Origin of the sequence: Providencia sp. PROV116, assembly GCF_028482485.1 — a bacterium.
Lineage (GTDB): Bacteria > Pseudomonadota > Gammaproteobacteria > Enterobacterales > Enterobacteriaceae > Providencia > Providencia rettgeri.
In genome coordinates this window covers 1-57,671 of record NZ_JAMPQO010000007.1, presented here as the reverse complement: position 1 = coordinate 57,671, position 57,671 = coordinate 1, and the positions used below count along the sequence as shown (strand labels likewise).

At 40.1% G+C, this 57,671-nt stretch carries 50 protein-coding genes, 4 tRNA genes and 1 pseudogene (1 of these 55 running past the window's edge); 26 read left to right on the top strand and 29 right to left on the bottom strand.

Annotated elements, in window-relative coordinates; genetic code table 11:
* Together flgM and PSE72_RS06245 are read left to right on the top strand one after the other, a co-directional pair.
* Positions 1-115: the 3' end of a flagellar biosynthesis anti-sigma factor FlgM gene (gene flgM / locus PSE72_RS06250; protein WP_004909864.1), read on the top strand. It extends 188 nt beyond the left edge of the window; 115 of the gene's 303 nt are visible here — the last part of the coding sequence; the start codon falls outside the window, past its left edge; the stop codon is at positions 113-115.
* A gap of 11 nt (positions 116-126) precedes the next feature.
* Positions 127-567: a flagella synthesis protein FlgN gene (locus PSE72_RS06245; RefSeq protein ID WP_198641337.1), complete on the top strand. Its 441-nt coding sequence runs from the start codon at positions 127-129 to the stop codon at positions 565-567.
* A gap of 174 nt (positions 568-741) precedes the next feature.
* Here the strand turns inward: PSE72_RS06245 and PSE72_RS06240 are convergent, their stop codons facing one another.
* From PSE72_RS06240 to flhB, 3 genes are all read right to left on the bottom strand, one after another.
* Positions 742-933, bottom strand: coding sequence for a hypothetical protein (locus tag PSE72_RS06240; RefSeq protein WP_232800773.1), 192 nt, complete (start codon positions 931-933; stop codon positions 742-744).
* A 191-nt stretch (positions 934-1,124) separates the two neighbouring features.
* Entirely contained in the window at positions 1,125-3,224 is a 2,100-nt protein-coding gene (flhA, locus tag PSE72_RS06235) for a flagellar biosynthesis protein FlhA (RefSeq protein ID WP_004909858.1), read from the bottom strand.
* Positions 3,217-4,368 carry a flagellar biosynthesis protein FlhB gene (gene flhB / locus PSE72_RS06230; RefSeq protein ID WP_109911158.1) on the bottom strand — a complete coding sequence of 384 codons (1,152 nt, stop codon included), beginning with the start codon at positions 4,366-4,368 and terminating at the stop codon, positions 3,217-3,219. Before flhB ends, flhA begins: the two co-directional genes overlap by 8 nt.
* 263 nt (positions 4,369-4,631) lie before the next feature.
* Here flhB and PSE72_RS06225 point away from each other — a divergent pair, with 263 nt between their 5' ends.
* Genes PSE72_RS06225 through PSE72_RS06215 form a run of 3 tightly spaced genes read left to right on the top strand, consistent with a single transcriptional unit; the run spans position 4,632 to position 5,752 of the window.
* Positions 4,632-4,871 (top strand): type II toxin-antitoxin system CcdA family antitoxin, encoded by a 240-nt coding sequence (locus PSE72_RS06225; RefSeq protein ID WP_198641275.1) that lies wholly within the window; start codon positions 4,632-4,634, stop codon positions 4,869-4,871.
* Positions 4,871-5,179: a CcdB family protein gene (locus PSE72_RS06220; RefSeq protein ID WP_198641276.1), complete on the top strand. Its 309-nt coding sequence runs from the start codon at positions 4,871-4,873 to the stop codon at positions 5,177-5,179. Before PSE72_RS06225 ends, PSE72_RS06220 begins: the two co-directional genes overlap by 1 nt.
* Positions 5,180-5,194: 15 nt before the next feature.
* A complete protein-coding gene (locus PSE72_RS06215) occupies positions 5,195-5,752 on the top strand; it encodes a hypothetical protein (protein WP_267690095.1) in 558 nt (185 codons plus the stop codon).
* Positions 5,753-5,803: 51 nt separating this feature from the next.
* On the opposite strand, the gene PSE72_RS06210 is transcribed toward PSE72_RS06215, so the two are convergent.
* The 13 genes from PSE72_RS06210 to flhD form a co-directional block, all read right to left on the bottom strand.
* The gene (locus PSE72_RS06210; RefSeq protein WP_232800775.1) at positions 5,804-6,121 is read right to left on the bottom strand and encodes a helix-turn-helix transcriptional regulator; all 318 of its coding nucleotides are present in this window, start codon (positions 6,119-6,121) and stop codon (positions 5,804-5,806) included.
* A gap of 86 nt (positions 6,122-6,207) precedes the next feature.
* The gene (locus PSE72_RS06205; RefSeq protein WP_110731846.1) at positions 6,208-6,846 is read right to left on the bottom strand and encodes a protein phosphatase CheZ; all 639 of its coding nucleotides are present in this window, start codon (positions 6,844-6,846) and stop codon (positions 6,208-6,210) included.
* Positions 6,847-6,870: 24 nt separating this feature from the next.
* Positions 6,871-7,263 carry a chemotaxis response regulator CheY gene (gene cheY / locus PSE72_RS06200; RefSeq protein WP_004909843.1) on the bottom strand — a complete coding sequence of 131 codons (393 nt, stop codon included), beginning with the start codon at positions 7,261-7,263 and terminating at the stop codon, positions 6,871-6,873.
* Positions 7,264-7,304: 41 nt separating this feature from the next.
* Positions 7,305-8,372, bottom strand: coding sequence for a protein-glutamate methylesterase/protein-glutamine glutaminase (locus PSE72_RS06195; protein WP_004909841.1), 1,068 nt, complete (start codon positions 8,370-8,372; stop codon positions 7,305-7,307).
* On the bottom strand, positions 8,372-9,208 hold the full coding sequence (locus PSE72_RS06190) for a CheR family methyltransferase (protein WP_004909839.1): 837 nt from the start codon (positions 9,206-9,208) through the stop codon (positions 8,372-8,374). The genes PSE72_RS06195 and PSE72_RS06190 overlap by 1 nt, the downstream gene beginning before the upstream one ends.
* A gap of 133 nt (positions 9,209-9,341) precedes the next feature.
* Positions 9,342-10,910 carry a methyl-accepting chemotaxis protein gene (locus PSE72_RS06185; protein WP_004909837.1) on the bottom strand — a complete coding sequence of 523 codons (1,569 nt, stop codon included), beginning with the start codon at positions 10,908-10,910 and terminating at the stop codon, positions 9,342-9,344.
* Positions 10,911-11,026: 116 nt separating this feature from the next.
* A complete protein-coding gene (locus tag PSE72_RS06180) occupies positions 11,027-12,712 on the bottom strand; it encodes a methyl-accepting chemotaxis protein (RefSeq protein WP_198641277.1) in 1,686 nt (561 codons plus the stop codon).
* Between the two features lie 104 nt (positions 12,713-12,816).
* Complete coding sequence (gene cheW / locus PSE72_RS06175) at positions 12,817-13,314, bottom strand: chemotaxis protein CheW (RefSeq protein WP_004909833.1); 498 nt, start codon at positions 13,312-13,314, stop codon at positions 12,817-12,819.
* A gap of 16 nt (positions 13,315-13,330) precedes the next feature.
* Positions 13,331-15,400, bottom strand: coding sequence for a chemotaxis protein CheA (gene cheA / locus PSE72_RS06170; RefSeq protein WP_196723434.1), 2,070 nt, complete (start codon positions 15,398-15,400; stop codon positions 13,331-13,333).
* Between the two features lie 103 nt (positions 15,401-15,503).
* Complete coding sequence (gene motB, locus PSE72_RS06165) at positions 15,504-16,421, bottom strand: flagellar motor protein MotB (protein WP_272690926.1); 918 nt, start codon at positions 16,419-16,421, stop codon at positions 15,504-15,506.
* Between the two features lie 7 nt (positions 16,422-16,428).
* Positions 16,429-17,316, bottom strand: coding sequence for a flagellar motor stator protein MotA (gene motA, locus PSE72_RS06160; protein ID WP_004909829.1), 888 nt, complete (start codon positions 17,314-17,316; stop codon positions 16,429-16,431).
* A 97-nt stretch (positions 17,317-17,413) separates the two neighbouring features.
* Positions 17,414-18,004 (bottom strand): flagellar transcriptional regulator FlhC, encoded by a 591-nt coding sequence (gene flhC, locus PSE72_RS06155; protein WP_004909826.1) that lies wholly within the window; start codon positions 18,002-18,004, stop codon positions 17,414-17,416.
* Complete coding sequence (gene flhD / locus PSE72_RS06150) at positions 18,001-18,351, bottom strand: flagellar transcriptional regulator FlhD (RefSeq protein ID WP_004909823.1); 351 nt, start codon at positions 18,349-18,351, stop codon at positions 18,001-18,003. The genes flhC and flhD overlap by 4 nt, the downstream gene beginning before the upstream one ends.
* Before the next feature lie 1,647 nt (positions 18,352-19,998).
* On the opposite strand from flhD, the gene PSE72_RS06145 reads away from it, so the two are divergent.
* The 3 genes and pseudogenes from PSE72_RS06145 to PSE72_RS06135 form a co-directional block, all read left to right on the top strand.
* The gene (locus PSE72_RS06145; protein WP_115167452.1) at positions 19,999-20,451 is read left to right on the top strand and encodes a hypothetical protein; all 453 of its coding nucleotides are present in this window, start codon (positions 19,999-20,001) and stop codon (positions 20,449-20,451) included.
* 482 nt (positions 20,452-20,933) lie between these two features.
* Entirely contained in the window at positions 20,934-21,929 is a 996-nt protein-coding gene (locus PSE72_RS06140) for an acetyltransferase (RefSeq protein WP_232800777.1), read from the top strand.
* Positions 21,930-22,045: 116 nt separating this feature from the next.
* A pseudogene (locus tag PSE72_RS06135) lies at positions 22,046-22,219 on the top strand (integrase); the annotation flags it as partial.
* A gap of 34 nt (positions 22,220-22,253) precedes the next feature.
* Here PSE72_RS06135 and PSE72_RS06130 read toward each other — a convergent pair.
* Positions 22,254-22,329 (bottom strand) — tRNA-Lys (locus PSE72_RS06130).
* Positions 22,330-22,584: 255 nt separating this feature from the next.
* Here PSE72_RS06130 and cycA point away from each other — a divergent pair.
* A complete protein-coding gene (cycA, locus tag PSE72_RS06125) occupies positions 22,585-23,985 on the top strand; it encodes a D-serine/D-alanine/glycine transporter (RefSeq protein WP_115167453.1) in 1,401 nt (466 codons plus the stop codon).
* A 75-nt stretch (positions 23,986-24,060) separates the two neighbouring features.
* Here the strand turns inward: cycA and putP are convergent, their stop codons facing one another.
* A complete protein-coding gene (gene putP, locus PSE72_RS06120; RefSeq protein ID WP_004909814.1) occupies positions 24,061-25,545 on the bottom strand; it encodes a sodium/proline symporter PutP in 1,485 nt (494 codons plus the stop codon).
* 498 nt (positions 25,546-26,043) lie between these two features.
* Here putP and putA point away from each other — a divergent pair, with 498 nt between their 5' ends.
* A complete protein-coding gene (gene putA / locus PSE72_RS06115; protein WP_272690925.1) occupies positions 26,044-30,027 on the top strand; it encodes a trifunctional transcriptional regulator/proline dehydrogenase/L-glutamate gamma-semialdehyde dehydrogenase in 3,984 nt (1,327 codons plus the stop codon).
* A gap of 219 nt (positions 30,028-30,246) precedes the next feature.
* Here putA and fliZ read toward each other — a convergent pair whose 3' ends face one another.
* Entirely contained in the window at positions 30,247-30,765 is a 519-nt protein-coding gene (fliZ, locus tag PSE72_RS06110; RefSeq protein WP_115167455.1) for a flagella biosynthesis regulatory protein FliZ, read from the bottom strand.
* A 1,040-nt stretch (positions 30,766-31,805) separates the two neighbouring features.
* On the opposite strand from fliZ, the gene PSE72_RS06105 reads away from it, so the two are divergent.
* On the top strand, positions 31,806-32,117 hold the full coding sequence (locus PSE72_RS06105) for a DUF5339 domain-containing protein (protein ID WP_004909809.1): 312 nt from the start codon (positions 31,806-31,808) through the stop codon (positions 32,115-32,117).
* Between the two features lie 114 nt (positions 32,118-32,231).
* On the opposite strand, the gene mgtA is transcribed toward PSE72_RS06105, so the two are convergent.
* The 4 genes from mgtA to cspE form a co-directional block, all read right to left on the bottom strand.
* Positions 32,232-34,934: a magnesium-translocating P-type ATPase gene (gene mgtA, locus PSE72_RS06100; protein ID WP_115167456.1), complete on the bottom strand. Its 2,703-nt coding sequence runs from the start codon at positions 34,932-34,934 to the stop codon at positions 32,232-32,234.
* A gap of 149 nt (positions 34,935-35,083) precedes the next feature.
* Entirely contained in the window at positions 35,084-35,782 is a 699-nt protein-coding gene (locus PSE72_RS06095) for an MgtC family protein (RefSeq protein WP_004255789.1), read from the bottom strand.
* A gap of 397 nt (positions 35,783-36,179) precedes the next feature.
* Positions 36,180-36,371 (bottom strand): protein DsrB, encoded by a 192-nt coding sequence (gene dsrB, locus PSE72_RS06090; protein WP_004255792.1) that lies wholly within the window; start codon positions 36,369-36,371, stop codon positions 36,180-36,182.
* Positions 36,372-36,473: 102 nt separating this feature from the next.
* A complete protein-coding gene (gene cspE / locus PSE72_RS06085) occupies positions 36,474-36,686 on the bottom strand; it encodes a transcription antiterminator/RNA stability regulator CspE (protein ID WP_004909801.1) in 213 nt (70 codons plus the stop codon).
* 479 nt (positions 36,687-37,165) lie between these two features.
* On the opposite strand from cspE, the gene PSE72_RS06080 reads away from it, so the two are divergent.
* From PSE72_RS06080 to PSE72_RS06070, 3 genes are all read left to right on the top strand, one after another.
* Positions 37,166-37,669, top strand: coding sequence for a YlaC family protein (locus tag PSE72_RS06080; RefSeq protein ID WP_115167457.1), 504 nt, complete (start codon positions 37,166-37,168; stop codon positions 37,667-37,669).
* A gap of 135 nt (positions 37,670-37,804) precedes the next feature.
* Positions 37,805-37,880, top strand: a tRNA-Asn gene (locus tag PSE72_RS06075).
* Between the two features lie 265 nt (positions 37,881-38,145).
* Positions 38,146-38,221, top strand: a tRNA-Asn gene (locus PSE72_RS06070).
* 113 nt (positions 38,222-38,334) lie between these two features.
* Here the strand turns inward: PSE72_RS06070 and PSE72_RS06065 are convergent.
* Positions 38,335-39,237: a LysR family transcriptional regulator gene (locus PSE72_RS06065; protein ID WP_115167458.1), complete on the bottom strand. Its 903-nt coding sequence runs from the start codon at positions 39,235-39,237 to the stop codon at positions 38,335-38,337.
* Positions 39,238-39,389: 152 nt separating this feature from the next.
* Here PSE72_RS06065 and PSE72_RS06060 point away from each other — a divergent pair, with 152 nt between their 5' ends.
* Positions 39,390-40,931 carry an MFS transporter gene (locus PSE72_RS06060; RefSeq protein ID WP_272690924.1) on the top strand — a complete coding sequence of 514 codons (1,542 nt, stop codon included), beginning with the start codon at positions 39,390-39,392 and terminating at the stop codon, positions 40,929-40,931.
* A gap of 23 nt (positions 40,932-40,954) precedes the next feature.
* Entirely contained in the window at positions 40,955-42,013 is a 1,059-nt protein-coding gene (locus tag PSE72_RS06055; RefSeq protein WP_115167460.1) for an HlyD family secretion protein, read from the top strand.
* A gap of 29 nt (positions 42,014-42,042) precedes the next feature.
* On the opposite strand, the gene PSE72_RS06050 is transcribed toward PSE72_RS06055, so the two are convergent.
* A complete protein-coding gene (locus PSE72_RS06050; protein WP_272673634.1) occupies positions 42,043-42,168 on the bottom strand; it encodes a hypothetical protein in 126 nt (41 codons plus the stop codon).
* Positions 42,169-42,278: 110 nt separating this feature from the next.
* Between PSE72_RS06050 and PSE72_RS06045 the strand changes: the two genes are divergently transcribed.
* The 5 genes from PSE72_RS06045 (at position 42,279) to PSE72_RS06025 (ending at position 45,592) form a co-directional block, all read left to right on the top strand.
* On the top strand, positions 42,279-42,722 hold the full coding sequence (locus PSE72_RS06045) for a universal stress protein (protein WP_115167461.1): 444 nt from the start codon (positions 42,279-42,281) through the stop codon (positions 42,720-42,722).
* A gap of 256 nt (positions 42,723-42,978) precedes the next feature.
* Positions 42,979-43,054, top strand: a tRNA-Asn gene (locus PSE72_RS06040).
* 211 nt (positions 43,055-43,265) lie between these two features.
* Positions 43,266-44,315: a dihydroorotase gene (gene pyrC, locus PSE72_RS06035; protein WP_115167462.1), complete on the top strand. Its 1,050-nt coding sequence runs from the start codon at positions 43,266-43,268 to the stop codon at positions 44,313-44,315.
* 219 nt (positions 44,316-44,534) lie between these two features.
* A complete protein-coding gene (gene bssS / locus PSE72_RS06030; protein WP_115167463.1) occupies positions 44,535-44,789 on the top strand; it encodes a biofilm formation regulator BssS in 255 nt (84 codons plus the stop codon).
* Positions 44,790-44,998: 209 nt separating this feature from the next.
* Positions 44,999-45,592, top strand: coding sequence for a LuxR C-terminal-related transcriptional regulator (locus PSE72_RS06025; RefSeq protein WP_198641284.1), 594 nt, complete (start codon positions 44,999-45,001; stop codon positions 45,590-45,592).
* 48 nt (positions 45,593-45,640) lie between these two features.
* Here the strand turns inward: PSE72_RS06025 and trhO are convergent, their stop codons facing one another.
* Complete coding sequence (gene trhO / locus PSE72_RS06020; RefSeq protein WP_115167464.1) at positions 45,641-46,687, bottom strand: oxygen-dependent tRNA uridine(34) hydroxylase TrhO; 1,047 nt, start codon at positions 46,685-46,687, stop codon at positions 45,641-45,643.
* A gap of 346 nt (positions 46,688-47,033) precedes the next feature.
* Between trhO and PSE72_RS06015 the strand changes: the two genes are divergently transcribed.
* Together PSE72_RS06015 and PSE72_RS06010 are read left to right on the top strand one after the other, a co-directional pair.
* Positions 47,034-47,585 carry a DUF1007 family protein gene (locus PSE72_RS06015; RefSeq protein ID WP_231136563.1) on the top strand — a complete coding sequence of 184 codons (552 nt, stop codon included), beginning with the start codon at positions 47,034-47,036 and terminating at the stop codon, positions 47,583-47,585.
* Positions 47,576-48,583, top strand: a complete 1,008-nt coding sequence (locus tag PSE72_RS06010) for a nickel/cobalt transporter (protein WP_004909777.1) — start codon at positions 47,576-47,578, stop codon at positions 48,581-48,583. Before PSE72_RS06015 ends, PSE72_RS06010 begins: the two co-directional genes overlap by 10 nt.
* Before the next feature lie 168 nt (positions 48,584-48,751).
* Here the strand turns inward: PSE72_RS06010 and ttrA are convergent, their stop codons facing one another.
* Genes ttrA through ttrB form a run of 3 tightly spaced genes read right to left on the bottom strand, consistent with a single transcriptional unit; the run spans position 48,752 to position 53,584 of the window.
* Positions 48,752-51,826 (bottom strand): tetrathionate reductase subunit TtrA, encoded by a 3,075-nt coding sequence (gene ttrA, locus PSE72_RS06005; protein WP_115167465.1) that lies wholly within the window; start codon positions 51,824-51,826, stop codon positions 48,752-48,754.
* The gene (gene ttrC, locus PSE72_RS06000; RefSeq protein WP_115167466.1) at positions 51,819-52,865 is read right to left on the bottom strand and encodes a tetrathionate reductase subunit TtrC; all 1,047 of its coding nucleotides are present in this window, start codon (positions 52,863-52,865) and stop codon (positions 51,819-51,821) included. Before ttrC ends, ttrA begins: the two co-directional genes overlap by 8 nt.
* On the bottom strand, positions 52,847-53,584 hold the full coding sequence (gene ttrB / locus PSE72_RS05995; RefSeq protein WP_109911088.1) for a tetrathionate reductase subunit TtrB: 738 nt from the start codon (positions 53,582-53,584) through the stop codon (positions 52,847-52,849). Before ttrB ends, ttrC begins: the two co-directional genes overlap by 19 nt.
* 254 nt (positions 53,585-53,838) lie before the next feature.
* Here ttrB and ttrS point away from each other — a divergent pair, with 254 nt between their 5' ends.
* The 3 genes from ttrS (at position 53,839) to PSE72_RS05980 (ending at position 57,322) form a co-directional block, all read left to right on the top strand.
* A complete protein-coding gene (gene ttrS / locus PSE72_RS05990; protein WP_115167467.1) occupies positions 53,839-55,596 on the top strand; it encodes a tetrathionate respiration histidine kinase TtrS in 1,758 nt (585 codons plus the stop codon).
* Between the two features lie 126 nt (positions 55,597-55,722).
* On the top strand, positions 55,723-56,319 hold the full coding sequence (gene ttrR, locus PSE72_RS05985) for a tetrathionate respiration response regulator TtrR (protein ID WP_109911086.1): 597 nt from the start codon (positions 55,723-55,725) through the stop codon (positions 56,317-56,319).
* A gap of 58 nt (positions 56,320-56,377) precedes the next feature.
* The gene (locus PSE72_RS05980; protein ID WP_115167468.1) at positions 56,378-57,322 is read left to right on the top strand and encodes a Kdo(2)-lipid IV(A) acyltransferase; all 945 of its coding nucleotides are present in this window, start codon (positions 56,378-56,380) and stop codon (positions 57,320-57,322) included.
* Positions 57,323-57,671: the final 349 nt, after the last annotated feature.

Genomic DNA, 57,671 nt, shown 5'->3' with positions numbered 1-57,671 from the left:
TAAAGTTGAGCAAATCAAACAAGCTATCAAAGATGGCACCTTAAAAATGGACGCTGAAAAAATTGCCGATGGCATTTTACGTGATGCCCATGAATGCATGTTATCAATGAAATAAAAATTGCCATCATGACTGACGAATTACTGATATTACTCGAGCAACAACTCTCCCACTTGCAATCATTACAGATAGTGATGAAAAATGAAGAGTTATTATTAGGTTATCACCGTGTGCCACCTTCGCCTTTTCAGGAAACCACTGAACAAAAACGGTTTCTGGTTGCCGCGATTGGTCATGGTGAAACAAACCGCTTGGCGTTAGAAGCACAAGCGGAGGTTAGTGCACCTTATGACAGCAATGACGCACTAGCTGGGGTATGGGAAGCCATTAAAACGTTAACCACCGACCTAAAAGAGCTGAATTATCGTAATCACCAGATGCTACAATTACATATTGAGCTGAATGCTCAGCGCCTAAACTTTGTGAAAAAGCATAATAACCAGTCCACTTATGGTGCTGATGGTTTAGAGTCAAAAAGCCCTGTATTAGGTAAGAAAATTTCGATTTAAGGTTGTTTTGTATTTTTAAACTAAAAAGGATTACCCTTTCATGTACTAGATAATAAACACCTTTTCATCAATTAGTTTGAGTAGCCTTAATGCTGCACCATTTGGTTTAATCTCCCCTCTTTCCCATTTAGAAACACTTTCCTTGGTCATATTTAATATCGAAGCGAGAGAAGATTAAGAAATATTATTTTGCTCACAAATACGTTTAATGTCTTCTCCTGTCATAGACTTAGGGTTGGTGAATTTTTTCTTAAGCTCTTGTGCTTTTATCCGCGCCTCAATACGGCGAGCCGCAGTGCCACTAGCAGTACCAATTGCGTCCATTTCTTGAGCAAATTTCAGTAACTCATTTATTTTATTATTCATAATGAATCCCCACCAACAGGTTAGCTTCAACTCACTATAATTTTTACTATAGTAAAAATTATCATGGTTAAGGAAGAAAATATGCTAATTAAGCAAAGTCTTGGAATAAAAAAAGAGGAAAATTACCGTATCCTATTGGCAATTTTCCTCTTTTTAATACTGTAGCTAAATGGCAAATAATACCGATAGAATTAACTGCCGCTGATCATTGACGTCATTCTGATCTTACGGTGGTCAGTCATTTCTAAATTCGACATGACCACTAGCTGTGGCAGGCTGCGCCGCAAGAAACGCGATAAAATTAGGCGCAAACCGTGATTGACTAATAATACGGTTGGGGCTCCCATTGCTTCTTGATGGGCAACGGCTTGCTCTGCTTGGGTTTGAATAAACTGCGCCAAGTTTGGCTCTAATCCCCCGCCATTTTTGGCTGCCTGCAATAAAATTTGTTCAAGGCTCGCCTCTAGGCCAATCACTTGAATTTCTTCTGCATTACCAAACCATTGCTGGGTGATAGCCCGACCTAACGCAATTCTCACTTGTGACGTCAGGTAATCCGTATCTTTATTCTCACCATTTTCCCCCGCCATTTCGGCTAAGGTTTCAATGATGGTACGCATGTCGCGGATCACTACATCTTCCATTAATAAATTTTGCAGTACGCGGTGCAAAATCGTTAACGAAATGGTATCTGGGATCAAATCGTCCGCCAACTTCGGCATCTCTTTTTTCACCCGGTCGTACAACATTTGCGCTTCTTGTCGTCCAAATAAGGTGCTGGAATTTTGTAACAGAATTTGGTTAAAGTGGGTCGCCACTGCGGTACTCGCAGATACCACGGTATACCCTTGTATTTGCGCTTGCTCACGTAAATCATCATCAATCCAAATTGCAGGTAAACCAAATGCAGGCTCTTTGGTGACGTCGCCTTGTAACGACCCGGCGGCATTACCTGGGTCAATAGCCAGGCTACGACCAGGCTGTGCTTCTCCCCGCCCAACTTCTGCACCTTTGATCAGAATTCGGTATTCACAGGGGGAAAGCGCCAAGTTATCGCAAATATGTACGACAGGTGGTAAATACCCCACTTCTTGAGCAAATTTCTTACGTAAACCACGCAGTCGCCCTAATAATTCACCTTGCTGGTCATTATCAACTAAGGGAATCAACCGATACCCCACTTCCATCGCCAACAAATCTTCTAGTTGCACGTCATCCCACGTGGCTTCAACCACTTTATTTGCTTCTTGGAAATGCTGCGATTGGCTATTATCTCCCGTGGCACTTTCGGGTTGTTGCGATTTACGCACTAAATACCAACCAAGGGCAGCCAGTGCTGCAGTAAATAGCAAGAAAACAAAGTTAGGCATACCCGGAATCAAACCGATTAGGCCTAAAACGCCTGCGCTCAACCACATCACTCGCGGGTTATTAAATAGCTGGGTGACCATCTGCTCACCCACATCTTCATCGGTTGCCACTCGAGTGACAATAACCCCAGCAGCCGTTGAAATAATCAAAGCAGGAATTTGCGCCACAAGGCCATCACCGATGGTCAGCAAGGTATACGCACTTGTCGCCTCACCCAATGACATATTGTGTTGACCAACACCGATAATTAACCCGCCAACCACGTTGATCACCATAATCATGATCCCCGCAATCGCATCCCCACGCACGAACTTACTCGCACCATCCATTGAACCGTAAAAATCCGCTTCTTGAGTCACTTCCGCACGGCGTTTTTTCGCTTCATCATCCGTAATGATACCTGCGTTCAAGTCGGCATCGATGGCCATCTGTTTACCCGGCATACCATCTAACACAAAGCGAGCGCCCACTTCCGCAATACGCCCTGCTCCCTTAGTGATAACCATAAAGTTAATCAGTACAAGAATAATGAACACCACAATACCGATGGCAAAGTTACCGCCCACCAAAAAGTGACCAAAAGCTTCGACAACTCGTCCAGCTGCATCTGGCCCTGTATGGCCATCTAACAAAATAATTCGCGTTGAGGCGATATTCAAAGAAAGGCGCAATAAGGTTGCAAATAGCAAAATGGTTGGAAATGCAGCAAAGTCTAATGTGCGCTTAGTGAACATCGCCACTAATAGCACCATAATAGAAAGTGCAATATTGAAGGTAAACAGTAAATCCAATAAAAATGCCGGCAATGGCAGTACCATCATCGACAAAATCAATAAGATAAGAACCGGTCCAGCGAGTATTTGCCACTGCGTTCCCTGTAAATTTTTCGGCAATTTTAATAATGAAGCCAAATTAGCCATCGCGATTGTTATCTCCAGCAAAGTCCAGCGTCGGTGGCACTGGCAAATTTTTCGGTTTTTTTGGTCTGAGCCCACCTTCACGGCGCCAGCGGCGCAATTGGTAAACCCATGCTAAAACTTCTGCAACCGCCGCATATAAGGCAACAGGAATGCTTTGGCCTATCTCCGCATGGCGATATAGCGCACGAGCAAGCGGCGGTGCTTCTAACTGTAATATTCGGTGCTCTTCACCAATTTCCTTGATGCGCTGAGCCAATACGCCCGCACCTTTCGCTAATACTTTTGGCGCCCCCATTTTTTTGTCGTCATATTTAAGGGCAACCGCATAGTGTGTCGGGTTAGTGACGATGACATCCGCACTTGGGACATCCGCCATCATTCGGTTACGCGCAATCGCACGCTGTTGTTGGCGAATTTTGGCTTTAATCTGCGGGTCACCCTCTTGCTGCTTGAATTCATCTTTAATTTCCTGACGACTCATGCGCAATTTTTTTAAATGGGAGCGAAACTGATAGAAAACATCAAACGCCACCATTGGGATCAGCAAAAACACAATTAAATAGCCAGCAAAAATGACTTTCTGTAGTGCATTACTTAGCGCCGTAACCGGTGATTCCATCACTAAATGCAGTAATGATGGCCAACTTTGCCAAAGAAAAATAAACGCCCCCAACCCCACAAATAACGATTTTAAAATTGCTTTAAATAACTCAGATAACGCATTCATCGAAAAAATACGCTTTAGCCCTTTGATTGGATTTAACTTTTTCAAATCAAATTTAATCAACTTGCTATTAAAAACGAGCCCACCCACTAACGATGACGCAGAAATCCCCACCAAAGCTAACCCACCAATCACGGGTAATAAGGCAAATAAAGCCTCACTGACAACACGTCCTAAATAGCTGATCATCAAGCCTGTGTTTTGTAAATAATGACCATCAAAAATAAAACCCTGACGAGCTATTTGCCGCAGTTGTGCCGCCAAATGTCCGCCACTTAACCATAGCAAGCTCACGCCAGCTAACATCATCATTAGCGAGCTCAATTCTTTTGAACGAACGATTTGCCCATCATCTTTGGCTTTTTGCTTTTTATGGGGGGTGGGCTCTTCTGTTTTTTCTACATCACTCTCGTCGGACACCGTGATTCCAAAATTTAATGAAAATACGAGTTATCGCTATAGCATGACAGAGTGTAAAAAAATCAATGGTGGAAAATAGACGTAGTTCAAGGGGGTTATTTGGCTATTGAGCAATAAGGCGGCAATTCTGCGAAAGGTTTCGCAGATATGAGCTCCCACTGAAGATAATCCTATATTTAACATTAATAAAGAATAAAATCCCTATGTGAGCAATAAGCATGCTAAATTACACATGCCTGAACACGTGTAATTAAGGGGGTACCATGAGTACAACGGCTCAAAGAATGAAAAAAACCGTCAGTGTCACTATCGCGCCTGAACTTTATGAGCAAGCAAGGCAAGCCAAACTCAACTTGTCTGCAATACTCGCTTGTGCCTTACAAGCTGAATTAAAACGTCTCGAAGCGCAAAAATGGAAAAATGAAAATATTGACGGGTTTAATGAGTTAAATAGGATCAATGAAGAATATGGATTACTCTCAGATAAATACAAGGATTTTTAATGCAATATTGCCTCTATCAAAATCGAGAAGATACGGTCAAATACCCATATTTACTTGATATACAAAGCAACATAATTGATATACTGAATACTCGTTTGGTCATTCCGTTATTTGATAGCAGGCTAGTTAAAAAGCCATTACCCACTCGCCTTAACCCCCAATTATTTATCAACGGGCAGGTGTTTGTTTTAATGACTCACCAGATGGCTTGCGTCCCTCGTTCATTATTAGGGAAAGAAATCGTTGACTTGAGTTGCCAACGAGACACCATTAAACACGCAATCGACTTACTTATTAATGGCTTTTAACAATAAAGGGTTATTATGGATACTTGCCACCTTGTTGCCCCAGATATTTCCTTAGAAGATGCCCCCAAACATGCCCAGCGCATGCTTGACTGGCTAAAAGAACAAGGCATTATTGACCCACATTTCCAAGGCGTTGAATATGGCGAAGTCATTTATCGCCCTACACCTGCTCACAAAGAACCCATTTTGTACGTCATTAATGATGAAATCGTCCCAACCCAACTCCCGGAAGATATGCTAAAAAATTACCTGTCTATCGTAACTGAACATACGGTTTTTCACGCAGGTGGCAATGGCCTCGGTATTTACTGCCCACAATGTGCCAGTGAACAAAGCAAACAGAGCCATGCATGGAGCGATACGGTATCTGATTGGTATGAGGGAAAACCAGAAAACCTCGCTTGTTTTTGTTGCGATTTTCATGGTCCACTTAATGCGTGGCAATTTGATCCGCAATGGGCATTCGGTAATTTAGGTTTTAGTTTCCATAATTGGGATGTTCACGATAGTTTTATCGAACAATTTGCGCAAATACTTGGCAGTAAGATCATCGCAGTCTATCAACATGATTAGCGATTAAATACTCACCTGAGTACGTATAAATTTACTTATACACTATATAATTCAGGGCTTAGAAGGAAAATCCAAGGTAAGGCGCAAGCCAACCGCTTCCGCATATTTTAATAATGTGCCTAATTTCGGGTCGAATTGCGCTTTTTCCAAACGCGACACGTTTTGCTTTTGAGTTTGCATTTTTTCTGCAATTTGCATCTGGGTTAAGTTATTGGCTAAACGCGCTTTTTTAAGTTGGTTGATTAACGCTTGCCTCATTTGTAATTCTGAAGAACACTCATCAACATCCCCGTTATTTTCTTGAACGATGTCAGCTTGTTCGTTTTGTTCTTTAATCACGAAAGTAGAAATTAAATCGTTATTTATCATTGCAATCCCTTCCTTGTAACGCAAGTACAATAAAACTACCCTAACCCTATGTAATTAGAGTAGTTTAATTAAAAAGTTGTCGGTAATTAGAAACCTAGCTCATCAAGTAAATCATCAACCTGAGACTGTGATGCCATTACATTAACGCCTTCTTTATTGATTTGCGGGCCATTGAGCAAACTTTCGTTTTGCGTTTTCGCACGCATTTCAGGTGGCGTATTTTCCATTAATAATGCAAGCAGTTGTTTTTCAGCTTCTTCAACCACTTCCATCATTTTTTTGATGACTTGTCCTGTTAAATCTTGGAAATCTTGTGCCATCATGATTTCCAACAACTCTGCTTTAGTCGTTTCGCTGTCTTGGATCACCTGTCCTAAAAAGGCTTCTGTTGACTCACGCAATTGTGCAGGAACCGCATCTCCAGCGGTTTCTTGCCACTGCTGTTGCAGCACCTGCGCATTTTTATTCATTTCCACTTGCAGTGGTTTGATGACATCAATGCCATTTAAGGTTTTTTCTGCCGCTTGCGCCGTCATTTGTGCGATATAACGCAGCCTGTCTTTTCCGTCTGGAATACTCGCCACGGCTTGTTGAACGCTTTTTTCTAGGCCCAATTCGCGCATACTTTCACGCAGGGTTCTCATTAGCGTACCAATGCGTGTAATGACTTGTTTTAAATCATCATTACCATTGCGAATACCTTCCATACCCACTTGTTCAGTCATGAAAATCTCCTTTGGCACGCACTGTTATTGCAGACCCATTTTTTCGAATACTTTATTCAATTTTTCTTCTAAAATAGCGGCAGTGAACGGCTTAACTACGTAACCACTCGCACCCGCTTGTGCAGCCGCAATAATATTTTCTTTTTTCGCTTCAGCCGTCACCATCAAAACTGGGATGTGCTTTAATGCATCATCACCGCGAATAGTTTTGAGCAGTTCTAAACCATCCATATTTGGCATATTCCAATCGGCAACCACAAAATCGATGCTGCCTGCACGAATTTTCTCTAAGGCATCAACACCGTCTTCCGCTTCTTCTATTTTATTAAATCCGAGCTCTTTTAATAAGTTACGGACGATGCGGCGCATAGTAGAAAAATCATCAACAACCAAAAAACTGAGATCTTTAGCGGCCATAACCACTCCTTCAAAATACAATTGTGAATTCCTGCCCCGGGTTAAACCGTGACAGAAGAAAGTCTTGCTAAAACACTTGGGGCAATCTTGAGAATATCTTGCACTTCATCCGCAGCTCCCATTTCAATCGCAGCACGCGGCATACCAAATACCACACAACTACTTTCGTTTTGTGCGTAAGTGATTGCCCCCTGCTTACGTAAATTCAATAGTCCTTTCGCTCCATCCATCCCCATTCCCGTCAATAAAATACCAATGCATTTTCGCCCAACGCATTGAGCTACTGAATCGAACAACACATCAACAGAAGGACGGTGCCGGTTAACAGGTTCGCTTTGCTGTAAAATGACTTGAAATCCCTTGCCTTTATCGGCAATCAACATATGCGAATCGCCTGGTGCGATATATGCATGGCCTTTTTGTAATAGCTCGTTGTGTTCAGCTTCTTTTACGGTCAATACACACAGCTTATTTAAGCGATCAGCAAAAGAACGCGTAAAACCCGCAGGCATATGCTGAGTGATCACGACAGGTGGGCATTCATGAGGTAACATTTCCAGAAATTGACGTATCGCCTCTGTTCCACCTGTCGATGCGCCAACCGCAATCACACGGCTGTTACAAACATAGGGAGAGAGCGCTTTGGCTTGAGAAACTGGCTCACTGACCTTTTTGTCCGGACGAGCAAAACGGCTGCGCTGAGTAATTTTTGACATAGCTGCTGCGCGAATTTTTTCACCAATAATATCGCGATAACTCATCATGGTTTCACGAATACCAATTTGCGGTTTCGTGACAAAATCCACAGCACCTAACTCCAGCGCTTTTAACGTCACTTCAGAACCTTTCGACGTTAATGTTGAAACCATGACCACAGGCATTGGGTGTAAGCGCATTAATTTCTCTAAGAAATCAATACCATCCATTCGTGGCATTTCCACATCTAACGTAATCACATCCGGCTCATATTGCTTGATTAAATCACGAGCAACATAAGGGTCTGGTGCGGTATCAACCACTATCATGTCATCATGGCTATTAATAATTTCGCGCATTAATTGGCGCATCAGTGCTGAGTCATCCACACATAGCACTTTAATTTTTTTCATTACCCCCTCCTCGCCGCTTGCAAGCTGTAGACGGTTTGCCCTTTAATAACGAAACTTTGTGATAACTGCGATAAATTTTCGGAATGCCCGATAAACAGTAATCCGTCTGGCTTAAGCAATGGAGCAAAACGCTCTAGCATTTTTATCTGCATCTCTTTATCAAAATAAATCATGACGTTACGACAAAAAATCGCATCAAATCGATGTTGCATTTGCCAATCATGATCACTCAAATTTAAATAACGAAATTCAATCATTTGGCGTAATGCTGGCTTGACTCGCGCATAGCCATCAAACTCGCCAACGCCTTTCATAAAATAGCGTTGTCTCTGTAATGCCGTTAAAGACTTCAGCTCTTCTATGCGATACACGCCTTGTTTCGCTTTTTCGAGCACTTCCGTGTCAATGTCACTGGCAATGACTTTGGCATTAATTGCGTTTGGCCCAAGCACATCACTCAATGTCATGGCTATCGAATATGGCTCTTCTCCTGTTGAAGATGCAGCGCACCAAATATTAATCGCGCTATTTTTACGTGTGCGAACAAAGTCCGCTAGCGTCACAAAGTGGTGCGGTTCACGAAAAAATGCGGTTAAATTTGTCGTCAGAGCATTCACGAAAGCTTGCCATTCTGCATGGTGAGGCTCACGCTCTAACATCCGTAAATAATCAGAAAAATTGTCGATATTACAATCACGCAACCGCTTTAACAGCCGGTTATAGACCATATTTTTTTTATTCATGGTGAGGACAATGCCTGATTTTTTATGAATAAATCGACAAACCCGACCAAACTCATCATCAGTCAGTGGTTCTACCTGTGGTACAAAAAGCATCGTACTTGTCGTCCTATTCAATAAAAACCCAGAGGCAGCCAGTTATTTGGCTGCCTTTTAGGATGGATAACCTAAGAAAAAATAACCAGTTACGATTATCCACCGAAAACTCAAAAACGAGTTTTCACAACACTTAACGCCGATTACGATTTAATTGGCTTTCAGGTAATTCAAAGAATGCAACCGTATCAACTAAGTTGTTCGCTTGATCTTCTAGCGCTGCCGTCGCACTGGTCGATTGCTCAACTAACGCCGCATTTTGTTGTGTGACTAAGTCCATTTGGCTTACTGCTGTTGCGACTTGCTCAATACCACGACTTTGCTCATTGGAAGCAGAGGCAATATTACCCATTAATTCAGTAACTTGGTTAACTGCTGCAACCAATTCACTCATAGTTGCACCTGCTTCATTAACTAATTGAGAACCTTGGCTGACTCTGCCAACAGATTCATCAATCAAGGTTTTAATTTCTTTTGCCGCTTCCGCACTACGCTGAGCTAATGCTCTAACCTCACCAGCAACCACAGAGAAACCGCGCCCCTGTTCACCCGCTCGAGCAGCTTCAACAGCAGCATTCAATGCTAAAATATTGGTTTGGAAGGCGATGCCATCAATCACACTAATAATGGCACTGATTTTTTGTGAGCTATTGGAAATGGAAGTCATGGTGTCAATCACGTCTTCGGTGATCTCTCCACCTTTTGTTGCGGTTTTCGATGCGCTAACAGCAAGTTCACTGGCTTGGCGCGCGTTATCCGCATTCTGCTTAACCGTAGCGGTTAACTCTTCCATACTGGCTGCGGTTTCTTCAAGTGATGCCGCTTGCTGTTCAGTACGTGAAGATAAATTATTATTTCCTAACGCGATTTCACGGATACCAGTGTACATTTGGTCCGTATTTGAACGTAGCGCTGTTACTGAAGTCGCTAGAGACTCCTGCATATCTTTTAACTTACCAAACACTTCACCAATTTCATCACGGGTAGTGACTTCAATTTTCTGATTGAGTTTACCATCAGCCACTAATGCAAAGTGCTCTCCCATACTTTTCAATGGGTTAATCACTTTACGTTTCATCCAGTAGTTAACAAAAACAATAACGGCAAGGATAATAACAATCACGGAAGCGAATGAACTCCACGCAAACGTGTTATACATTCTTGCTGCTGCAAGAGATTCATCATTTTCAGCATTCAGTAATTTAAGGTATTCCTCGACAACTTGCTCCAACTGATCCTGGTTTTCTTGGGCAGGAAGTTCAATATAGGCTGCAATATCTTTATTATCTAAATGTGTTTTTAATGCTTTGAGTGTCAATACAAAGGCTTGATACCGAGCCTCAAGAGCGGCGAGATTTTCTTTCTCACTCAAAAGAGGCTGGTTTTTAAACGTGGTGTAATCTTTCTCAGCTTCTTCGAGTAATTTATCAAAAGTTACTCTCGTTTCTTCAATCAACGGTTCGTTACCACCCACTTTATGCAGCAAAGCAATTTGCGTTAAGCTGTTGCGTGCTTGCATTAGGTGTTTACTGGTTTCTTCAAGCATCGCTCGCTTATCAGACCCCAAATCAATACGCTCTAAAGATTTTAATTCACTTACAACAATCCCGACAGAAACCCCGCTAGACACAATCTGCATCCCACAAAATAAAATGAGAAGTAGATACAAACTCACCGAAATTCGGATATTTTTACCAAACATAGAAATCCCCACTTGTGCCAGCTAAGAGAACTGAACCTCTGAAACATTGCCTTGTTTTCTAATGCACAGAAACGCTGCAAAACCAAAGCCTTGCAGCGATAGACTGAGCTTAACCCTTAGAAAGTTTCCCAATTGTCATCATCTTTATGTTCTTTCGATGACAGTTTTGTCAGATCCGGCGTTTTAACGATATTTGAAACCGTTCTTGCTGCCGGCTGAATATTGCGTATTTCGCTTTGTTTTAATGGCGGTAAACGGAAGATGGAAATCAATTGCGACAGTTTTGCCACTTGTTCTTCCAATACATTGGCTGCAACCGCAGACTGCTCAACCAGCGACGCATTTTGCTGTGTCACTTTATCCATTTCTGCAACAGCGATGCTGACCTGTGCAATTCCTTTACTTTGCTCATCTGATGCGGTTGCAATGTGCGTCATAATGTCAGTGACACGTGTGACAGACTCAACAATCTTGGTCATTGTTTCGCCTGCATCTTCTGCTTGGCGAGCGCCTGTCCCAGTTCTTGACACGGAATCTTCAATTAACGTTTTAATCTCTTTAGCCGCATCAGCACTGCGTTGTGCCAAATTACGCACTTCATCAGCCACCACAGCAAAACCACGACCATGCTCGCCTGCTCGCGCCGCTTCAACCGCTGCGTTCAGCGCTAAGATGTTGGTTTGGAAGGCGATGCTATCGATAACCGCAGTAATATCAGAGATTTTCTGTGAGCTATCAGCAATGTTCAGCATGGTACTGACCACATTCGATACCACCTTGCCACCTTCTTTTGCTATCACTGAAGCTTGGTTTGCAAATTCACTCGCTTGGTGGGCGTATTCCGTATTTTGTTTTACGGTTGCAGTCAGCTCACTCATACTGGCTGAGGTTTCTTCTAAGCAAGCAACTTGCTGCTCAGTTCGTGCAGATAAGTCATTGTTACCTGCTGCAATTTCGGTTGTACCTTGGTAAATAGTTTCGCTACCATCAAGTACACCACGAACTGTATTAATCAGTTCCTGCTGCATATGTTGAACACCATTGGCCAACTCACCAATTTCATTCTTGGCAATCATTGTTACATTCGGTGTTAAATCACCTGATGCAAAGACTTTAATACGCTCGATTAAGATACCGAGTGGTTCAGTAATACCTTTACGAACATAGCGATAACTAAAGAAGCCAATTAAGGCGAGTAAGATAGATAGCGTCACCAACATATATAACGATTGGCGATAGTTATTATCTGCATTTACGACTTCGGCCTGAAAATCTGCAGAGATATCCGCAAAATAAGCGTTAAATTGCTCTTCAAATTTTACTTGATGCCCTGAGGTTCTGTGTGCATAAAAACCTTCAAGGTCACCTTTTTCAGCGAATTCACCTAGCTTGATTAACGCATCACGATAGGTTTCATAGGTGCTAAATAGTTTTTCAAATTTGGCCTTATCATAATCCGAACTTTGCATCAGCTTGTTATAGCGCGCATAGGCATCATCCGCTGATTTAAAGTTACGTTTAGCGGCTTTAATCAAATCTTCTGTCGTTGCATCGTCTTGAATTTTACGACCTTCAAGCAAATAGGCATTGATAGAGCGGTTTAAGTTAGCTCGAGCTTGTAACAAATTGACCCAGCTTTCCGTTAATACTTGTCTTTGGCGTTGTAATGAATTCAAATAACTGATGCTGTCGCTGTTATCGCCCAGTTTGGTAAACATCAACCCACTGGATACCAGTTGCAGCAAAATAAAGATAAAAATGACGGACAAAAGTCCCGATACGATTTTAATTCGACTGTACATGACGTTTTACTAACATAATTTTGTTGTATTTTGGATATCGGTCATCCAACCAAAAACTTTAGTTAATGACTTATTATTATTTGAACAATTATTGGGGCTGAGAATTACTCAGCCATGCTGTCAATCAGCGCCATTTCATCGCTTGTTAATAATTTTTCGATATCGACTAAAATCAACATACGGTCGTTTAATGTTCCGAGCCCTGTCAGATATTGAGTTGATAATGTCACGGCAAAATCAGGTGGTGGTGCAATTTGTTCTTCATTCAAGACCAGTACATCCGAAACTCCATCGACGACAATACCAACGACGCGATCTTTTAAATTCACTACGATAACGACCGTGTTATCGTTATACACCACGTTTTCATGGGAGAATTTCACCCGTAAATCAATAATCGGAATGATGACCCCACGTAAGTTAGTCACTCCTTTGATAAAATCAGGGGTATTCGCGATACGAGTCACTTGTTCGTAGCCACGAATTTCCTGCACTTTTAAGATCTCAATGCCATATTCTTCTTCACCCAAGGTGAAAATGAGGTAGCCTTCGCCGTTTTTTTCTTCTTCGTGTTTATTTAAATCATCATCTAACATAGACATGGTGTATGGCCTCTATTTAGTGCACGACAGGTTGAGAAACCTGCTGTTTCTTTTTAATCAAAATGCTGTTATTCATTTTTTGTAGTTCAGCCACATCTAAAATCAATGCAACAGAACCATCACCCATAATCGTTGCTGCGGAAATACCGGGGATCTTGCGATAATTACTTTCAATGTTTTTCACCACCACTTGCTGCTGCCCAACTAATTTGTCGACCAACAATGCAAAACGATGACCTGCATTCTGAATAATCAGCACAATACTGTTATCTAAATTTCGTTCGGCTTCTTCGATGGAAAATACGTGGTGTAATTCAACAAGCGGTAGATATTCACCTCGCACAAGCAACATTTTTTCCTCTCCAGCCAAGCGATAAATATCCTCTTGTCGAGGCTGCAACGTGCTGATAATTGCACTCAATGGCACGATAAAGACATCTTCCGCTACTTTCACCGACATACCATCCAAAATGGCTAAAGTGAGCGGTAATAAGATGCGGATAATGGTGCCTTTGCCTTCGGTAAAACCGATTTGAATACGACCGCCCATGTCTTGGATATTTCTTTTCACCACATCCATTCCAACACCGCGTCCCGAAACGTCTGTCACTACCTCTGCGGTTGAGAATCCTGGAGCCATAATCAACATCGCAACTTCATCATTGCTCATACCATCATGCACGTTCATGCCTTGTGACTTCGCTTTTGCCAAAATACGTTCACGGTTTAGCCCTGCGCCGTCATCACGAACTTCAATGCAAATATTGCCACTTTGATGTGCTGCCGCTAAGGTCAATGTGCCAGCTTCTGGCTTACCATTTGCCACGCGAACTTCCGGCTTTTCAATCCCATGGTCGAGGCTATTACGAACAAGGTGATTCAGGGGATCGACGATGCGCTCAATCAAACTTTTATCGAGTTCAGTTGAACTTCCTTCCACTTTCAGCTCGATTTTTTTACCTAATTTCGATGCAATATCGCGTACCATGCGTGGGAAACGACTAAATACGTAATCCATTGGCATCATGCGAATTGACATAACGGATTCTTGCAAGGCGCGAGAATTACGCTCCAACTGTACGATTGAGCTTAATAAATCACTGTATTCATTTTGATCGACATGCTGACTATGTTGGGTCAGCATTGATTGAATAATGACCAACTCCCCGACTAAGTTGATCAACTGGTCAACTTTCTCTACAGCCACACGAATACTGCTCGAATCCCCTTTCGGTTTAGCGATTGCAGGTTTTTTCGAGGTATTTGCAGGCGCAGCTACCGCTGGTGAAACAGTTACAGGTTTTGCTTCTTTCTCCGGCTCAGGAATCTTAATTTCGATTGTGCCATCGGAGCCATCCGTGATGACTTCTTCAGGAGATAAGGCGAGGCAATCCGCAAATGATACGACTTGGTGAGCAATCTGTGATTCATCCACCACAAAACATAATACGCCACTAATATCATCAATATCAGTGTTTGTACCAAGCCATGCTTGCAAACTATTTGCTGTTTTTTCAGTATGATACAAGTGCCCAAATAAACTGAGCTCATCTGCCAGTAAATCAACTTCATTTTCTTTGAGCTGATTTAACGAGATCATAAAGTAGTGTGAATATTCACCTTGCTCTGCGGGAGCTTCTTCAACAACCGCAACTTCAACTTTAGTCTCAGGTAACGCAGCCGTTGTTTCAGTGACCTCTTCTGCTCTATTTTCAACCCGGCTAAGCACCTCACAAATGCGCTTAAAGGTCTCTTCATCCGGCAAAGAATCATTTTTATAGGCATCTAACTGTGATGCCATGACATCCTTAGCATCAAGAAAAACATCAATAATGTCAGGTGTGAGTGTTAATTCATCATGACGCGCCTTATCTAAAAGGTTTTCCAATGTGTGAGTCGTATTCTGCAACTGAGTGAAACCAAAGGTTGCAGCCCCTCCTTTTATTGAATGGGCACTGCGGAAGATGGCATTTAGCTGCTCGCTATCCGGGTCAAAAGGATCAAGCTCAAGTAAATGTTGTTCCATATCCCTGAGCAACTCATCAGCTTCATCGAAAAATGTTTGATAAAACTCGGTAATATCCATGGTTTTTATCCAATTTCGCTTAAGTTTCACTTAACGCTGACTGCCGGACATTCCGGCAGACAACTGAACATGTTATGTAATAAATTCAAATAACAGCAATTCATCACGGTATTTTCACCGCAGCGACAACACCCACGGACGTTTCTGATGTGGGCTTTTGCGGTTTATTCAGCACATCATTGATCGGCTTCGCGCCATCATATTCACGGAGGATCTGCTTTGTTTCTTCATCATTTAATACAATGATACTTATCCGGCGGTTGATCGGAGCAAAGCCATCATCTTTGTCTAAGTGAATAGCTGATGCCATTCCAACCACGCGTAAGACTTTATTTTCATCCATTCCACCGCGAATCAATTCACGGCGTGAAGCATTCGCGCGATCAGATGAAAGCTCCCAGTTGCTGTAATTGGCTCCGTTGGCATAAGCGAGGTCATCAGTATGACCGGAGATACTAATTCGATTGGGAACATCATTAAGAAGTGGTGCTATTGCTCGCAAAATATCACGCATATACGGTTCAACCATTGCCGAACCAACTTTAAACATTGGGCGATTTTCACTATCTACAATTTGAATTCGCAGCCCATCGTTGATCATATCAATCAGTAAATGTGGCTTTAATTCATTCAAACGTGGGTCTTTTAAAATGGCCTGCTCAAGTGACTCTTTTAATTTTTCAAAACGATAGTTTGCATTTCCATCAATAATATTATTAGGTTCTGGCATCACATCCCCATCACGGAAAATAGGGTCTTTACCACCACCTGGAATAGGGTTTGTGGCATCTCCGCTTTTACTTCCTAGGTTGATAGCTGTACTTAAGGGAGTACGAAAATATTCAGCAATTTGTGTTAATTCTTGAGGACTTGAAATTGAGATTAGCCACATCACTAAAAAAAATGCCATCATCGCCGTCATAAAATCGGCATAAGCAATTTTCCATGAACCGCCATGCCCGTTTTGCTGATGCGAACTGCGTTTTTTAACCCGAATAACATGCGGTGTATTGGCTGCCATCCGTTAGTTACTCCTCAGTTGTTTCTTGTGAGCGAGCACCAACTTTCACTTCTCGAACTTTATCTTCAAGTTCAACAAATGAAGGCCTATCTGCGCTGAATAACACCTTGCGGCCAAATTCAACCGCAATTTGAGGGGCATAGCCTTGCAATGCTGAAAGGAAAGTCACTTTAATACATTCCATCATTTTCAATTGCTCACTACTGCGTAGTCTTATCAGTGCAGCCAAAGGTAAAATGAAGCCATAAGCCACTAAAATACCTAGAAATGTTCCCACCATGGCATGAGCAATTAAAGCCCCCAGTTCACCAGCAGGACGGTCAGCTGAACCCAAAGCATTTACGACCCCAAGAACGGCCGCAACGATCCCAAATGCAGGCATAGAGTCACCGACCATATTTAACCCCGAAGCCGGTACTTCATTTTCTTGGCGAAAAGTTTCTAACTCTTCGTCCATTAATGCTTCAATTTCATGGCTTTGTAAGTTACTGCTTACCATCAAACGTAAGTAGTCCACGATGAACATCATGGTGGATTCGTCTTTTAAAATACGGGGATACTGGGAAAAAATTTCACTTTCACTTGGGTTATCAATATCTTTTTCAAGTGCAAGTAACCCTTGCTGGCGTGATTTATTAAGTAATTGAAATAACAACGCCATTAAGTCCATTGACATTGTTTTATTGTAAGAGGAACGACGAAAGAGTTTTGGTAATACTTTACACAAGGCGACGATGGATTTGCCACTGTTACCAACAACAAAGGCACCTAAACCTGCACCTAAAATAATAACAAATTCAGCAGGTTGATAAAGCGCACCCAAATGGCCACCGACCATTAAGTATCCGCCTATAACCGCAACTGTAACAATGATATACCCGATGAGTATTAACACAATATTCCCTTTCACTCCGTTGGTTAACAGATGGCAGTCAAAGGGAATATTAGGAGTGACAGGCAAAAACCTTTGCCTGTTAACCAAATCAATCCAATTACATTACCGCTTTAGTAATGCCATCCTGTCGATATACCGTAATATCGGCTAGATGCTCGGAAAGTTTACGTTTTTTTATTGCACGTGATGGCGGTTGGCATAAACTGCAAGTGAAGCTATTTTCAGGAATATGTGCGTAAGTAATAAAAGAACCATGGCAACAGCTACATTGTGAACTTTGTAACATGCCACTTTCCACAAAACGGACTAATGTCCAAGCACGTGTTAAAGCTAACAAAGGCTCCTCACCAGGTTCTGGAATGCACTGTTCAAGGTATAACCTGTAGGCTTTTAATATGGCATCCACACCACGACATTGACCACTTTTAAGTAAAAATTGATAAGCATTATAGAACATGGATGAATGAATATTCTGTTCCCACGTCATAAACCAATCTGTAGAAAAAGGTAGCATGCCTTTTGGTGGTGGGCAGCCTCTTAGCTCTTTATATAAACGAACTAAACGACCACGACTAATTTGAGTTTCACTTTCTAACATTTGAAGGCGAGCGCCTAAAGAGATTAGTTCCATGGCTAATCGAATATCATTCGCTTCTTGGACTATACTTTTTTCAGCTGCGGTACTCATCTTTTTCTCGCTATTTCTGTGTCGCCCTCATTATGCGTTTGCAATAATCGGGTCGAAAGTAAGATACCTGTATGAATTTGTTGCAATTCATCAACTCTTGAATCACGGGTTAGCTTTTCAATTGTGTCACTATTATCAAATCTAAACTGGCAGATTAGCTGGTTTGTCTCTGCTAATTTGACTAATTGAGGGAGTGTAAGGTCTGCTAAAGTAGTTGCCATTGCATCAGAGATACCTAAACGAAACATCGCAGAGGCTTTCTCTTGGGAGATGAGTTTTTGGGCTAATAGCAAATATGAGAGGTTAATATCGTATATATGCTTCAGAAAATCTGTCGTCGAGCTCATTTTTTTTCCTTTCCGAAAATTATCAACATCTGTGCGATCTGTGTGCAAAAAGAACAAATATAAATTTGAAAGTATTGTGTAATCAAATTATTAAATTTAAAAAGTAATTAAATTGGGTAAATACAATTCCATTAACTTTCCCATGTCATCCATTCAAAAGTACCCAATTTGGAGTATAAACACACAAATTTCCAAACTTAAATTAAAGATATTTCCTGAATACCTACAACAATAAAGAATGACTAAAAAATTAGCGGTTCCCGTAAAAATCAGAAATGGCTGATGTCATTATTAGTCGCTAATTATTATGCACCACTAAATTAACTATTCAAGGTACTTATGTTTCTTTTTATACCAATGGGATGATTACCCCTTAATTCATTAAATAATCTTCATTATCTCTTTATCTTCTATTACTTTATCCTAAATATCCACAACATTTTTAGTCACCTTAAGCAAAATGGCAGGATTTTAATCAAAGCATTCACTCTTTACATGTGATTACCAAGCGAAAAAAACCAAGCACAACATCAAAAACAATATATTGATCCAAATCAATTTTTAGTATTAAGAAACTGAATTGCATATGGCTGTATTATGTCTTTATCGGCATTACTGGAATAAAACTTAATCATTAATTTTCAATAAGTTTAATCTATATTCCAACCATCATTCAAAATTATTCAATTGTAGTTATCATGCAAATGCTCACTATATTGTCATACATATTAAGTATCAGGTCTCAATTTTCATTAGATTCATTAAACAATGATTATAATGTCACCACCCGGTAATATTAATAAAATTAATAAAATTTAAAGAAGCTACAGATAATAAAAATTTATTTAGCTTAAATATTTCTATTGGCTATTCTTGTTTATTTGGCATTTTAAGTAATCATATGGTTATTAATTCATTAAAGTAACTTTTTTGATTAATTAATATTTATTTTTTTATATAAAATAGCTGAAATTTCATTTTTTTTAATAAAAAGATCAACCTACGCTAACCAATCAATTTTGTGTTAAGGGTGAAAAATGAAAGTTTCAATTAAGAACATTCCATTTTCTATATATTTTTCATATCACTTTTAAAACATTCGATTGGCACTTAAAATAAAAACGATTAAGCGTATTATTACATGTATTCATACTTATCCGTTCTAGCTGTTTTCACGCAACGATAACAACTTTAATTAACTAATGTTATAATAACTATTGATTACTATATACTTTTATTTTAACAAAATACCCTAATCATCATTCTAACTTAAGTAAAATTGCTTAATCCAATAATGAAGGATTAGAAAAAAAATGACTTTTAGTTAAAATAATTCAGTGAGAAGCTTGCTTATAAAACAAACAAATTTATTGTGCTTTTTATGAGCAAAAATATTCTCCAATTTGCGACAGTCTTCACACTTGTTTTCTTTTTTTCTCAATAATTTCCGAATAAAACGATACTCTCATTGATATATTTATGTTAAGAAGATCACATTAATATTGCTTACAATGCTCTCTAAGTCGTATGTAGGATCAATATAGACAAAATGATGAAAAAATGACAAGGCCAGTGAAGTGATAAACTTGTTTTCCTCATGCACCAATGCAACACTGAGCACACTAAAATATAATTTTAAGGAAAAGCATGTTCAATTATCAAGCAACTGTAGACTTCATTGAGGAAGAAAACGTATATGAAATCAACTTCAGTGATTTTTCTGAGCTACAGGGCGTTAGCTATTGTAAAGAAGATGTTGAGTTAGAAGCCCAAGAAATTTTGCTCGCTTCTTTTGCCGAACTTGTTGAACTCAGAAAACCTATTCCATTTGCAACACAAACAAAAAGTGAAGCAACCTTTACTGTTTATTTCCCCATAATCTGCTGCTTAAAAATTGCCTTGCATAACGCGATTCTCAATTCTGTAACACAACGCATCGACCTCGCTCGCAGGCTGAACATCAATGCGCAACAGATAGAACGCTTACTGGATATTCATTATGCATCTAAAATTGAACTTTTAGAGCAGGCTTTATATATATTAGGCGTTGAAGCTTCAATTACAGTCACCCCAAAATTGGTTGATAACAGCATGAACTGATCATCATTGATAAGAATAGCGCCGAAATAGCCTAAAACACCTTTATTTACCTATACTGATTGTTAGGCGTTGATGAAATGGCAGAGACTTGAGTTAATTTTATTTTCCTCATGTCTCAAACTCTGTAATTGGAATCATTTTTTAGGTACATTCCATACTAAAAAATAGTCTCTTTAAATTGTTCGCAATTCAACCAAATCATACTTTTCCAACCCAATACAGATTCCTTGGGGTGTCTATCACGTTTCATGTCTTAAGCATCTGTGATTTTTATCGTACTCTTAAATGATGAATAAAGGATATTGTAGCCTTATATCCAGTTACTAAATCATGAATTAACTCGAATTAAGAGTAACATTTAACTTAATAAGACTCATCAATATTTGACGTATTACCTTCCCTTTTATAATCCCTAAAATAATTTATTTTAAATAAAAATCTCAATGAGGTACAATAAGTGAGTTTTTATATAGGGTATATGTATGAAAAATGAAAATCACTTAATCTCGAATATAAAAGATAATAACCAACCATACTGGCCTACACTAAAGCTTATATTGAGTTCATTAATTGTTTTTACTTTTTATTTAAATTTAGTTGATAAAAACAAATATGCGTTGCTTATTAATACTTTTGAATTAACATTAATCCCTATGTTTGTATTTATAGTTGCATTTATAACAAAAAATACAACATGGAAAGGGTTACAATCTCATCTTCTTCCTGCTGTTATCATTTATTTTACGTTCCAAACAATCGATATGCTCCCACTTTATTTCACCGGTGAGTTAACTTTAAGAACCTATTTACTTTCTCCTCAGTACGGAGTTTGGTTTTTCTTAGCAACGCCTATCTGGCAAGCTATTTTTTTATTATTACCGAAAAGCTTTAAATTAAATAAATTCTACCTCTCTATAATTTTAATATTATCATTAATAATTTCTTATATAACAAAAACTTACCTTATGCCATTTTCTAGTTTCTTCTCAATTATTCTATATTTTCCATTTTTTGTCATCGCTTATTTTATTAATAATGAAAGTATATCTTCGTTAAGAAAAAAACCTACCATGGTAATTTTTTGTATTACAATTTCAGCTATTTTATTCCTTCATTATCGAGATGCTTTCTTAAGTGAAATGCTCAGCGGTATCAACTCCTATTTATTCTTCAACGAATTTATTACTCATATTTTAAATTTTTCTATAAGTCTAGTGTTAGGGTCAAGCATTATTTACTTTGCCTTATCAACTGATAAATATGCGAAAACATCAAACAATGCTTTAGGTGTTTATTTAATCCACCCAATTATTTGTTTTATTATATTACAAACATTAGTTTTTTTAGGTATAGAGCTTAATTTATTATTAATAATAACATTTACTCTACTAACCATTTGTATAGCACTTTTATTAGCATCAATTCCAATTATTCATTGGTTTATAGATCCTATTTTTTACTCTAATAAATTGAAATAATGAGGTAAAAGCCTAACTCATAAACAATCAATGCTATTTGAATACTAATTAAAACAGATAAAAAATCACCTTAGCAGGTTAGTTTGAAACGCTGTTTAAATTCCTTGCAATCCTAGTTAGTTCAATCCGGCGTCCCTGTGTCAGTTCTTCAAGAAATGGGCGGCAGGGAAAGTATCGAAATGGTTAAACGATATGCTCACTTATCACCCACTCACTTGCAAGAACACGCCAAAAACATCGATGATATTTTAAATCTGAGTGGCACGAATATGGCACGCAAGATAATTTGATAACTCACAATCACACGTAACACTTCGTTTTAACTGGTGGGTTGTGGGGGGCTCGAACCCCCGACCTAATGATTAAGAGTCACCTACTCTGCCAACTGAGCTAACAACCCGATATAAATTATTTAACGCCTAACAATTGCTACAGTCAATATGATTCTGCTATTTTTATTATCTAAGTTAATTTAAAGTTACGAATGTAAAATTTAAGAAAACTATCGTTTGAATAAACATCACTTCGTTTCTAACAAGATAACTTTTCCTTACTCTAATTGAGATTTATGTCACAATATTTCACGCAAACATAACCACAAAATTATAAAAAAGACTGTGGCTAATTATCACAAACCACTACGGACATCTTTAGTATGGAAGAAAATGCGAATTCACTATCAACACAACCCAATGCTGATCGTAATCAGCTAAAACGTAGTCTTAGTAACCGCCATATACAACTTATTGCTATTGGTGGCGCAATTGGTACAGGCTTATTTATGGGTTCAGGTAAAACCATTTCACTTGCGGGCCCATCAATTATCTTTGTGTATATGATAATCGGCTTTGTGCTATTTTTTGTGATGCGCGCAATGGGTGAACTGCTACTTTCTAATCTAGACTACAAATCATTCAGTGATTTTTCTGCTGACCTTATCGGCCCATGGGCAGGTTTTTTTGTCGGTTGGACATACTGGTTTTGCTGGGTTATCACAGGTATTGCCGATATCATTGCCATTACAGCCTATGTGAGCTTTTGGGTTCCTGATTTTCCTGAATGGGTAACCTCATTTATCTGCGTAGTCACCTTATTAACACTCAACCTGGTTTCTGTCAGGCTTTTCGGTGAGCTCGAATTTTGGTTCGCTATGATAAAGATTGTTGCCATAGTGGCTCTCATTGCAGTAGGTGGCACATTAATCGCCATGAATTTCCAATCCCCTACGGGTCATACGGCATCTTTAAGCAACATCTGGAATGATGGTGGAATGTTCCCGATGGGGATCAGCGGCTTCTTTGCTGGCTTCCAAATTGCTATTTTTGCGTTTGTTGGGATTGAATTAGTCGGAACGGCAGCCGCTGAAACACGCGATCCAGAAAAATCTTTACCGAAAGCTATCAACGCGATACCTATCCGGATCATTGCATTCTATGTGTTATCTTTAATTGTGATTATGGCAGTTACCCCATGGCGAACCATATTGGCCGATAAAAGCCCATTTGTAGAAATGTTTGTCCTGATAAGCTTACCTGCAGCAGCAAGTATTGTTAACTTTGTCGTTTTAACTTCTGCAGCTTCTTCTGCAAATAGTGGTGTATTTTCCACCAGCCGAATGCTTTTTGGGCTTTCAAAAGAAGGGGATGCACCAAAACAGTTCAGCCAATTATCGAAAAAAGCCGTACCCGCTACTGGGTTAATTTTTACCTGTATCTGCCTCAGTTTTGGTATTGTTCTGATCTATTTTATTCCTGATATCATGCATGCATTCACACTAGTCACAACCGTGTCTGCAATTCTTTTCATGTTTATTTGGAGCATGATTTTATATAGCTATTTAAATTTCCGTAAAAAGCGACCTGAGATGCACAAAGCATCCCATTATAAAATGCCTGCGGGTATTGTGATGTCGTGGTTAAGCCTCGCCTTTTTTGCCTTTATGGTTGTTTTATTGGCATTTCAGCACGATACAAGACAAGCCTTAATAGCAACACCAGTTTGGTTTATTTTACTATTCATTGGTTACCAATTTGCTAAGCGCAGAAAGAACCAGTAATGATAAATAATCAATAGTAAAAAGGCCGAATAACAGTATCGTTACTCGGCCTTCTTAGTTTATAAACTTGCTCAATTAGCTTGCTTTATATTCTGCCTCGGCTTCATCAAAACGAGCCTGTGCTGCTGCACTTGGCGCTTTAGTTATCAAGCTTACAACAACAATGGCGATTGTTGCGAATAAGAAACCTGGGATGATTTCGTACAAATCAAACCATTTATATTTTATCCAAACGAGTACCGTCACTGCACCAACTAACATTCCTGCGAGTGCGCCCGTACGCGTCATTCGTTTCCACATTACAGAGATTAAAACAACAGGACCAAACGCGGCACCGAAACCAGCCCATGCATTACTCACTAATGCCAAAACTTTATTATTTGGATCACGAGCAATGTAAATGGCAATTGCAGCGACTAACAACACCATAAAACGCCCGACCCATACTAACTCTTTTTGGCTAGCACTCTTACGAATAAAAGGCTTATACAAGTCTTCCGTTAGCGCACTCGCACAAACTAATAATTGGCAACTTAACGTACTCATTACCGCGGCTAGTATGGCTGATAATAAAATACCAGCGATCCATGGGTTAAACAAAAGCCCCGTTAACTCCATGAATATACGCTCATTATTTTGCATGACCGAACCCGCTAAAGCCGGATTATTTTCAAAATAAGCGATACCAAAGAAACCAACCGCAATCGTTCCACCTAGGCATAACACCATCCATGTCATACTAATACGTCGAGCAGAACGAATAGTACGAGCAGAGTCTGCTGCCATAAAACGTGCTAAAATGTGAGGTTGCCCAAAATAGCCTAATCCCCAACCTAATAATGACAGAATTGCGATGATATTCATGTCTTTAAACATATCAAGATATTCAGGATTCTTAGCTTTGATCACTTCAATAGAGGTATCAATTCCCCCTAAAGAAAGGATCACAACAATAGGTGTAAGAATCAATGCGAAGATCATTAATGAAGCTTGAACAGTATCGGTCCAACTCACGGCTAAAAAGCCACCTAGAAAAGTGTAAGCAATCGTCGCGAGTGCACCTAACCACATCGCCTTCTCATAGCTCATATTAAATGTGCTTTCAAATAACAAGCCACCTGCGACCACACCTGACGCACAATAAATCGTAAAGAAAACTAAAATAACAACAGCAGAAATAATACGTAAAATCTTACTGTTATCCTCAAAACGGCTAGTAAAGTAGTCCGGTAATGTTAACGCATTATTATTTTTTTCTGTTTGGACACGTAAACGCCCAGCAACAAATAACCAGTTAAGATATGCACCGAGACTCAAACCGATAGCAATCCAACTTTCAGAAATCCCGGCCAAGAAAATCGCACCTGGTAACCCCATGAGTAACCAACCGCTCATATCTGAGGCACCAGCAGACAATGCAGTTACAACACTGCCTAAACTTCTCCCACCCAGAATATAGTCGTCAAAGTTTTTCGTTGAGCGATAGGCCATATAACCAATTAATAACATGCCAGTAATGTATACGACGAACATAATGATCATCGGAGTGCTTACAGTCATCCTGTTTTCTCCATTGAGTAGCTTTAAAATTATTAGTTATCTTTATAAGTGACCGCTGATAACTTGTAACTTCATGGTGTTGCACTTTATTGCACATATTTAATTTATCTGCGCAAACACCAAATAGATTGTGATTGTTTGTGTTGCACTAACTTAATATCTTAACTGCCACATCCTAGACAGAGTCGTATTAAATTAACAAGAAATTAACTATTTTTTATTGCATAAATAGAATCCATATCACAAATGTTAAAATTTAAACTTAAATTCACAATCAGATGTTTAATCGCCTCATCTAAAGATGATAAATATAACCACATGTAAAATATAATAAATAAATGAATACCAATTTAATTGAAATTATTAGAACTCAAAAAACTCGATATGTTTCACATTTCTTTCAGAAATCACACGTAACAATGTTGCACAAAGTTGCAACATTAAGATAATGTGGTGTAACTTTTTGATTAAAATGACTCGTGACCTAGAGGAATTAAGATGAGTAGCACTACAACTATGGGTGTGAGACTTGATGAAGCAACTCGTGAACGCATTAAAAATGCCGCTCAGCGTCTTGACCGCACATCACATTGGCTTATCAAACAAGCTATTTATAATTACCTAGAACAACTCGATAATGGCCAAGCCTTTCCAGAGCTCTCACCGGGTATCGATGTAAAAGAAAATCAAACTTCTGATGAAGACACCACCGTTGAATCTAACTATCAACCATTCTTAGATTTCGCAGAGCACATTTTACCACAATCTGTAAAACGCTCTGCAATTACTTCTGCTTACCGAATTCCTGAAACACAAGCCGTGCCAATGTTGTTACAGCAAGCACAGCTCCCTACAGAACAAGCTGAAGCGGCTCATAAATTAGCTTATTCAATAGCTGAAAAACTACGCAATCAAAAAAATGGCATCGGCCGCTCAGGTTTAGTTCAAGGTCTACTCCAAGAATTTTCACTTTCATCTCAAGAAGGTGTCGCATTAATGTGTCTCGCAGAGGCCTTACTGCGCATTCCTGATAAAGCAACTCGAGATGCGCTCATCCGCGATAAAATTAGCAATGGGAATTGGCAATCACACCTTGGCCAAAGTAGCTCAATGTTTGTCAATGCCGCGACTTGGGGTCTGCTATTTACGGGTAAGCTAGTTTCTACGCATAATGAAGCTAAACTCTCAACCTCACTTAATCGCATCATTAGTAAAAGTGGTGAACCGCTGGTACGCAAAGGTGTTGATATGGCGATGCGCCTTATGGGAGAGCAATTTGTTACTGGCGAAACTATCTCCCAAGCGCTCGCTAACGCACGAAAACTCGAAGATAAAGGCTTCCGCTATTCCTACGACATGCTGGGCGAAGCCGCATTAACGGAAAAAGATGCACAAGATTACATGGTGTCTTACCAACAAGCTATCCACGCGATTGGTAAAGCATCAAATGGCCGCGGTATTTATGAAGGCCCCGGTATTTCAATTAAGCTATCTGCATTACATCCACGTTATAGCCGCGCACAATACTCTCGCGTGATGGAAGAACTTTATCCACGCCTATTATCCCTTGTATTACAAGCGCATCAATACGATGTAGGGATTAATATTGACGCAGAAGAAGCCGACCGCTTAGAAATCTCTTTAGATTTACTAGAAAAACTCTGTTTTGAACCACAACTCGCGGGGTGGAATGGGATTGGCTTTGTAATCCAGGCCTATCAAAAACGCTGCCCATTTGTGATTGACTCAATCATAAATTTAGCTGAACGCAGCCAACGTCGTTTAATGATCCGCTTGGTAAAAGGGGCTTATTGGGACAGTGAAATCAAGCGCGCGCAAATGGATGGGCTAGAAGGTTATCCAGTTTATACGCGTAAAGTGTATACTGACGTTTCTTATATTGCCTGTGCACGGAAACTGTTGTCGGTTCCCAATTTAATTTACCCGCAGTTTGCAACACACAACGCACATACTCTCTCTGCTATCTACCAAATTGCAGGTAAAAACTACTACCCGGGCCAATATGAATTTCAATGTCTACATGGAATGGGTGAGCCACTTTATGAACAAGTGGTTGGTAAAGTCGCTGATGGCAAACTAAACCGACCTTGTCGTATTTATGCACCTGTCGGTACTCACGAGACACTACTTGCCTATTTGGTGCGTCGATTATTAGAAAATGGTGCAAATACTTCATTTGTAAACCGTATTGCTGATGCTACTATTCCGCTAGATGAATTAGTTGCTGACCCAGTTAAAGATGTCTTAGAACTGTCTAAAACTGAAGGTCAAATTGGCTTACCGCATCCAAAAATTCCGTTACCACGTGATTTATACGGCCAAGAACGAGTAAATTCGATGGGGCTTGACCTATCAAACGAACATCGACTGGCTTCCTTATCAAGTGCCCTACTGAGTGCAGGTATGCATCAAAAAATAGCAGAACCGCTGTTAGGTGGCAATTTCCAAGCTTCGCAAACGTTACCTGAAGCAACACCAATTATAAACCCTGCCTGTAATAAAGATATAGTTGGCCATGTTCGTGAAACAACAGAACAAGAAGCTGAACATGCATTAAATACCGCTAACGATGCGGGTACTATCTGGTTCGCAACTCCGCCTTCTGAACGAGCAGCTATCTTATTACGAGCCGCTGACCTTATGGAGCAACAGTTACAGCCACTATTAGATATTTTAGTTCGTGAAGCGGGTAAGACCTACAACAATGCAATTGCGGAAGTTAGGGAAGCGGTAGATTTTCTTAATTACTATGCAACTCAAGTCAAGAATGATTTTGATAACAATACGCACCGTCCTTTAGGGCCTGTGGTCTGTATTAGTCCATGGAACTTCCCGTTAGCAATATTTTCAGGCCAAATTGCAGCTGCTCTCGCGGCAGGAAATACCGTACTCGCGAAGCCGGCAGAACAAACACCATTAATCGGTGCTATTGCGGTTTCCATTTTGCATCAAGCGGGTATTCCACGCGATGTACTGCAATTTTTACCGGGTAAAGGTGAAACGATTGGTGCCCAACTCGTTGGTGATAGCCGTGTTCGTGGAGTCATGTTTACGGGGTCAACTGAAGTTGCAGGATTACTTCAACGTAATATCGCTGGACGCTTAGATGCACAGGGCCGACCAACCCCGCTGATTGCAGAAACGGGCGGATTAAATGCCATGATCGTTGATTCTTCTGCATTAACAGAACAGGTTGTCATTGATGTTGTCGCATCTGCATTTGATAGCGCAGGTCAGCGTTGTTCAGCACTGCGCATTCTATGCATCCAAGAAGATGTCGCAGATAGAACGATTCGTATGTTAAAAGGCGCAATGGAAGAGTGCCGCATGGGGAATCCAGAACATTTATCAACCGATATTGGCCCGGTGATTGACCGTGAAGCAAAAGAAAATATCGATCAACATATTCAAAAAATGCGTAGCAAAGGGAAAGTCGTCTTCCAAGCCGCATTTGAAAATCATGATGATCAACAAGAACAAATGGAAGGAACCTATGTTAAGCCGACATTGATAGAACTTGATGATGTTAGTGAGCTGAAAAAAGAGATCTTTGGCCCTGTTCTGCACGTTGTACGTTTTAAACGAGATGAGCTAGAAGCACTCGTTGAACAAATTAACGCTGCGGGTTATGGGCTGACACTTGGTGTTCACACTCGTATCGATGAAACTATCAACCAAGTTGTTTCAAAAGCTAAAGTAGGTAATCTGTACGTAAACCGAAATATGGTTGGTGCCGTTGTTGGTGTGCAACCTTTTGGTGGTGAAGGTTTATCTGGAACTGGGCCTAAAGCAGGCGGGCCACTATACCTCTATCGTTTATTAAGAGAACGCCCAGATAACGCGGTTTCAAACACTTTAGAGAGACAAGATAGCCATTTACCGATGGATGCCAGTGCCCGAACCGTATTACTCGAGCCATTTGAAGCACTTACTCAATGGTCTGAAAAACAAAATTCGGTTATTTCCCCCTCCGTTATTGAGCTATTTACACGCCATAGTCAGACAGGAACCACTCGTGTGTTGCCCGGTCCAACGGGAGAAAGGAATACCTATACCTTGCGCCCACGTGGTTTGATTTTATGCCTTAGCGATAATGAACAAGATTGTTTAACTCAGTTAACAGCGGTGCTTTCTGCGGGTTGTCAGGTGTTATGGCCAGATAGCGAACTTCATCAGAAGCTATTTAAGTCACTACCTGAAAAAGTGAGAAAAACCATATCGCTAACTAAAAACTGGATAGAATCTAAAGAGCCAATCGAAGGGGTTATTTACCATGGTGACAGCGATCAGTTAAAAGAGGTTTGTGCAGCGGTTGCACAACGTAAAGGGCCTATTATTTCAGTACAAGGCTTTGAACGAGGTGAAACTAATCTGCTGACTGAACGCTTACTTCATGAGCGCTCATTGAGTGTCAATACCGCGGCTGCAGGTGGTAATGCTAGCTTAATGACGATCGGGTAATAAACAAAAGGCCTGACCTCGCAGTTTATGAGGATCAGGCCATCCATCACAATGTGTTTATTTAAAAATACACTTATCTCATAAGAATAACAGTCGCGGTTCCTATCAGATAAGTGCTATCTCATATATTTACTGCTAGAAACATAAAAGGTGCCCACGAGGACACCATTGTTTAAAAACAACAATGAAAATAACGATGCTTATTTTCAGTATGTCATTCTAATTATTGCACTTTTCAGATTCCCAGAATAAATATTGTTCATATTTACGTAATGCAATATTGTAATTGCTAAATGCAGAGTCTGTCATTTTTTCACTTAACTCTTCTTGAACTTTACTTGCAGTAAATTCTTTCATAGAAAAATTAGAAGAAGATAACAGCTCATCTAAACGTCGTAAACGAACAACATATTCACGAACAGTACTATGGCTCATCTCAGTCTGTAAGAATAAATACTGTTTAAATGACATAATATCAAAATAATCAGTATTACTATTGCAATAAATTTCACTACAAAAACGACAAAGTGCAGTAAATTTATCTTGCAGCTCCCCCCAGGTAGCTTCATCAACCAATTCAGTCATATCAGCGATAGCTTCTTTATTTAAGATGTCATCGTTGAAAACTAAAGAGATACGATCAAGAGCCTTGTGACAATGTGCACAATGAGTTTGGCTGTGTTTAAAATCTTTGATGTAACGACTCAGAGGCCGTTTCTTTACAATAGAAGCAGACATAATGGTAAAGCCCTGTGTGTAAGTCTAAATATAAAATTGTAACCAAATAAATCAGGTTACATACATTGTATGCCCATAGCATTAATATATTATTTGCTATGTTGCATTGCGATATGGTGAATCCATATCATATATTCTTACTTTACCTTTAGAGAACTAATCATTCTAAAAATGTACAGTAAGAAAAGTTATCGCCCTTTGTTAAAAACATTCTAACCCGTCTCTCGCTCTTTGGCGAATTTCTACGGTGAGTCAATTTTGGTATGAATTTGAGTTAGCGTCAACAAAATTAACTTAATTGTCGTTAACCGTGTACACCTATCATTAACCATAAGTTAAGCAATATTTACTTATTAGTTCGCTTAAAAACAAAGACTTTACCTGATAATTTCATCTTCGTACAAAGAAAATTTAATTTAAAAATCAAACTTATACTGATACAAAGGTTTTCTTCTTAAATTTGTGAAGTAGCTCACTTTTCACATCTATAATTGCATCTTAAATGAACAGCCATTAATTCTATAAATATTTCATAGTAAAAATTTATCATTCAACCGTAAATATTTTGTTACAAATAAACGATTTTTTAATAATTTTAATTGTGTATAAAAAAATGTTATAACAATATTTCAAAATCTTATATAGGTAAATTCACGCATAACGCATTATTCTATCTTGCGAGTTGAAACATAATTATCGTCAAAAAATATGTTTATTAAAATTAGACAACCATTTTTCCTTCTCCTAATAAACCTTTAACTTCTTATCTCAAGCTTCAATCACTTCATCCGTCTATTAATCACCCTAGATAAGCGTAAAATAGTCAAAGGCATCCCATAACAACATGATAAAAAACAATTTAGTTATAGTTACAAAATTATGTAATGTAAACATCCTGAAATGAAATATGATAGCCTAATTAAATTGAAACTTAATTAATTAGCTAAGATATTATTTTAGGATTTGTCACGTTTGATATTAAAAACATCTCTTATATACTCAATTTGCTATATAAATAAATAATTTTAATAAGGTTGATTATGAAAAAGTTGATTTTAGCTTGTGGTATGGGTTTATTGGCACTGACAATCACTGCTTGTTCAGAAGAAGAGAAAAAAGGTGAAGTTGCTGGTGCAACTGAAACTTGTAACGCTTACTTCGCTGAAGTTGATAGCTTAATTGCTAAAGCTTCAGAAAACCCGCAAGCAAAAACTCAGTTAGATGCAATGAAAGGTCAGCTGGAAGAAGGTAAAAAACAAGTTGCTGCACTACCTAAGGATCAGCAAGATAAAGCTTGCCAACAAGGTATTGATGCAATGAAACAGATGAAAGCTGCATTAGGCCTGCAATAAGCCCTATTCTTCTTTATTCTGTAGATCAACAAGAGCCACACTAGTGGCTCTTTTTATTGCGCACAAAAAAGAACAACCATCCTTGGTTTTTCTTTTTCCAGACTTAACAATACATTATAACCACGTACCAAAACGTTTAATATAAAACTGCTTCATCAATTGAGCTACAACACAATAGCTCACTAATGTCAGAACTAGCCATGGGAAATATTCTATTGGCAACGGTTGTAATCCTATCATTTCACCAAATGAAGAAAATGGAATATATAACCCGAGAGCCATAATTAACCCTGTCGTTAACATAACAGGTAATGCGGCTGTGCTCTGTATAAACGGTATTTTTTGTGTTCTTAGCATATGAACAACTAGCGTTTGTGAAAGTAACCCTTCAACAAACCAACCGGATTGGAACAACGCTTCATGAGCAACACTATTTGCTTGGAACACGTACCACATTAGCGCAAAAGTCGTGATATCAAAGATAGAGGACGTTGGCCCAATCCAAATCATAAAGCGACCGATATTTTTTGCATCCCATTTGCGAGGGCGTTTTAAAAACTCTTTATCCATTTTATCCCAGGGTAATGCAAGCTGGGAAATATCATACAGCAAGTTTTGAACGAGCAAATGAATGGCTAGCATCGGTAGGAAGGGAATAAATGCACTGGCAATCAATACAGAAAATACGTTACCGAAGTTAGAGCTCGCTGTCATATTTAAGTATTTAATAATATTGCCGAAAGTTTCACGTCCTTTAATCACCCCCTGCTCTAATACCATTAAATCTTTTTCAAGTAAGATAATATCCGCAGATTCCTTAGCAATGTCCGTCCCTGTATCAACTGAAATTCCCACATCAGCATCACGTAATGCCGGTGCATCGTTAATCCCATCACCAAGAAAGCCAACTGTATGCCCATTTGCTTGTAACCGCTTTAAAATACGGGATTTTTGCAAGGGTGTTAATTTACAAAAAACTGAAACCTGCTCAACTTTCTGACCGAGCTCTTCGTCCGTCAAAGCTTCAATTTCCAGACCAGTCATGATTTCACTGATATTTAGGCCAACATCATGACAAATTTTTTCGGTAATAATCGCATTATCACCCGTCAACACCTTCACCGTAACACCATTTTCACGTAGCGCTGCAATGGCTGAAATTGCGCTTTCTTTTGCTGGGTCCAGAAAAGTTAAAATGCCTTGTAGTTCTAACTGATGCTCAGCTTGAGTTGAAAGCGGTAAGCGGGCTTCAGCATCATTCAAACGGCGAGTTGCGAGTAGTAATACACGAAATCCTTGTCTGTTATAGTCACTCACTAGCTCAGTAATTGTTGCTCTTGCTTGGTTATCAAGTAAATGAAGCTCACCATCTTGTTGATAGCTTTGGCAAACAGCTAACATTTCCTCAGCGGCGCCTTTACAAATAAGTAGGGCTTCACCTTCTGGTGTTCGTACTGTCACTGACAATTTACGCCGAATAAAATCAAAGGGTAATTCATCAATTTTTTGAAATCCTTTTAGCTGCTCAACTTCACTGTTCCCTCTACCACGACGAATAATTGCCTGATCCATCATGTTCTTAGCGCCACTTTGATGGAAGCTATTTAGCCAAGCCAGTTGCAAGATTTTACTATTTTTCTGCCCATTACTGTCTAAATAATGTTCTAAAATAATACGATCTTGCGTTAAAGTTCCCGTTTTATCGGTACACAGCACATCCATTGCACCAAAGTTTTGGATAGCATTTAATCTTTTGACAATCACCTTGTGTTTTGACATGGCAATTGCACCTTTGGCTAAATTGGAGCTAACAATCATCGGTAACATTTCGGGCGTTAACCCCACAGCAACCGCCAGTGAGAATAATGTTGCTTCGAACCAATCACCTTTTGTAAACCCATTGATAAGTAAGACAATTGGTACCATGACTAACATAAAACGAATCAATAACCAACTTACGCTATTCACACCACGATCAAACGATGTTTGCGCACGGCTCCCCACAATGGATTTAGCCAACGAGCCTAAATAGGTTTTTCCGCCGGTTGCCACCACAATTCCACGTGCTGTACCGCTGGTAACATTGGTTCCCATTAAACAAATATTTGAAATCTCTAATAATTCATTTTCTGTTGGCGATACGGGATCTAAACTTTTGGCTGAAACGTCACCCAATGTGTCATATTTTTCAACGGGTATGGACTCCCCTGTTAGAATCGCTTGGCTGATAAACAAATCTCTTGATTCGACTAGCTTTAAATCAGCAGGAACCATATCTCCTGCGGATAACAACACAATATCCCCAGGTACTAAGCATTTAATCGGCACCTCTTTTCGAACTGAACGTCCCGTTTTATTGTCGCGACGAAATACCGTAGCTGTCGTTCGAACTAAGGATTTCAATGCTTCCGCAGCTTTATTGGTACGATATTCTTGCCAAAAACGCAAAAATCCACTCAGTAAAACCATAGTGACAATAATAATCACCCCGGTTAAGTCTGTTTCCTCACCTTGACGTTCGGGAATAACATAATCCGTAAAAAAACTAACAACTGCTAATATAATCAGTACGAATATAAATGGATTTTTAAAGGAAGTGAGTAGTTGCTTCCATGCTGGAGGGGCTTTTTCATGAGCAACTTCATTCTCACCTTCAGTCACTAGGCGATCCATCGCCTCATTCTCAGATAAGCCTAATAAATTTGTTTGATATTCATTGAGCACTTGCTCAATATTTTTACTCGCTTGTTCGCCAACAATATATTTTTGGCGTGCAGCCGCTTTGACGCTTTTACGCGGTTCTCTTATTTCAGTCATAACGTTGTCTCGAATACAACACTCGTGATTTTAACGCTATCCAACTGAAATAAAATTAGTTTATTATCAGTTAGATAGCTCCAGATTACGACTCCATGACGGAGGGTGGTCGTCCATTTCAGCTCCTATAGTGAGTTAATTTAAAGTCATCAGGCAGGTAGCTCTGATGCGACTTTCCAATTGATAGCACTAACACTTTGCTCAAGACTTATTCTGCATACCAATGCTTCAATTTCCTTTTGCTCGGCGGGTGTTGCAAGGAATTCAGCACACACTTCCAGCTGTTCAGGCTTTAATGTGTCGGCACTACTTAACGATTGCAATCGAATATGAAGCCCGTTAATTGCTTGTAAAATAAGTGTTCTTACTAAAATTTCATCCGTTTGATGGCACATTACACGGATCTTATAGCGCTGTTCTACATCAAGCGCTTGCTGCTGTGGTTGTTTATTAATTCGTGAAGCTGCTTCTCTTAATAAAATGTTGGCGCATAAAATTAATAACGTCGCCATCAATGCCAAAGAGTACTGCCCTAATCCACATAAAACACCGATCCCCGCAGAACACCAAAGCGTTGCCGCAGTATTTAGACCTCGAATGTTCATGCCTTCACGCATAATCACACCCGCCCCGAGGAAACCAATTCCAGACACCACTTGGGCAGCAATACGCCCAGGGCTATCAGGAGATGTTGTTACAGAACTTAAAATAAACACCGCAGCACCTGTTGCAACCAGTGCATTGGTTCTCAAGCCCGCCATTCGTTGACGCCACTGGCGCTCAGCACCGATTAATGCACCAAAACACATAGCAGACAGTAAATTTAAAATATCAGGGGAAAAAAGCATGATAATCCCTCCAAAAATAACTTGGATAATGATTTATATGCCTAATAAAAAGCATATAGCCATATATTTTGAGTAAAATAAATTACTCAAAAACCATTAGCTATTGCCTGGAGGAAATAGAGAATAAATATAGACCAACATGACACACACTCAATACAGCTATAATATGCTATCTAATTAAATACAATTATAAGGGAGTAGTATGATGAGGAAACATCAGACACCGCCCGCCATTGTGGCAAGCAGTGAAAAGAAAAGATGATTACTGGCTTGCCATTAAATTAAGTTTTTATTCCAACTCTGACTGTCCAAGTAATAATCTCCTAAGTAAAAGATGGAAGGAGTATAAGTGGGGAAAATTATTAAGTAAAGAACAAAGTGTTCATTAACTTGAAACTTATCTTTCAATTGGTGTAACAAAAATCCCTTCATCACCCTCTTTTTCATTAAAAAACCAAATACCTTCCGGGTAATCAGGTAATGCGATTAAGTACATTACCCCTTCATTGAAGGGCTCAATAAGTAAAATAGTGCCTTCACGACGCTCTTCCCCGTCTGTTTTTACATAAACACGGTCATTAATATTCATAACAGTCTTTTCCAACAAAATATATTAACCATAAATGTAGCGCATACGAAAAAGCCCGTCATTAAAAATGACGGGCTTTAGAAAATCAGTTAAGCAATTAGCTTAGATAGCAGTTACGTTAGCAGCTGCTGGGCCTTTTGCACCGTTTTCAATGGTGAATTCAACTTGCTGACCTTCAGCCAGAGTTTTGAAACCATTGCCCTGAATGGCAGAGAAGTGGACGAAAACGTCTTTGCTACCATCAGCTGGAGTGATGAAACCGAAGCCTTTAGACTCGTTGAACCACTTAACTTGACCTTTCATTTTGTCGGACATTTGACTTTTCCTATATAACATCAAAAAAACTTGCCTTTTGGCATATACGGGCCAGAGTCAACTATTTAATCAGGGAAACACCAAGATGCAGCGTCACGGTCAAAGGCTATCTGTGATAACTTTCTTCTTTAGAACACACTAACTCAGTAATCATACATCAAATAGGACTGCTAAACAGGCCGACACTCATTAACTCATGACTTAAAGATAATAGCAACTATTTTATACGGGCAAACTTCAAAAATATGTCGTTTTTTCGATTGCGTCACTTTTATCGACTATAACGTTAACAAAAATGCTGCATTTAGTTGATAGTTTAAAGAAAACTTTAATTTAAAAAGCCAACAACCCAATAAATGTCAGTAAGAATTATCTGATACGATGACAATCTGTGTAAATATTTTTTTTAACTGATATATAACAATCTCAACGGCTCGTGATACCCTCCTAGTATAGATATCTGACAGAGAGTTATACACATGGATATTATCAAACAAATACTCGTCGAAGACTTGGATGCCATCAATAAACGTGAAAACCGAGATGGGAAACCTTACTTTAATAGCCAGTTCCTCGCCAACCACCCTTATTTATGTGTTGGCATGGTTGCGGCTTATGTCCCCCTAGCCATTATTCTTTGGTATGCCCCTTATTTTGGACCTTATTGGGCACTGGGTATCACTATTCTCTTTATCGTGTTAGCAAGTGTGCTACTTTTTGACATTAAACCTGTCTATCATTTTGAAGATATTGGTGTGTTAGATTTACGCGTTTGTTATAACGGAGAATGGTTTGTCACTGAACCCGTTTCTGATAATGCAATAAGTAAAATCATTGATTCACAAGATGTTAGCTCTGCAATAAAGCAAGAAATATCGCGTTTAATTGCATTAAAAGGAATGATATCGTTTTATGATATCTATCATGTTGCTTATCCTGAAGTTTCTACGCAATTACCTGGTACACTTGCAGCTCAAAATTAATTCAATATCAATTAACTAGAGCAAAACTTCGTCATAATGTGCAGTGAATGAGCAGTTAGATATTTTTTCTGTTTTTATGATTGACAGCCTGAGATGATATCGTTAATATTCGCCTCGTTCTCAGGAACAAGCAATTCCTCCATAGTTCAGTCGGTAGAACGGCGGACTGTTAATCCGTATGTCGCTGGTTCAAGTCCAGCTGGAGGAGCCAAATTTAAAAAAAGCCCGCTTAATGCGGGCTTTTTGCTATCTGTTTGTTATGTTCTGCTCCTCATGAATTATTCATCTCTATTATCAGTTTCCCTAGCGTCCCCTTCCCCTATAAACCACATAATATAGACAACGACACCTCTTATTGGGATAGATAATCATCAAATCGATTACTTAACACTCACTTGGCTATTTTTTTCGTTTTTATACTTTACAACAGTGAACAGGATGGGTAATATGCGCCTCGTTCTCAGGAACAAAGCAATTCCTCCATAGTTCAGTCGGTAGAACGGCGGACTGTTAATCCGTATGTCGCTGGTTCAAGTCCAGCTGGAGGAGCCAAATTTAAAAAGCCCGCTTAATGCGGGCTTTTTGCTATCTTTCTGAAAATTACCCTTCTGAATATTCAGCTACTAGCTAAGCAACCGCAAAGACCCGCACCATAGAATGAATAGTTACTCTTTCTCCAGAAAAAATTGTTTAATTGTCTGGCGTAACCATTGATGCGCAGGATCTCTATCCAACCTTGGATGCCATGCTTGCACGATAAATATAGATTCCAATTCCAAAGGGAGTTCAATTTCAATTAACGGCAAATTAACACTCTTTACCCCTTGCAGCACATGACGAGGGAGTGGCAAAATATAATCAGAGTTCATCGTTAGCATCATAGCTGAATGAAAGCTAGGCAAAGTCAACGCAACATTACGCTCTAATTGAAGGTCACGTAACGCGTCATCAATTGGTCCCAATGTACGCCCCCGCCGCGATACGCTAATATGCGGGTAATGCGTTAAACTTTCAGTTGTCACTTGTCCAATAATCGGATGCCCTGGGCGAACCAACGCCTGAAAAGTACTAGTAAATAAGCTCTGAGCCTTAATTTCAGGGTGCCAATCTCGAGAAGAACCAATAACCAAATCGACTTTACCGCTACGCAAAGAATCATCTTCAGTATCACTTTCCGCGATAAAAATTAAGCTACTTTGGGGAGCTAATTCCCTGAGTTTTTCTAACAACCCACCACCTAAGGCGCCAATAAAAATATCATTCGCCCGAATAACAAATGTTCTTTCTAATGTTTTTGGATTGAATAATTCATCAGGATTAATTAACGCTTCTGCTTGAGCAATAATATGGCTAAGTTGTTCTTTTAATTCTAATGCTCTGGGAGTTGGTACTAATTTACGCCCTGCCCTAACTAAAATGGGATCATTAAATTGCTCACGAATTCGCCCTAGAATTCGGCTCATAGCAGGAGCACTCAGGTTCATTTTTTCGGCGGCTCCTCCTACACTTCCTTCCTCCAATAATAAATTCAACGCATAAATCAAATTGAAGTCGATTTTTTGTGGCATTTTTCCTCCTCGCCCCTTTGCAGCCCTCCTCATTAGTGGATTGCGTTTTATGCAATAATTTAATTACATCATTTCATTTTAAACAATTAAACAAAATTTAGATACTACTGCTGAAAATGACAGAACAAGTTTTTAAATAGCAGGAGTTTAAAATGGTTGATGCGTCTATCATACAACCTAAAAAAAACAAATGGATAGCCAGTGCGAGTGAAATTAATGGCCGCACATGGATGGGTCTATTTGGTGTTTTTTTAGCAGTAATGGCGAGTGGCGTGGGAGAAAACGCCAGTAAATTTGCCCTAGGCGATATTCAGGGGGCAATGGCATTAAATATTGATACTGGCAGTTGGTTAATCACCTGTTATGTAACTGGTTTTGTAATTGGTTCAGGATTTACTCCTTGCTTATGGCCAACATTCTCACTACGTCGTGTTGCGCTCGTTATGTGTTCTATTTATCTGATTGGAGGATTAATTACACCATGGCTAGGAGATCATTATGCTCTTCTATTAACAATACGTAGTTTACAAGGCTTTGCGGGCGGGGCTCTCCCGCCTATGTTAATGACGGTAGTGCTGCGCTTTATGCCTCCGCTTATTAAAGTATTAGGTTTAGGGGCTTATGGCTGGGTTTCTGCATGGAGTGCTACTTTTGGTGCCACTGCGGCCGCGTTTGCCTTCCACTGGGGGTGGAGTGGGTATTTTTATTGGAACTTACCACTAATGGCGATAGCCACCATCTGCATTGGCTTTGGTTTACCACAAGATCCTTTACGCTTAGAACGACTCAAACAGTTTAACTGGCGAGGTTTACTTCTGGGTGGAAGTGCACTTGCTATGCTCACCGTAGGTATTTCTCAAGGAGAACGCCTTGATTGGCTAAATTCATCACTAATTTATGTTTTATTGATTGGTGGACTTGGTTTATTAGTTCTGTTTTTGATAAACGAATGGTACCACCCATTACCCTTCTTCAACTTACAGTTACTTAGCAAACGGAATCTATCGTTCTCATTAATCACCCTTGGTGGCGTATTGTTGATTATGGTTTCTTTGGTGAATATTACCTCTGGCTATTTATCGTCTATTCAAGGGTATCGCTTAGAGCAAACTTCAGACATGATGTTATGGGTATCGCTCCCACAACTCATCACGCTCCCTATCATAGCCATTATTTGTAATACCCCCAAAGTTGATTGCCGTTGGGTGCTCGCCATTAGTTTACTTTTGATGACAGCCGCTTGTGTCCTCGCATCACAACTGACCCCAGATTGGAATGGCGACAACTTTAGAATGATTTCTCTCTTACAAGCTGTTGCACAACCCATGGCCGTTATTCCGCTATTGATGATGGCAACGGGCGGATTACTGCCCACTGATGGTCCATTTGCTGCAGCTTGGTTTAATGCGGTTAAAGGATTTGCAGCAACGGCTGCAGGGGGAGCAATTGCCCTATTAAGCCGCCAGCGAGGCGACTTTCATTCCGGCGTGATTGCTGACAGCTACGGCAGTACTTATCGCGATACTGCCACGAGCTCTATCAGCGAACTCACTAAACTCGCCTCCAGCCAAGGGTATGTTTTAGCAAGCTCTGATCTGTATCTGTTGGTTTCTGGTTTAGCGCTGTCATTAACCGGGCTGATTTTAGTGATGCCAACTCGTATTTACCCACCGCGGTCTGTTGCCGCTGTTTAGTTATTGATTATCAGGAAATTAGAATGAGTAAGATCAAATTAAAAATTAATAAAAATGTCGCTCTGACTATCATCGCTATTGTTGTTTTAATAGGAGGATTATTAATTAATAAATTCGCCATTAAAAAAACTGATCAAAATACCAATGATGCATATATCCGTGCGGATATTTCACGTATTTCACCACAAATTTCAGGTGTGGTGACCGAAGTCCTTGTGCAAGATAACCAATGGGTTAAAAAAGGTGAATTATTAGCAGTCATTGATCCCAGAGAATTTACAGTTGCACTTTCTCAGGCTGCTGCACAAGAGCAATCTGCTCGCGCACGGCAAGATGATGCAAAAGCCAATTTAATGCGTCAACAGGCCTTAATCGCTGCGGCAGAAGCCCAACTGCAATCTGCAAGAGCAGAACTACAATTTGCGTACCAAGAAAAAACTCGCTACCACAAAATGGCAAATACTGGCGCAGGCTCACAACAAGCGGCACAACAAGCAACTACGCGTGTACAAACAGTGACAGCAAGTGTTGCACAAGCTGAAGCATCATTAAAAGCAGCCAAAAATATGTTGCAAGTTTTAGAAGCGAAACAGGCCGATAGCAATGCTGAATTGACATTAGCTCAAGCTAAAAAAGCGATGGCTGAGCTTAACCTCTCTTACACCCGTATTACTGCACCCATTGGTGGCGTAATTGGTAAAAAAAGTTTGCGCGTCGGTGAGTTTGTTAAACCAGGCGATGCTTTAATGGCTATTGTCCCCCAAAATAAGCTCTACATCATCGCGAATTATCAAGAAACTCAATTGGAAAATATTACTCATGGCCAAGTCGTCGATATTAGTATCGACACCTTCCCAGGGCAAATATTAAAAGGCTATGTCGATAGTATTGCTCCCGCGTCTAGCGTAAGTTTCTCTCCCATAGCCCCGGAAAATGCAACGGGTAATTTTACTAAAATTGTACAGCGCATACCTGTAAAAATTGTTTTTGATAGCAACACCGAGCATGCCCGGATGATGGATGCGCTGCGTGTGGGTATGTCTGCAGATGTCACCATTAATACACTCGATGGGAGCCGCTGATGAACAAAACTGTGATCACACTGGTTTTGTTAAAAACTTATCAGCTCTAAGCCATTGAGCAAGATTTCACTCCACTGTAAGCCACACTCCCAGACAACTGGGTAGCCACGCAAAACACAGCGACTTTGCCCACCGAATGGTGGGTTAATTTTCATTTATCGATCAACGTATGATCCCCAAAAACCTTTCCATTTTACAAAAAGTATTGGAAAAAAGGGGAGCTAATTTTAAAGGCGCTATTTAGTTCGCCTATCAGGAAATAATCATGATTAATAATGTGTTGTTAGCAGTAGACAGCTTTGAGAATAGCAGTAATGCACTTAGTTTTATGCAACGTATGACTGGCTGTGTCAGCAATGTGATTGTATTGACTGTTGTCGATAATACCTTTGCACTAAGCCGCACTGGGTTAAGTAAAGATAGCAATGAGTGGGATGAATACCCTGCAGCGCAAAAAGAAGAAGCTTTGGCACAAAAACAATTAAAAGAGGTCACAAGCGTCTTAAATAGCATGGGGTTTAAAGCCCAAGGACTACTCGCTGCAGGTACCCCTATCGATACCATCCCCAAAAAAATGGAAAAATATAACTGCGAATTATTAATTATTTCTCATCGCCATCTTTCTTCACTTGGTCGCTGGCTTAATACCTCAGTGACTCGCAGTTTACTCGACGATATCGCCCAACCAGTTCTCGTTATTCCGCTGTAGATAATTTCTGTAAGTTACATTCATCAATTAGTGGTTAACTGCAGTTAACCACTAAATTTGAAATAATATACCGCCCATCGACTTAAGTTTGTTACCCTCTTTTTGTTTGTGTATGATCTTGATTAATCACCATTACCTAATTTTCGATCAAACTTCCGACAGTTCGCACAGATAACAGGCAAACAAACATATTTTTCGCTATTCTCCTTTGACAATACAGTAAGAGAAAGCTAATATCCTCTGCGTACCAAGGAGTTCCTCCATAGTTCAGTCGGTAGAACGGCGGACTGTTAATCCGTATGTCGCTGGTTCGAGTCCAGCTGGAGGAGCCAAAATTTAGAGAAACCTGCTTAAGGAAACTTCAGCAGTTTTTTTGCTATTGCATGCCTGAATAAGTTAGCTATTTACGTCATTTACATAATCTACCTTTGAAATAAGCTATAATCGTGATTTCTCATAGCTATTTTTTCACTTTACCTTTATCATTCTATTCCGGCTTGAGCACTCGCTCATCATTCATTCTTCCCCTATGGAGCCGGTTTAATGACAACTGTAACTACCCTAACGATCCGCCGCCCTGATGATTGGCATGTTCATTTTCGCGATGATGATATGTTAAAAACGGTCGTTCCCTATACCAGTGAATTCTTTGGCCGCGCGATTGTCATGCCGAATTTAGTGCCACCAGTCACAACGATTGAAGCCGCAAAAGCTTACCGCGAGCGTATTCTAAAAGCGGTTCCACAAGGACATCAATTTACCCCTTTAATGACCTGCTACCTTACTGATAGCACAGATCCTGCTGAAGTCGTTCGTGGCTTTAACGAGGGGGTATTTACTGCCTGTAAACTCTACCCGGCCAATGCAACAACTAACTCTAGCCATGGCGTATCCGATATTAAAAAGATTTACCCTGTATTAGCTGCGATGGAACAAGCAGGAATGCCACTGCTTATCCATGGTGAAGTCACCGCAAGTCATATCGATATTTTTGACCGAGAAGCCTTATTTATTGAGCAAGTTATGTTGCCACTACGGGCACAGTTTCCAAAACTAAAAGTCGTTTTTGAACACATCACCACCAAAGAAGCGGCTCAATATGTCCAAGAAGCGAATGAATTTACAGCTGCAACTTTAACACCTCAACATTTGATGTTTAATCGTAACCATATGTTAGTTGGTGGTATAAGGCCGCATTTATTTTGCTTACCTATTTTGAAGCGTAATGTGCACCAAGAAGCATTACGTACAGCGGTTGCTTCAGGTTGTGACCGTTTCTTCCTTGGTACCGACACCGCACCACATATACAATCACGTAAAGAATCTTCCTGTGGTTGTGCTGGGGTCTTTAATGCTCCCACCGCATTAGCGGCTTACGCAAGTGTTTTTGAAGAGCTCGGTGCCTTGGCGCATTTCGAAGCTTTTTGTTCCCTAAATGGCCCTAAGTTCTATAACTTACCTGTGAATGAAGGGACAATTACACTAACTAAAGAACAAAATATAATTTGTGAATCCATTGACTGCTGTAATGATAAATTAGTTCCTTTCTTAGCTGGGGAAGATGCATGCTGGACAGTCTCTCAGGGCCAGTAATTTAGACACCCATGGGAAGTTCAAAATACTTCCCATTCTTTTTTTACAATCCTTATTATCCGTTTTATGCATTTTCTGCCATTTAAACAAAAAAATGTTTTATTTACTTTCTTATTAGCAAAATCTCCTTATACTAAAAGTGGACTCATCACGAGGTCATTGCTCTTAGTCAGTTATAGATATTTATTATTTATCACGATGTTTGATTAGGAGGTTTATATGAATAAAAAAAATGATGTCATTCAAACCCACCCAGTAGTTGGCTGGGACATCAGCACGGTCGATGATTACGACGCTATGATGTTGCGTTTGCACTACCTCCCTGAGCAAGATAACCACACAGGTGACGCTATTGTGGATAAAACCATGTGGCTAACGACTGATGTGGCAAAACAACTCATTCATATTCTCCAAGCAGGCGTAGACAAGATAGAATCAGGGGAATATGTCGAGTTTGATTTTAAAACACACTAGGGAAATAAATGGATATTAGTAACACTAATATCCATTTAATTTATTCATCTACATAGGTAATTATATATCTTTATATAATTACCTTATCAATTAATTACTAATTAGCAATTTAAAATAAGAACACTATTTATTGTTTTTATTAATCCTTGGTTGACTTCACTATCAATTCCAATTTATTGTAAGGCATCTTCTTGAACAAGGATGTTCCAATGCGAATATTAGTTATTGATGAATGTTATTATACACGTCTTGGCATTACAGAATATTTGTCCAAAAATAAAAAACTCGAATTTATTAGTACAGGATGTATAAAAGAAGCTATTAGTTTTATAAAAACAAACACACCAAGCATTATACTAGTGAATTTAACGTATTATTGTAATTACTCTAATTACTGTCCTACACTACAGAAATTATTAAGCAACACTAATAATATACGATTTTATATTTATATTAATGCCCCGTATCCACAAACAAACAATCCATTGTTATTAAAGGATAATTATTTCATCCTATCAAAAGATATTATTATTCAAACTCTTGATAAGGTTATTCGTGACTATGAACAAATAGAGAAAATCACCAAGCTTGCTAATAACATTGATTCATCTATTTTCACAATTAAAGAACAAAATATTATTAACAACTGGATGAATGAAACACCTAATCATATTATTTCTCGAAAACTAGGAATTAGCAATAGCACTGTTTACTCACAAAAAAGACATATTACCTCTAAAGTTTTCGTCAAAAACAGAATAGAGTTATTTTTTATATATAATGTATTTAAATATTTATATTAAAAAAAAGCCCTAATTGCAGGGCTTTCTTATTATAGATAACATTAATGACTAGCTATCTTTATTTAATAACCCATCGGATAAACGGTGGCGTGATTTATTAAAGATTTTATTACTGACCTCACGTCCTGCACGTCGTGCGCGTTGCTCTTGCTCAGGAAGTTTCATTTCTTCTGTACAAGACGAACTGCAGCAACCTTCATATTTTTCTGCACAGCTAGGGCATTGGATAAACAGTAAGTGGCAACCATCATTAGCGCAATTGGTGTGTGCATCGCAAGGTACGCCACATTGGTGGCATTGTGCTAATGTGTCCTCTGTAATGCGCTCACCCATGCGGTTGTCAAAAACAAAGTTTTTCCCTTTAAACCGTAAAGGTAGGCCCTGCTCCTTCGCCTTACGTGCGTATTCAATAATCCCACCTTCAACATGGTAGACATTTTTAAAACCATTATGCAGCATATAAGCACTGGCTTTTTCACAACGGATCCCACCAGTACAATACATCACAACATTTTTATCTTTTTGCTCTTGCAGCATTTCAACCGCCATTGGCAGTTGCTCTCTAAATGTATCTGATGGTATTTCAATCGCATTATCAAAACGCCCCACTTCATACTCATAATGATTTCGCATATCAACGAAAACAGTATTTGGGTCATCAATCATCTCATTCACTTCATGAGCTTTTAGATATTGCCCTGTATTTGCTGGGTTAAATGTTTCGTCATCAATACCATCAGCCACTACACGCTCACGGACTTTCATACGCAGCACCCAAAATGATTTACCGTCATCATCAATCGCAATATTTAAACGTAGGTTTTCTAATGCGGGGTCTGTTGCATAAATGAGTTCGCGTAATGCGCTCACATTGGATTCAGGCACACTGATTTGTGCATTAATGCCTTCTTTTGCAATATAAACGCGCCCAAAAACACTCAACGCTTTAAATTGTTGGTACCATTGATTGCGAAATTCGTTTGGGTCTTGGATATTAAAATACTTGTAAAAAGAAATAGTGGTGCGCGGCTCGACCTCCGCCAACATGCGCTCTTTTAAAATTTTATTTGAAATTTGGTTATGTAACACTGGCATGGTGTTCTCTTTTCCTTTGTAACTAGTTAATATTTAAAGCTTAAAATCATATAGTGTCCACGAAATGTCCACATCTGATTATTATCAAATATTATCGCTGTTATTTTGTTAATAAAAAACCCTTTATTTGAAAGGTTATTGTGATAGAAGTATTAACGACTCGTTTTAAGTTGATTTTTAAATCATTCCGAAATATTTTTCTTTTTAGTTTGCAGTTCGTTATGTTATAACATTTATTTGATAAGCCAATTTAGCTGACTGAATGATGCGATTTTTTCCTTTCTATTTTTTATTTCTGTTCATAGTTGCTCCACTAGTAGCGGCACACCCTCACAGTTTTATTGAGATGCAAATTTCCCTTGAAAATAAACAAGATAAATACACAGGGATTAGCTATGTTTGGAAAATGGACCCCATGACATCAGCGGATATTGCCTATGAATTAAAAGGCATTAAACCGGATGATCCTCGTTGGAAACAGCAAGAAGCTATTATTATGGCAAATGTGTTGGTGCAAGATTATTTCACTGATTTTTATTATCAGGGGAAGAAAGTGAGCTTTAAACGAATTCCAGATAGCTACCATTTAGAAAAAGATGGCTTTTCTTTAGTTTTCTTCTTTACCGCTTCATTTATGCAACCCCTGCCTATAGCAGGTTCCCATGTGGAAATTCAAACTTATGACCCAACTTTCTATGTCAGTATGACTTACCAAAATAAACAACAAATTAACCTACCGTTGGATATTGCTGCAAATTGCCAGATGGAATTACAAGAAGCAAATGTGACCGATTCAATGCGCGCCTACGCTTTCTCTTTAGACAAAAGTGATAATCCAGAAGAGGATTTAGCACTTGGCAAACAGTTTGCACAACGGGTTGATATACAATGTCCATAATGCCTTTACGTACGCAAAAATTAATAATTACTGCGCTGTTTGTGGGACTTATTACCTATGTCACTTGGCAGCTATACATTCACTGGGGATCATGGTTACAACTTAGCCTAGCTTGGCAAAAACAGTTAAACCAAGGGTTATCTTACTTATTGCAAGAAACCACCTCTCGCCCATGGTATGCAGGTGGGTTACTGGTGATTGCCAGCTTTGCTTATGGTTTTTTGCATGCCCTTGGACCGGGTCATGGCAAATTAATTATTACCACCTATATTGCCACCCAAGCGACTCATTTAAAGCAGAGTGTTATCATTAGCTTACTAGCATCACTCTTACAAGGGCTTGTTGCGATTACTTTAGTTTCCTTAGTATTGATCCTATTCCAACTCTCTACTAAACATCTCAACCAAGCCAGTTTATATGCAGAACAAATCAGTTATCTATTTGTTATTTTACTGGGTAGCTATTTATGTCTCAGCGCATTACGTCGTGGCTGGTTAATCCGCAAATCAAAATACTTAACCCCACTCACGATAAAAAGCATTCAGCCATTGAATTCTTCAACGAAAGCAATAATTAAAACAAAAGCCCATAGCCACTCGGACAGCTGTGGTTGTGGCCACCAACACGTTATCCAGTCTCATCAATTGCAATCCAGTTTTAAAAGTAAACTATTGATCATTCTATCAATGGGGATTCGTCCTTGTTCTGGAGCAATTCTCGTATTGCTGTTTTCTTATGTGATAGAAGTATATACATGGGGGGTTATCGCTGCCTTAGCAATGGCAATGGGTACTGCATTAACCATTTGTTTAATTGCCATTTTTGTTCATTTAATGCGTGATAATGCGGTTCGCGTATCACAATTAAAAGGAAAGTCATTTTCCCCTTATTGGGCAATCTCACTAAAAATTTTGGCAGGTATTTTATTTATTTTGATGGGTGTTTTGATGCTTCAAAGCATCGGTTTGGAACAATCGGTTTCCCCACTGTTGCGATAAACCATTAAAAAAGGGAGGGCTCCCCCTCCCAGGCATTTGCCGAAGTCACGGTGTGGTAGCACACCGTTTTATGCGCAATGTCAACTGCTTACTACATATTGCCAACAACCAGATGGTTAATAATGAAGCTATGCAGGTCCCCATCACTAACCATCCTTACTACTTCGTTTAACCAATTAACTCAATGCGAGCAGGTAATCCTTGGCGTACCGATGCCCCCGAAACCCAGTCTAACCACGTGTTGGCGACTTCACGTGTTGGGTCAGCAAACCCAAGGTCATTTAAGTTAATTCCTGAACCATTTGCCTCATTCATTGGCATTGGTTGGCCATCCAGATAATGCTGTTTCGCCCCCATTTCGGTGTGCCCATAACCATGCTCAATCGCAAGTACCCCAGGCATTACACCATCAAGAACACTCACTTGGGCTTCAGCATGGCCACCCGGTGTGGTGATCCGGATCAAATCGCCATGTTTGACACCCATTTTTGCTGCATCATCGGGATGCAAAGCAACAAGATTCGTTGGTTTCACATGGCGTAGACGTTCAATGACTGTCGTTGAACTGCTCATGACATGGGATTTAAATGACATCAGTTTCAACGGCCACTCTTGTTCTGGGAATACCGTATTCACATCATCGCCATTTGCCATACGTGGTGGATAGTAAGTTGGGCAACCACTATAACGCTCACCCGTTATGGCATGTCGATTGATTGCCACCGTTGGATTCCAGATTTGTAAGCCTTTTTTCCATTGAGGGCCTGTTGCATCGCCATCCCATGCTTTTTCATACGGAGCAAAACGGCCTCCTCTTGTGAAAATATAGGCAACACGGCGAACTTCTTCTGGTTTTAACGTACGCGTAATCGCTGGTAAAATGCGCTCCACGCCACTGATTTGGATATCTTCTGTTGCGGCTTCAGGAACTGGTTTTTCCCCTAGCCATGCCATATTTGCAGCAACTCTTAAGTAATAGTCTTCAGCTGTATTGAGTGAATGCATGTTGCCATCCATATCTTCAATCACGTTATCACCAAAGCCCGGTAAATTAAGTTCTTTTGCTACAGCGATACAAAAACTCTCCATCGAAACTGGCTGGCCATCTGCTGTTTTAGCCGTGCGTGACTCAACAATCGGCCAACGTGCCGTACTGGCTTTGACCTGCACACCAGACCATGGTGCACTGAACCCCCAACTTTCGAAATTATGGGTATCCGGCACAATGTAATCTGCCAATGCCGTGGTTTCATTCATAAAGGCATCAATACCTATAATCAGCGGCAAGTGTTTAGGGTCCTTCAGTTTTTCTTCCATCACCTGACGAATACCTGCGATACCATATACAGGGTTAGTCATATTGGTGATCCACGCTTTCAGTGCATAAGGATACCCCATCAAGGCGGATGCTAACTGTTCTGTTAGTTGACCTTTGGCAAACGGGTACCAAGGGGCTTTTGCAGGATATGGGTTCTCACCTGCCGCCTGACGCGCTTTGAATTCATCTGATTTTTCATACACTTCATTGCTACGTGATAACACCACACCTTTAGGTTTCACTTTACCTTTATAGCTGGCAATTTTGTAACGTGGCCCATCGTTTTCTCCGTTGAATTTACCACCACCAACAGAAACACCGCCTTTCAAGTTTAAGTTACCAATCAATGCGTTAAGCATGATAACTGACCATGCAGTGTAGAAACCATTACCGCCCATCATACCGCCATGGGAAATAACTGCGGCTTTTCTATCATAAGACGTTAATGCTTTACCCAGTGATTCAATGGTTTTTACTGGGACATGACAGCGCTGGCTATATTCTTCCAAAGTCATGCGATTTGCGGCTTCTTTAAGACACTGGAAGCTGGATTTAACCGTCACTTCACTGCCATCGTGCAAAGTCACTTGGCGTGTCACAAACAATTCAGCAGTTGGAACTTCGTTTGCCAGTTTTAATTCGCCAGAGGCATCTTGTACTAAATAGGCTTTCTCATCGTCACCTTCTCCTGTGATATAAGAAGAAATTAACAATTTGCCAGCTAATGGGTGGTTATCATCCGTAATGACTAAATGTGTTGAGTTAGTCCAGCTTTTCTCCCCCATCGCTTCCATGGATTTTTCACTTGGCACACTGAGGTATTTGGCATTGTAACGCTCATTTTCAATGATCCAACTGATCATCCCCATCACTAACGCAGCGTCAGTACCCGGCTGTACTGGGACCCAGTGGCCGTGGTCATTTGCTAAAGTCGTTGTTAATGGTAATGCAGGCGAAACCACCACATAGTTAAATGAATCACGTAAACGCGCAGTCGCCAATTGACGGCCTTGGCGCTTAAATGGGTTACCTGATTGCGCAGGCGATGTGCCTAAGAACAGTGCGAAACGAACATTATCCCAATCGGGTTTGACGTGGGCGTTTTTGTCCAAATCATCCATCAATGCACCGGAACCGGCACGATAAGCCAATCCACAATACGAACCGTGAGCTCCAAAGTTTTTACTACCAAAGGCATTTTGTGCAAAGCGACGGATAAAACCATCACGGCCGTCGTCACCTGCATTGGTCACTAATAATTGGTTGGCTTTTGGTCCCAGTTTTGGTTGGGATGGGTCTAAAGGCGTTTCTAAGTCACGGATCGCCCGTAAGCCATCCACATGCCCTTCACCAAATAAATCGCCCCCTTCAACCACTTCTTTTATTAATTGTTCAAAACTGATGCGCTCCCATTTACCTTCCCCGCGTTTGCCAACACGTTTCATCGGTTCGAGAATACGCAATGGGCTTGTTAAGCCTTCCATTAACGTCGCACCTCGAGCACAGGCAGTCGAACGGTGTTCAAGGCCTGATTCCCCACTCATTTTGTTAAATGCCATTTTCAGCGGCATGCCATACGGAAAATGCTCTTCATGAGATAGTGGATGATAAGGGTTCCCCGCAATACGCAATACTTCATTTTTCGCTGTATCAACGCGAGCACGAATACCACACTGAGTCCAACAACCAAAACATTGCGTCATCGCAACCACTTGTTCTGGGTTTTCTTGCCAACCTTTCAGTGCCTGTCCTTCAGGACGTAAAGAGTTACCATTGAGCCTATCAAGAGTGACTTTACCTGACGTACCATTAACCAGACCATCGACTGCACGTTTGGCCACATCACGGTAGCTTGCACCAAATAATGCGATACCACCGACAACCAAACTACCTTTAAGCCATTGACGTCTTGAGAATTTAGCCATGTTGCACTCTCCTCGCAAACCAGCGAACACCTTCACGAACAATAATTGTTAATGCAATCCATAAACCGAATGTGCCGACAATTGCCAGTAATCCGTCTGTTCCCAATGGGAAATGGTATGGGTTAGCGATAATGTTATATTTTGGTACCGCTTGAACTTCCATCAGGAAAATCCAACGTATCGTCCAAGCAAAAGCCATTGAAATTAAAGCGAGAACAGTGATATATGCAACCGAGCGATTCGCTTTTAAATTACTGACGGACATCGCAAAAGTGATTACCCACAATGCACAAATTCCCATCAACATCCACCACCCAGGACTTGCTGTATCTAACTGTTGACGTACTGCAATACCTGAGGTGGTATCACCTGAGAGCCATAGCGCAAAACAAACGGCGAACAGCAATAATGTCACAACTTGGAAGCGTGCTAAGCGGTTTTGATATTGAGGTTCACGGCGTGCTCCTAAGTTAATCAATGCAGGTAATACTTGTAGCGCACTGAGGAACATCAATACTGGTATCCACCAGCTATACCAAATTGGGCGAGCATTTAATACTGAGGCTTCACGGCCGGTATATAACAATAATCCTATCGCTGAAAGTGCAGCCAACAACGCCACCCAACGTGTTGCTTTAAACTCTTTTTTCCAAATCAGTTTCACCACTAATGCGACAAAATATAAACCAATAAATGTAGTGAATAATGGCAGTAACACAGACCCCCACCACATCCAAGACCATATTGTTGGATGCGCGTAGAAATGCCATACCCTTGCGGTTTGGTGTAAATCTGCGGTTAATGCTAATGGAGCGGTAATACCCATCGTGATAGCAATAAATACTGCAATCATCTCTAAGCGACTGTTTTCAGGTTTATTTCTCCAATGAAGATAACAAGCGTACAGTACCGCGCAAGCAGCAATTCCTATGAAGAAGAAATATTGTACCGCCCAAGGAAGCCAAAAGAATTCTTGTGGCTGAGCCATGACTTCTGAAATATAAGTTACTTGGCCATTCATCAGAACACCTCCTGCCATAATGCGGGCTGCCCTTTGCCTTGTAGCGGCTGCACGAATGCGTCATCTAAACCGATATAGAAAACTTGAGGTAATGTGCCATTTTCCGGTTTGAGGACTTTGATTTCAGCTTCGTGCTCTGTCAGCATTTTACGAATAGTACTGTTCGGGTCTTTTAAATCCCCAATAATGCGTGCGCCCCCCACACAAGATTCAACACAAGCTGGCAATAACCCCACTTCTAAGCGATGAGCGCAAAATGTGCATTTATCGGCGGTTTGCGTAGAGTGGTTGATAAAGCGAGCATCGTATGGGCACGCTTGTACGCAGTAAGCACAACCAACACAGCGTTCGTTATCAACGACAACAATGCCGTCTTCACGTTGGAAAGTCGCTTGAACTGGACATACCGGTACACAAGGAGGGTTATCACAGTGGTTACATAGGCGAGGTAATAATACGTTGGTAAAACCTTCTTCGCCCTTCACTGCAACTTGATATTGATTCACTGTCGTTCTAAATTGGCCTTGTGGGGTTTGGTTTTCAACCGAGCAGCTTACTGTGCAAGATTGGCAACCAATACAACGACGTAAATCAATCAACATTCCATAACGTTTTTCTGGGTTGCCTTCTCGGCGTGTCGGGGAAAAACTGAGCCCAGCTTCTGCGATAGGAATTAACGAAGCTCCCGCAGTCACCGCCCCAATTTGTTGTAGAAATTTTCGTTTACTCAGATCCATAATTGGCTCCAGTACTGACATTGCTAATGCGAAAATAAAAGTTATTAATCAATATGTTATTTGTATTACATGCGTTATTGACAATGGGTACAGTCTCGTTAAGATAACCCGTGGAATTGTTATTTCTCTTTAAACCAAATGAGTTATCTTGATAAAACGTGTAGTGCCATTGTAAGAAGTGTGGAGCCGCCGCCCTATTGTGGTTTACCACATACCCGTAGCTAAATTGATCTAACGCAACGAATAACTCAAATATGTTAAAAAAATCGCCTAGGCCGTTGTATCACATACTATTAATCATGCTACTGACGTGGTCTTTGCCTGCAATTTCGGCACAATGGACTATCGGAGTATTAGCCTTGCGTGGACCGAGTTCCACCCAATCTCATTGGCAACCACTTATTGACACACTCAATGAGTCTATTCCTGGGGAACGTTTTACGTTACAACCACTCAATTTAGATGAAATGAAAGAAGCAATTTCCAACCGTAAGATTGATTTTTTACTGACGAATCCTGCCCAATTTATTCAGTTAGATAACCGCTATCATTTACGTTGGTTGCTCTCCCTTCGTTCTGATGTGGAGCCCAACAGCACGACGCGTAATGTTATTGGCAGCTTAATATTAGTTCGCAAAGACAGTGATATATCAGAAGTTAAAAACCTAATTGGCAAAAAAGTCGGCGCTATCTCGCCAGATGCTTTTGGTGGCTATTTATTAGGTTACAAAGTGTTAAGGGATATGGGCTACGATGCGGCTAAAGACTTTAAGATGCAATTTTTAGGCTTTCCTGCTGATGCATTATTATATGCACTGCGTGATGATTCATTATCTGCGGCAATTGTTCCTGTCTGTTTATTAGAAAATATGCATAGCGAAGGGCTGATTGATAAAACACAATTTCGTCCACTAATTCAACATCCAAGCTCTCTCTCTTGTTTAACTAGCACAGAACTGTATCCAAACTGGTCTTTTGCTGCCTTAAGTGAAGTGCCGGATAATTTAGTCGACAAAGTCACCAAGACATTATTATCAACCGATAAAGCCGCCATGCGTTGGGGAGCTCCGGCCTCGGTGACTCAAGTTGAAACCTTGCTCAGGGACGTTAACCAACACCCGCAACAACGTCAAATCTGGCAAGATATCGTCAGTTGGACTATTCAAAACCAAATCACTCTTAGCCTTGTCGCGTTATTTTTTGTGTTACTTGGCATTAATCATGTTTGGATTGCCTTTTTGGTTAGGCGCCGTAGCCGCCAATTAGAAGAAGCGCATAACCGCTTACGAGAACAAGAAGCCAATTTACAAAAGGCACAGCGGTTAAATATTTTGGGGGAAATGGCTTCTGGATTTGCTCATGAATTGAATCAACCCCTGTCTGCAATTCGCCACTATGCTCAGGGGTGTATTCTACGCCTGACTAAAGAGTCTGAAAGCCACCCATTAATTAACGTATTAACAAAAATCGATGACCAAGCTCAACGTGGAGCCGATATCATTCGTAATTTACGCCTCTGGGCGGGTAAACCAAGTCTTGACCCGGCAGTCACCTTGAGCCAACAATCAGTTAAACAGGCCATTAATCATATTTGGCAATTATTGCGTGCAGACCAACACTACCCCGATGCAAAGTTAATTTTACCTGAAACGCCTGACATCTCCCTGATGTTGCCTGATACGTTACTTGAGCAATTACTTTCCAATTTAATCAGCAACAGTTTACAAGCAGGGGCAACCCTACTGCGTTTCGAGTTTCATTTTTCACAACAGCATTTTTTACTCGTTTTGCAGGATAATGCTGGAGGTATGCCTGCGGGTCAATTAGAGCAAGGTATCACACCATTTGCTACGACTAAAAAAGAAGGTTTAGGGTTAGGTTTAGTGATTTGCCAGCGTTTGATCCAAAGCCAAGGTGGCGATATTCGTATCGAAAATAACTTAAGTGATGATGGGTTACATGGCCTAATGGTCACTCTCATTTTCAATTATCACAATAAAATCGTGGATTGAGCATGTTTTGCCACGTAATTGATAACATTCACATTAACTATATGTGACAATGGCTTTATTACGATAATCAATGCTCATCACATAAAGCACCCTATTTTGTCACCCTCTACACGACGAGGTATATGTATGCCAGTGATCCATCTCGTGGATGATGACCCCGATGTAACGGATGCCTGCCAATTCTTACTAGAAACATTGGGCTATAGCGTTACCGTTTGGAATGACAGTGAAGCATTTATCCAAAATGCGGCATTACACCAAGAAGGTGTGGTGTTATTGGATATGCGCATGCCTAAATTAGACGGGCGACAAGTTCACCAATACCTGAGGGAACAACACAGCACATTAGCCGTGATCTTTTTGTCTGGCCATGGGGATATCCCGATGGCGGTAGAACAAGTGAAACTGGGTGCCGTTGATTTTCTACAAAAACCCATTGATAGCCAACAGCTTGCTAAGACCTTAGAGCAAGCTCGCTCACAAACCACGAAAGCCACTGAAGGGTATTTAATTAAACAGCGCTATGAAACGCTCACGCCTCGTGAAAAAGATATCTGTGGCTATGTGTTGCAAGGCTTAATTAACCGTGAAATTGCTGAGGCAGCCTGTGTTTCTGTGCGCACCGTTGAAGTTCATCGGTCTCGTGTCATGGAGAAAATGGCTGTTCGCAACTTAGCTGAGTTAATGAGCACCATGCAGGCAGTTAACGCTTTAAACGAATAATTTGATATAGTTTAATCATGCCTTTTTATTAATTTATGACTAATATATTCGGATAATAATGATACTAGCTCCAAAATTTCAAAAACGGTTCCTCCATCCTCGTTACTGGCTAACTTGGCTAGGTATTGGCGTATTATATCTTCTTGTTTTATTGCCTTATCCTGTCATTTATTGGATGGGAACTCGTTTAGGTTTGTTTTCCAAGCGCTTTTTGAAAAAGCGGGTGAAAGTCGCAGAACGAAATTTGCAATTATGCTTTCCAGAGATGAGTGAGCAGGAACGGCAGCGTTGCATAGACAAAAACTTTGAATCTGTCGGCATGGGCTTATTTGAAACGGGTATGGCTTGGTTTTGGCCTGATTGGCGCGTTCGTCGCTGGGTCAAAGTCATTGGGGAAGAAAATGCCGTTGCAGCTCGCCAAACTGGCAGAGGTATTATCGCGCTCGGCGTTCATTTTTTAACCTTGGAAATAGGTGCTCGAGCCTTTGGTATGTTAAATCCGGGTATTGGTGTGTATCGCGCCAATGATAATAACCTGCTTGATTGGTTACAAACCCGTGGTCGGTTACGTTCCAATAAATATATGTTGGATCGCAAAGATATGAAAGGCATGGTCCGCGACTTAAAAAATGGGGAAATTTTATGGTATGCCCCCGACCATGATTACGGCCCACGCAATAGTACATTTGCACCTTTATTCGCTGTAGAAAATGCAGCGACAACCAATGGTTCACAAATTATTTTACGCCTGGCTTCCCCTTTAGTGGTGCCTTTTACCCCAAGGCGTTTACCTAACGGTAAAGGTTATGAATTGATCATTCAACCTGCCATTGATGATTTCCCAATTGAAGATAATGTGGCTACCGCAACCATGATGAACCAAATTATCGAAAAAGAAATCCTCAGGGCGCCAGAACAATATATGTGGCTACACCGCCGTTTTAAAACACGCCCTGAAGGGGAACCTTCGTTATACGGGGATTTAGACAAAATCCATCATTAATGATTAACGTAATCAGATAAATTATGGCGTGATTTTTCAACTATTTTTTATGATGCTTTTCTTGCTGTTTTTTATACTGTTTTCTCTAAATATGGCGTGATTTTTCAACTGCTTTTTATGATGTTTTTCTTGCTATTTTTTATGCTGTTTTCTCTAAATATGGCGTGATTTTTCAACTGTTTTTTATGATGCTTTTCTTGTTGTTTTTCATACTGTTTTCCCTAAATAGTCGGGTCTACAGCTAGGCGGCAAAATGAAGATATCCCGAGGAGCATACATAAGTATGTGACTCGGGTAGCTGAGTGAAGCCAACAACGCTGTAGAACTGAATATGACGGGAAAAGTGACT

Excerpts from the sequence above, each read along its gene's own strand:
- trhO (WP_115167464.1), bottom strand. The coding sequence starts at position 46,687 with ATGCCAGTGTTACATAACCAAATTTCAAATAAAATTTTAAAAGAGCGC.
- PSE72_RS06045 (WP_115167461.1), top strand. The coding sequence starts at position 42,279 with ATGATTAATAATGTGTTGTTAGCAGTAGACAGCTTTGAGAATAGCAGT.
- PSE72_RS06240 (WP_232800773.1), bottom strand. The coding sequence starts at position 933 with ATGAATAATAAAATAAATGAGTTACTGAAATTTGCTCAAGAAATGGAC.
- ttrS (WP_115167467.1), top strand. The coding sequence starts at position 53,839 with ATGTTAAAAAAATCGCCTAGGCCGTTGTATCACATACTATTAATCATG.
- PSE72_RS06220 (WP_198641276.1), top strand. The coding sequence starts at position 4,871 with ATGCAATATTGCCTCTATCAAAATCGAGAAGATACGGTCAAATACCCA.
- PSE72_RS06065 (WP_115167458.1), bottom strand. The coding sequence starts at position 39,237 with ATGCCACAAAAAATCGACTTCAATTTGATTTATGCGTTGAATTTATTA.
- PSE72_RS06015 (WP_231136563.1), top strand. The coding sequence starts at position 47,034 with ATGCAAATTTCCCTTGAAAATAAACAAGATAAATACACAGGGATTAGC.
- PSE72_RS06210 (WP_232800775.1), bottom strand. The coding sequence starts at position 6,121 with ATGATAAATAACGATTTAATTTCTACTTTCGTGATTAAAGAACAAAAC.
- flhA (WP_004909858.1), bottom strand. The coding sequence starts at position 3,224 with ATGGCTAATTTGGCTTCATTATTAAAATTGCCGAAAAATTTACAGGGA.
- bssS (WP_115167463.1), top strand. The coding sequence starts at position 44,535 with ATGAATAAAAAAAATGATGTCATTCAAACCCACCCAGTAGTTGGCTGG.
- motB (WP_272690926.1), bottom strand. The coding sequence starts at position 16,421 with ATGGCAGCCAATACACCGCATGTTATTCGGGTTAAAAAACGCAGTTCG.
- ttrB (WP_109911088.1), bottom strand. The coding sequence starts at position 53,584 with ATGGATCTGAGTAAACGAAAATTTCTACAACAAATTGGGGCGGTGACT.
- PSE72_RS06145 (WP_115167452.1), top strand. The coding sequence starts at position 19,999 with ATGTTCAATTATCAAGCAACTGTAGACTTCATTGAGGAAGAAAACGTA.
- PSE72_RS06225 (WP_198641275.1), top strand. The coding sequence starts at position 4,632 with ATGAGTACAACGGCTCAAAGAATGAAAAAAACCGTCAGTGTCACTATC.
- PSE72_RS05980 (WP_115167468.1), top strand. The coding sequence starts at position 56,378 with ATGATACTAGCTCCAAAATTTCAAAAACGGTTCCTCCATCCTCGTTAC.
- PSE72_RS06105 (WP_004909809.1), top strand. The coding sequence starts at position 31,806 with ATGAAAAAGTTGATTTTAGCTTGTGGTATGGGTTTATTGGCACTGACA.
- PSE72_RS06180 (WP_198641277.1), bottom strand. The coding sequence starts at position 12,712 with ATGTACAGTCGAATTAAAATCGTATCGGGACTTTTGTCCGTCATTTTT.
- PSE72_RS06080 (WP_115167457.1), top strand. The coding sequence starts at position 37,166 with ATGGATATTATCAAACAAATACTCGTCGAAGACTTGGATGCCATCAAT.
- PSE72_RS06185 (WP_004909837.1), bottom strand. The coding sequence starts at position 10,910 with ATGTTTGGTAAAAATATCCGAATTTCGGTGAGTTTGTATCTACTTCTC.
- PSE72_RS06055 (WP_115167460.1), top strand. The coding sequence starts at position 40,955 with ATGAGTAAGATCAAATTAAAAATTAATAAAAATGTCGCTCTGACTATC.
- ttrC (WP_115167466.1), bottom strand. The coding sequence starts at position 52,865 with ATGGCAGGAGGTGTTCTGATGAATGGCCAAGTAACTTATATTTCAGAA.
- mgtA (WP_115167456.1), bottom strand. The coding sequence starts at position 34,934 with ATGACTGAAATAAGAGAACCGCGTAAAAGCGTCAAAGCGGCTGCACGC.
- cheW (WP_004909833.1), bottom strand. The coding sequence starts at position 13,314 with ATGTCTATGTTAGATGATGATTTAAATAAACACGAAGAAGAAAAAAAC.
- putA (WP_272690925.1), top strand. The coding sequence starts at position 26,044 with ATGAGTAGCACTACAACTATGGGTGTGAGACTTGATGAAGCAACTCGT.
- pyrC (WP_115167462.1), top strand. The coding sequence starts at position 43,266 with ATGACAACTGTAACTACCCTAACGATCCGCCGCCCTGATGATTGGCAT.
- dsrB (WP_004255792.1), bottom strand. The coding sequence starts at position 36,371 with ATGAATATTAATGACCGTGTTTATGTAAAAACAGACGGGGAAGAGCGT.
- ttrR (WP_109911086.1), top strand. The coding sequence starts at position 55,723 with ATGCCAGTGATCCATCTCGTGGATGATGACCCCGATGTAACGGATGCC.
- PSE72_RS06205 (WP_110731846.1), bottom strand. The coding sequence starts at position 6,846 with ATGACTGAACAAGTGGGTATGGAAGGTATTCGCAATGGTAATGATGAT.
- ttrA (WP_115167465.1), bottom strand. The coding sequence starts at position 51,826 with ATGGCTAAATTCTCAAGACGTCAATGGCTTAAAGGTAGTTTGGTTGTC.
- PSE72_RS06190 (WP_004909839.1), bottom strand. The coding sequence starts at position 9,208 with ATGCTTTTTGTACCACAGGTAGAACCACTGACTGATGATGAGTTTGGT.
- cspE (WP_004909801.1), bottom strand. The coding sequence starts at position 36,686 with ATGTCCGACAAAATGAAAGGTCAAGTTAAGTGGTTCAACGAGTCTAAA.
- flhD (WP_004909823.1), bottom strand. The coding sequence starts at position 18,351 with ATGAGCTCGACGACAGATTTTCTGAAGCATATATACGATATTAACCTC.
- PSE72_RS06140 (WP_232800777.1), top strand. The coding sequence starts at position 20,934 with ATGAAAAATGAAAATCACTTAATCTCGAATATAAAAGATAATAACCAA.
- PSE72_RS06095 (WP_004255789.1), bottom strand. The coding sequence starts at position 35,782 with ATGCTTTTTTCCCCTGATATTTTAAATTTACTGTCTGCTATGTGTTTT.
- putP (WP_004909814.1), bottom strand. The coding sequence starts at position 25,545 with ATGACTGTAAGCACTCCGATGATCATTATGTTCGTCGTATACATTACT.
- fliZ (WP_115167455.1), bottom strand. The coding sequence starts at position 30,765 with ATGTCTGCTTCTATTGTAAAGAAACGGCCTCTGAGTCGTTACATCAAA.
- flhC (WP_004909826.1), bottom strand. The coding sequence starts at position 18,004 with ATGAGTACCGCAGCTGAAAAAAGTATAGTCCAAGAAGCGAATGATATT.
- PSE72_RS06215 (WP_267690095.1), top strand. The coding sequence starts at position 5,195 with ATGGATACTTGCCACCTTGTTGCCCCAGATATTTCCTTAGAAGATGCC.
- PSE72_RS06010 (WP_004909777.1), top strand. The coding sequence starts at position 47,576 with ATGTCCATAATGCCTTTACGTACGCAAAAATTAATAATTACTGCGCTG.
- PSE72_RS06050 (WP_272673634.1), bottom strand. The coding sequence starts at position 42,168 with ATGAAAATTAACCCACCATTCGGTGGGCAAAGTCGCTGTGTTTTGCGT.
- PSE72_RS06060 (WP_272690924.1), top strand. The coding sequence starts at position 39,390 with ATGGTTGATGCGTCTATCATACAACCTAAAAAAAACAAATGGATAGCC.
- PSE72_RS06195 (WP_004909841.1), bottom strand. The coding sequence starts at position 8,372 with ATGAAAAAAATTAAAGTGCTATGTGTGGATGACTCAGCACTGATGCGC.
- PSE72_RS06245 (WP_198641337.1), top strand. The coding sequence starts at position 127 with ATGACTGACGAATTACTGATATTACTCGAGCAACAACTCTCCCACTTG.
- PSE72_RS06025 (WP_198641284.1), top strand. The coding sequence starts at position 44,999 with ATGCGAATATTAGTTATTGATGAATGTTATTATACACGTCTTGGCATT.
- cheA (WP_196723434.1), bottom strand. The coding sequence starts at position 15,400 with ATGGATATTACCGAGTTTTATCAAACATTTTTCGATGAAGCTGATGAG.
- cycA (WP_115167453.1), top strand. The coding sequence starts at position 22,585 with ATGGAAGAAAATGCGAATTCACTATCAACACAACCCAATGCTGATCGT.
- cheY (WP_004909843.1), bottom strand. The coding sequence starts at position 7,263 with ATGGCCGCTAAAGATCTCAGTTTTTTGGTTGTTGATGATTTTTCTACT.